The sequence below is a fragment of the Bacillus sp. R45 genome (genome assembly GCF_021729365.1).
Lineage (GTDB): Bacteria > Bacillota > Bacilli > Bacillales > Bacillaceae > Bacillus > Bacillus velezensis.
On record NZ_CP091421.1, the window covers coordinates 2050619 to 2104768 of the forward strand.

Below are 54150 nucleotides of genomic sequence, written 5' to 3' on the forward strand. Positions count from 1 at the left end.
GGAAGGCGTAAAATGTTCGATATATGACTGCAGGTAAAACGACGAAGCGACAGCCTGCATTTCCTGAAACGTATGTCCCAGTTCATCTAATTCGCAAAGAAGGCATTGGTCTTTTTCATCCAATGTCCGCAGTATCATTCCGGCATCCTCGGTAATTTGTTTCAAGTACGTTTGAACGGCAGCGGTAAACGCGCTTTCCGTCATTTGAGTGTGGCGCATGTCACATCATCTCCTTTCCTTTATTTTCTGCATCGCGCGCATGGATATGCGCCGCTGTGTACACCATAATCATGAAAGGAGGAGACATCATATGGAATTCGCACGGCTGATGCAATATATCTGCACCTTTTTAGGGGTCATTTCACTTTCATTCATTTATGCCAAGATGTTTAAAAAGCCGAAACCGGACAAAAAAGAGTAGGCCGGCTTTCATTGCTTTTTATACATAAAATGTTATAATTTCTCTCGTTAAAATAAAGAAACGGGGAACCTAAATTGAGAGAAACGAACACGATCGGCCAAAAGGTCAGACAGCTGTTACATATCTTCATTCCGATTTTAATCACACAGGCGGGCCTTGCCCTGATCACCTTTTTGGACACGGTGATGTCAGGGAAAGTGAGCGCCGCCGATTTAGCCGGTGTTGCAATCGGTTCAAGCCTGTGGACGCCGGTGTATACGGGCCTTGCAGGAATATTAATGGCCGTTACGCCCGTTGTTTCGCAGCTGTTTGGAGCCGGCAGACAAAAGGAAGTGCCGTTTTCCGTCATCCAGGCCGTTTATGTAGCGGCCATTCTCAGTGCGGCGGTTATCCTGGTCGGCTTTTTCACCGTTGATATGATCTTGGGACATTTGGGCCTGGAACCTCGTGTCCGGACGATCGCCAAACACTTTTTAGGCTTTTTATCCCTCGGTATTTTTCCTTTGTTTGTGTACGCCGTTTTGCGCTCGTTCATTGACGCACTCGGCAAAACGCGAGTCACGATGCTTATTACGCTTTGCTCATTGCCTATTAATTTTGTTTTAAATTATGTATTTATTTTCGGGAAATTCAACATGCCGGCATTGGGCGGAGTCGGTGCGGGGCTCGCTTCCGCCCTGACTTACTGGTGTATTTGCGCCGTCAGCTTTTTTATCGTCTTCAGATTTGAGCCGTTTGCCGGGTACTCTGTATTTCGGAAACTGTACCGTTTTTCTCCGTCTGAATGCAGAAAACTTTTGAAAATCGGTTTGCCTATCGGTTTTGCGGTATTTTTTGAAACGAGCATTTTTGCGGCTGTCACACTTCTAATGAGCCATTTCCGGACGGTGACGATTGCATCCCACCAGGCGGCAATGAATTTTGCTTCTCTCTTGTATATGCTGCCGCTCAGCGTATCCATGGCCATGACGATTTTAGTCGGCTTTGAAGCAGGCGCAAAGCGTTACAGGGATGCCCGGTCATACAGCTATATCGGCATTGTGATGGCCCTTTGTTTTTCTTTATGCACGGCGGCTTTCATTTTACTGTTCAGGCCGCAAATCGCCGGAATGTATACATCAGATCCGGAGGTGCTCATGTTGACGCAGCACTTTTTAATCTATGCGCTGTTTTTCCAGCTTTCTGATGCCGTAGCAGCTCCGATACAAGGCGCCCTGAGAGGATATAAGGATGTCAACTATACACTCGGTGCGGCTTTTGTTTCGTATTGGATTATCGGGCTTCCGCTCGGTTACGCAGTCGGCACTTACACGAGCCTCGGGGCATACGGCTACTGGATCGGGTTAATTGCAGGACTTGCCGCAGGAGCTGTCGGTTTATTCTTCAGACTGATGAAGCTGCAAAAGCGTTATGTGAAAAAAATGATGATTTTATAAAGGAGGAGCAGCAATGCCAAAACATAAACTGCTGTACGATTATTTAACCGAACGGGCGGAGGACATCAGTCAGACATGGTTTGATACCCTTCATGATACGGATCCTGATTCTGTTTATGCTTCTACTGACCCGGCTGTTCTCACAAACCTGAAAAAACAAAATCTGGCGTTTAATTATCAACTCAATCGGATTTTTTCTGAAGAGAAGGAAGTATATACAGCGGCATTGGAAAAGTGGGCGTTTGAAGCCGCACGGGATAAAGAACATTTAAAAACTCCCATCCATTACATCATTCGCGAGTTTATCAGAGTTCGTGATTTGTATGTCGGTCATGTAAAGCAGTTTACCAGACTTCATTCAGACACCGTGACAGAAGAAGATGCCGAAGATATATTCCATACGCTGATTAAATCGTTTGATGTGGTCATTCATATTTTCATAGAGGAAATGTATAAAAACACAAACATTCAGCTTGAAGCGCAAAAAGAATTGATTACAGAGCTGAGCTCGCCGGTAATTGTGCTTTTTGACAATGTCGGACTGCTGCCGCTGATCGGGGATATTGACACGGCAAGAGCCAAAATGATTTTGGAGAATACGCTGCACCAGTGTTCAGAGAAGCGCATCACGCAGCTGTACATTGATTTATCAGGCGTAGCCATGATTGATACGATGGTTGCCCAACAGCTTTTCACCTTAATTGAATCACTCGGAATGCTCGGCGTGAAAGCGACGTTATCCGGAATCCGTCCTGAAATCGCCCAAACCGCGGTGCAGCTCGGACTGAGTTTTTCAAATTTATCAATACGGTCTTCGCTTGCGGAAGCGATCGCTTCCGACCTGACACAAAAAAAGGGATAAGGCATTTCAGCCTTATCCCTTTTTTATCAGTCTTTCCACGGATATGTCCAATACACTTCTTCTTCAAACCATGTCTGAAGAACCGGCTCGTTATTTTTTAATTTTTCTTCCAGCTCTCTCAGCATGCCTTCCGTTTGGGTGCGGTGCGCTTTTAAGGCATTCATTTTAATATCGGCAACCTCTTTAATATCAAGAATGACATCAGGCTTGCCGACGGCTTCCTCCCTGTTGCGGGTGATTGCCATGCAAAGCGTGCGCGGGCGGTCCTCTTTTTTCTTTCTGTAAAGCGCTCTGATGACCGCTTCGCCGCATGCATCATGATCCGGATGGACGCCGTGCTCCGGATAGAATGTGACAATCAGACTCGGTTTTACATCGTCGATAATCTCTTCCATCATATCCGCGAGCCACTCGTCATCTTCAAATTCAAGTGTTTTATCACGAAGCCCGAGCATTCTCAGGTCAGTAATGTCCATTGCTTTGCATGCGTCAATCAGCTCTTGCTTTCTTAACAGCGGCAGTGTTTCACGGTTCGCGAAAAAGGGATCTCCCATGTTCCGGCCCATTTCGCCAAGCGTTGCGCATGCATACGTAACGGGAATATCTTTTTGTCTGTGTAAAGCAATCAGTCCTGCCACTCCGTATGATTCATCATCAGGGTGAGGCAGGATGACGAGTACATGTTCTTTCATGATTTTCACCCTTTTCTTTAAACTGTAAACGGCTTTTCGCTGATTTGAAGCGAAATCGCCAATTTTCCGCCCGGCAGATGCCCCGCCATTAACAAACGGTCTTCTTCATCTACTGTATACTCAGTCAAACCTTCTGCGTAAATCCAGCCCTCTTCTGTTTTCAAACCGACGCGGTACGGGCCGTTTCCTTTGATTTTCGCCTGATGGTACGTCACTTTTGCATTGCGTATATAGGCTACAACCGTCATATTTTTCTCATTCAGATGCGCTGAATAAGAACCGGTCGTTGTTTCCAAATGGATATATACAGGACGATCGGCATATCGCTCTAAAGAAGTTTGCACATCTTCTTTTATGATCGCTTTCATAGCTGCTCCCCTCTTTCTTCTTTTAAAAATTGCAAACGCTTCGTATGTAGTTCAACCAATTCATATTTCTCAATCGGCCGCAGCCGGGAATCTACAATTCGCTGCACCGCCAGAGCAAACTTTTCCTCGGGTGACTTCCGGAGCCTCGGATGTGTTCTTTGATCAAGCAGTTCAAGATCAATCGCCTTCTCCGCTTCTTCAAGGGTTGAAGCCGGGAGAGTGCGGTTATTCCACAGTGCCTGATAGGCTTTTACTATGTCTTTATCAGTGCCCATTGTACAGCTCCTTTACATACTCGTAATGATTATACATAATTTAAGCTATCGCTGGAAAGCGAAAGGCTTAGCGGCTTTTTATCGGCCGCTTCCATTTTATCTGTGAAAAGGTAAACAAAAGCAATGCTGCCCATATACAAATGAAGGTAAACGCTTTTTGCCCGGAAAACGGTTCATGATACACAAATACGCCAAGCATAAGGGTGATGGTCGGCGCTATATATTGCAAAATGCCGACTTGATACAGCGGCAGACGCTTTGCCCCCTCTGCAAACAATAACAGCGGCAGGGCCGTAAATACGCCTGCGAAAAATAGGAGCGCCCATGTTCCTGCCCCCAAGGACCCAAAAGTGCTCCCGTCAGCTGTATATCCTAAATAAATAAGTGCAGCCGGGGTAATCAAAAGCGTCTCCAGCGTCAGTCCGATCGTGCTGGACATGCGGGTTCTTTTTTTACATAAGCCGTACAGACCGAAGCTGAATGCAAGCAGCAATGCGATATAAGGAACCGCGCCATATTGAAACGCAGATATGAGCACGGCCGCCCCGGCAATAGAAACGGCTGCTGTTTGCATCTTGTTAAGCTTTTCTTTTAAGAATAGGATGCCCAAAAGAACGGAAACGAGCGGATTAATGTAGTACCCGAGACTTGCTTCAAGCAAAAAGCCGTGATTGACGGCCCATATGTACACAAACCAATTAACGGAAATTAAAACGGAAGCGAAAAAAAGCGCCAGCAGGCCCCCTTCCGATTTCAAAAGACGCAGTTCACGCCATCCGGTTTTCCACTTCTTAAGCACAGTTAAAAGCACACACATGAAAACAAATGACCATAAAATCCGGTGAGCTAAAATGTCCAATGCGGGTATTTGTTCAAGAAGTTTCCAATAGACCGGAAACAGCCCCCACATGACGAAAGAACAAGCGGTATAAATGATTCCTTTTCTTACGTTATTCCCTTGCACGGCCTTCCCCTTCCTTTCTGTAAACAGATTATATTATATCACGGGAAGCTTCCGGCGGGCATATACTATGTTGTCCGTTAAGAAAGGGTGAGATGCCGTGTTTGATTGGAACAGATATTTTCCCTTCCAAAATCAGTTCTCTAAAGAAACGTTTAAAAATGCTGATCCGAAAGATGTCGAGACATATGTCAACCGAGTGATGGAAAGCGTATTCGGCGCCGGTTATGCCGGACAGTTCCCTTTTCGCGACCCGATGTCCAAAAAGACCGATCCGGTCGAAGCGGAACCGCCCAAGCCGGAAATTGACCTGTTTGAAACATCCGATCATGTTTTTGCGAAAATTCCCGCCGAACAAGAGGAACTCGACCGTATCAGGATTAAGCATACGTCACACAGCCTCGTTGTAGAGAACAGCAGCCTGGGAGAAGGAAAAAAAGAAATCGTACTTCCGAGCCTCGTCAAACGGAAAGGAACAAAAGCAGTCTATAAAGACGGGATGATTGAAGTTATGTTTTCAAAACAGGAAGACTACAATCTATCGGAAGTGGAGATTTTAAGATAAAAAAACGGCCCGCGCGATGCAGGCCGTTTTTTCTTAATAAAATGGCGGATAACCGCCGGCTCCCGGCCCGAAACCGCCGTATGGGACGCCTCCGTATCCGTAACCGGCAAACCCGTACGGATAGCGGGGTCTTGTAAAACCTGTGGCAATCACGCCTCCGAGAAGACCGCCTAAAAATCCGCCGAATAAAGGAGCGCCGAACAAAAAAGGACTTCTCGCCGGAAATCCGGCAGGACCGAAATTCCCGCGATACAATGCATGACGAGGGTACATGTTTTTCCTCCTTTATGTCTGCCTATTCTTAAGCGTATTCATAAAATGAGGAAATTGATTGGGCGATTGTAACAACTTGTGCCTCTCTTTGATATTGCGTTAACATGTAAACAATTTGGTTATAATTTGATTATATTTTGATTAACTGTTATACTTTTTTTACAAGTTGCGACATTATAAAACCATCAGGGGGAATAAAATATGCCATTACTTCGTTTTGACGTTATTGAAGGCCGGGATGACGCAGCATTAAAAAAATTACTGGATACCGCCCATTACGCCATGGTTAAAGCTTTTGACGTCCCAGTAACGGACCGTTATCAGATCGTTCACCAGCATCGGCCTCATGAGCTTATCATTGAAGATACCGGGCTCGGTTTCAAAAGAAGCAAAGATCTTGTCATCATCAGTATTGTCAGCAAAGCGCGCACCGAACATCAGAAAGAAACGTTATATCAACTGATGGCTGATCAGCTTAAAACAGAATGCGGCATATCACCCGAGGACGTCATGATTTCCGTTACAGAAAACGGGAACGCCGATTGGAGCTTCGGGCTCGGTGAGGCTCAGTTTTTAACCGGGAAACTGTAAAAGGCCTCCCTGCTTGTTTTTTGGATGATTTCAAACTGAATAAAAGAGGGATGTATGTTGGTTAGTGAGTTGTATCCTTGTTTGATATGCGGATTTAAAGGATTAGAGACAAGTCCCGTTTATAACGGCGAATATCAAAAAACATTTGATATCTGCCCTTGCTGCGGGTTTGAATTCGGCTACAGTGAGGACCATGACGTAAGCTTAGGGTTTATTGTAACGCCTGATCATTTAATTGAAGCGGCATTTCAGTTATACCGGAAACAGTGGATTGAGGGAGGAATGGAACTATTTTCTCCAGATGATGTTCCGGCGGAATGTAAAAATGATCATTTCCTTACATTCGATGCTTTATTAAAGCAATTAAAAGGCTTGAACCTCAATCTGAACAATTTTGATATTAATGGTTTTTATGACGATTAAACATTATCATTAAGTAAAGGCTGCCTTGGGCAGCCTTTATTATTCATCACATGTGTCGTTGGCAGATCCCCCGGGCTCGCAAAAACTGTCTGCCCATTTTTGCATTTCCTGAAAAACGGCTTGCAGGGCCATGCCTTTATCAGTCAGTTTATAAATGACTTTGACAGGTGTTTCAGGCAGCACCTGACGCTCGACGATTTCATTTTGTTCCAGCTCTTTGAGCCGCTCCGCGAGCATTTTTTGACTGATTGTCGGTATCGTTTCGGTCATATCTTTAAATCGTTTCGGCCCGTCCATCAGTACATGGATAATGAGGCCGTTCCAGCGTTTTCCCAAAAGAGAAAAAGCGGATTCCATTTTAGGACACATTGTATATCCCACGTGAATTCATCCCTTCATCTATGAATTGACAAGTTTTTTGTGATCCATTAAAATTAGTTTTCAAGTTACATTTAGTAAGCTTCTAACTTTTCTATTATGATAACACGTTTATCCGAAGGAGGAAACATGATGACATCCGTATTAGACGTTTTAAAGGAACGCGCATCTGTTAAAGAATACGATAAAGACGCGGTCATTACAAAAGAGGAATTGACAGAACTCCTTGAAATCACAACGCAAGCACCTTCCGCCTGGAACCTTCAGCATTGGCATTTTCAAGTTTTTCACAGTGATGAAGCAAAAGCTGCCCTGCTTCCGGTTGCTTTTAATCAAAAACAGATTATTGATTCATCAGCAGTTATTGCCGTATTAGGCGACTTAAAAGCAAATGAAAATGGTGAAGACGTTTATGCTGAACTGGCTGAGCAAGGCAATATCACAGAAGAGATTAAACAAACGCTTTTAGGCCAGATTAACGGTGCATACCAAAATGATCAGTTTGCCCGCGATTCAGCATTTTTAAACGCTTCTTTAGCAGCGATGCAGCTGATGCTTGCCGCTAAAGCAAAAGGCTACGACACTTGCGCGATCGGCGGATTCAATAAAGAGCAATTCGTTAAAGAATTCGACGTGAGCGAGCGTTTCGTGCCCGTCATGCTGATTTCAATCGGTAAAGCCGTTAAGCCGGCGCATAAAAGCAACCGGCTGCCTGTATCTAAAGTGTCAACTTGGCTGTAAGATGAAAGAAACCCTTAGTCCGCTTAAGCAGACTAAGGGTTTTTTATAGGAATCGCTCATTGTACCAGGCCCGTGCCTGCTCGGCTTCCTGCTGTGTGAGCTGATGACCGCCCTCCTGCCATTCAAGAGCAACGGATGCATGAGCATCTGTCAGATACTGATAAAGCTCCTCCGATTCTTCTTTTGTACATAGGGGATCGCGTTTTCCCGCACCGATAAACACAGGCAGCCCTTCCATATCAGGCAGCTTCACTCCGCGTATCGGCACCATCGGATGATGCAGAACCGCTCCTTTCAGTACATCTTTATAATGAAACAAAAGACTTGCTGCAATATTGGCGCCGTTTGAATAGCCGGCAGCAATCACGTTTTCTCTGCTGAACCCGTACATTTGCGCCGCTTCATCAATAAAATTCTTTAATTCTTCCGTCCGTTCAATTAAATCTTTCTCGTCAAATACCCCTTCTTTCAGCCGCTTAAAAAAACGGGGCATGCCGTTTTCCGACACTGATCCTCTGACCCCCAGCAGACTTGCGTTCGGATCGATAAAACGTCCGAGCGACAGAAGATCATGTTCATTTCCTCCCGTTCCGTGCAAAAGCAGCAGAACATTTTCTGACGTTCCCTGTTCAAACATATGTTTCATCATCATTCTCCTTTCTCCATTTTGGGCAGAACAGCTGTAATCTGACTGCGATGCTCTTCCAGCCATTCCGGAAGCTTCAGCTCTGTTCCGAGATTTTCAAAGGATTCATCCGTCATAAAGCCCGGTTCGTCGGTTGCCATTTCAAATAAAATGCCGCCGCTTTCTCTGAAATAGATTGAAGTAAAGTATGACCTGTCAAGAATGTCAGATGAAGCAAGATGAGAATCAGCAAGAATATCCTTCCACTCCGCCTGCTCTTTTTCGCTCGTGCGGAAAGCGACATGATGAACTGTCCCGTAACCGCCGGCACCCGCTTCTTTCGGAGCAAGGTCAACATCTATAATATGTCCGATCCGTGCCTCCGATTGCAGCCTGACAATTTGATTTTCTTCTCCTGTCTTTGAATAACCGAAGCGTTCTATGAGAAATTGAATGGTTGCTTCAGGACGGTATGAGTACAGAAGAACACCTCTCATGCCTGTGATCGCTTCTTTTTCAGTAATGCCCGAAGGAGTCCATTCACTCTGTCCGCTTCTTTCATCTTCCATTATGGCAAGCGGCAGGTCTTCTGTATCATTAAAGAGAAGGACTTGTTCAGACAGCATGATCTGTTCTTTTACAGACAAGCCGTTTTCTTCAAGCCGGCGCTTCCAAAACGCGAGTGCTCCTTTCGGCACGGAGAAATAAATTCTTCCGGCCTGCCCTTTTCCCACGGTTCCCGGGCGGCTTCCCTGAAAAGGAAAAAATGTAATGATCGTGCCCGGCTCTCCGTTTTGGTTGCCGAAATAAAAGTGATAAGTGGCCGGGTCGTCAAAATTAACGGTTTTTTTAACGAGCCGCAAACCCAGCACTTCAGTATAAAACCGAAGATTTTCAGCAGGATCTTTTGCAAATGCGGTAACATGGTGCAATCCTTGTGTATTCAATGTATTCACTCCTAAATATCTTGATTTCGAGATATTAACTATTCTAATTTAATATGAATGAAGATGCAACTAAAGTGTTTCAGTTAAAAAAGTAATAGAATTCTTTTTTTTCTGAAAAATATCTTGTGATCTTATCTGACACCTGCTATGATAAGGAGCATTATCAAGTTTCAGGAGGAAAGTAAATGGTCAGAAAAGCACTAATTTTCGTTCTCATCTTAATCCCTTTCAGCCAGCTGGCCCTGCTGTCAGTCGCTAATCGGGTTCATCCGATCATTATCGGGCTGCCTTTTTTTCATTTCTGGCTGCTTTTATGGATCGCAGTCACTCCATTATGTTCGTTTCTTATTTATAGGCTGCAGAAGAAACAAGGAGGACTGGACTGATGCCCGCAAATATAACAGCATTGATCATTACAGCCGTCATCGTTTTAACCGTTGTCTGTATCGGCTTTATAGCCGGAAGAGACAAATCATCACGTACTTCTGTTGAGGAATGGTCTGTCGGCGGCAGACGGTTCGGGGGGCTCCTCGTCTGGTTTTTAGTCGGCGCGGATCTCTATACGGCTTATACGTTTTTAGGCTTAACAAGCACAGCCTACACAGGGGGAAGCGTTGCTTTTTTTGCAATCCCGTATTCTGTTTTGGCGTATTTTATCGCTTATTTCTTTCTGCCGAAGTTGTGGAAAGTGGCAAAAATTCACAAATTAACGACGCTTGCCGATTATGCCCGTGAGCGTTTTGACAGTAAACTTTTGGCCAGTCTTGTCGCCATTGTCGGCGTTCTTATGCTCATTCCTTATATTTGTCTCCAGCTGAGCGGGATTCAAGATACGCTTCAGGTGGCCGGAACGGGTGTCATTAATGTCAATATGGTCGTCATCATCTCTTTTATTCTTGTAGCGCTGTATACTTTTTTCAGCGGAATTAAAGGGCCGACGTTTACGGCGATTATTAAAGACATTCTGGTGTGGGTGATTATGCTGTTTATGGTCGTCTCACTCCCGCTGATCCATTTTCACGGCTGGACGCCGATGATTCACACTTTGGCTGAAAAAGCGCCGCAAATGCTGACGATACCGGACTCGGGGCCGAAAGGAATTCCTTGGTTTATCACAGCTTCCATCGTATCTGCGCTGGCGCTCTTTATGTGGGCGCATGCGGCAACCGGCGTATTTACGGCAAAAAGCGCAGATGCCGTCCGCAAAAACAGCATGTTTCTGCCGCTTTATAATATTGTTTTGATTCTTGTTATTTTTCTCGGCTTTATCGCGTTTCTTGTCCTTCCGGAAGATACCAATCCGCGGCTCGCTTTATTGAAGCTGATTCAAACGTCTTACGGCGGAGTCGCACAGGGATTTGCTTACTCCACGATCGCCCTTGCGTCATTGATTCCCTGCTCCATCATGGCCATCGGAGCATCAAACTTATTTGCGAATAACTTATATCGGGATTTGATTCACCCGAATGTGTCACCAAGCAAGCTGACGATGATCACCCGTTCAATGGTATTTGTCGTCATCGGGCTCGCGCTTTTATTCGGTATGCTGTTCCCGACTGCGCTCGTTACCCTTCAGCTTCTCGGTGTTTCCGGCATGGTTCAGATCTTTCCGGCTATCGCCGTCAGTCTGTTTTGGAAGAATCAAACGAAAGAAGCGACAATTACCGGTCTTCTCGTCGGTCTTATCGTGACATTCACGGTAAATATCACCCAATCCGCCCACGGTATATATGAAGGGTTTTGGGGGTTGACCGCTAACATGGCAGCCGTTATTATCCTTAACCCGTTTTTTGTAAAAAAAGCGTCTTCAAACGCCGTCAAAGACGGTTTATTCAATAAAGCGCCCTCTGATAAACTGAACCAAAAAGGCGCTTAACAGAAAAAAGCCGGCACATCGATGTGCCGGTTTTTTACTTTTTGTGCTGCCATTTGTAGGTGGCGACGGTTTTAGCCGGGATGACGGCTTCAAACTGCCGATTTTCTGAAACGACATGGAATTTTTGTTCTGAAGATGTCTGGTTGATTACGACTGTCACAATGGATTGATCAGGATTAAGGAACGATACATTCGAGACTGTGTTTTTGGAGCCGTAATTACTTTCTATCCGTTTGGCTCCGCGCTCGATAAATTTTGAAAAGTTGCCTGTCATATGAAAGATCGGGATATTCCAATAGCGGTCAGGGTTTTTAGCATCCTGAATAAACAGCGTCGGGTCCGGGGTGCCTATCCAATGATGCGTCTTGATTTGACTGTCGAGCATCGTCACCCACGCATTGTAGCTCGACGCGCCGTTGCGGAAATACTGTGCGATCCGATCCGCCCCTGCCGTCCCCCAGACAGACCGCTCCGTTAAGTGAATAGATTGATCAGGATATCTCTTTCCGATTTCCGACATGACGGAAAGGTCACCGTCATAATCGTGAAAAGCGATGCCGTCTGCCGCCCGGTTTCCTTTTTTATCATCTAAAATCGGCGGAATATAGTTCCACGCCCCGCTCGCATTGTGATCATAAATCCAAATTTTCGTGTCAATTATGTGTTTTTTCAATTCTTTTTTCACGGCTATCGCCAGTTTGCGCTGCTGAGACGGCGGCATGTACATGCTCGGATAGTCGATTTCCAGCAAAGGTTCATTTTGAAGGGTCATCGCATAAATCGGAATTCCCTGCTTTTCGTACGCCTCAATAAATTTGCGGAAGTAAACGGCCAGTGCGCCGATATATTTATCTTTCAGCTTTCCCCGCTTGAGGTTTTCATTCGTTTTCATCCAAGCCGGCGGGCTCCACGGTGAGGCAATGATTTTCAGTTCCGGATTTATCGCCAGCGCTTCCTTGATGGTTGCTGTAATGTGTAAATCAATATCCTTTTGGATCGAGAAATGACGGAGCTTAGGATCTGTTTGGCCTTCAGGCATATCGTCATACGTATAAAATTCCTGTGCCGTAAAATCAGATGTCCCGATCGTTATGCGCATAACGTCCATGCCGATACCATCTTTGGGATCAACCAGTTTTTTCAGCACTTCTTTTCTTTTTGCGGGTGTCATTTTTGATAAATTATGGATTGTGGATTCTTCCAGGGACGATCCTACGCCCAACACACTTTGATAGCGGCGCGACGGATCAATATACACGGCGGCGGAGTCAGAAGCCTTCTTTTTTGTCCATGTAAGCGGTGTTTGTTCGTCTAAGGCGTATTTCACTTCCAGCGGCCCGTCATACCACGTACGGGAAGCCGGATCTTTTTCAGAACTGAACCACACCCTTACTTTGTTTTTGTCTGAAGCCTTCCGATCAGCCGCATACACTTCGGCTTCCGTGCTGCTTGATATGAAAAAGAAAAACATAAGAAAAACCAGGGTCATGTGCAGACTTTTTTTAAAAAACATGAACCACCATCCCTTTCCTTATTTTTATAAGCGATTCTAAATGAAAAGCCGGACAGTCACCTCCTTCCCGTTTTAATGAATGCGCTTTCATAATTACTGATAAAAAGCCGGCTTCACACAACGGTGAAGCCTTCCCTTTTTACACCTTTAGGATACATATGCGCCGTTTGTTTCAATCACTTTTTTATACCATTCAAATGAGTCTTTCTTAAGCCGCTTCATTGAACCGTTGCCTTCATTATCCCGATCAACATAAATCATGCCGTAGCGTTTTTTCATTTCTCCGGTTGTAAATGACACGATATCAATAATTCCCCATGGTGTATAGCCCATTACATCCACGCCATCATATGTGACTGCTTTTTCCAAAGCTTTTATATGTGACGATAAATATTCAATTCTTGAAGCGTCATGAATTGAACCGTCCTCTTCTAATGTGTCAATGGCGCCGAATCCGTTTTCCACGATAAATAATGGAATCTGGTAGCGGTCGTATAAGCGGTTTAATGTGTACCGTAAACCGGTCGGGTCAATCGCCCAGCCCCAATCACTCGCTGTAATATAAGGATTTTCCACGCCGTTTGGCAATCCTCCGTTTACTACATCCCCGGTATTATCGTTTATCACGTCACTTTTTACGGTAGTGGACATGTAATAGCTGAATCCGAGGTAGTCCACTCGGCCATTTTTCAAAATCTCTTCATCACCGTCTTCAAAGTGTATCTGATAGCCTTCTCTTTCAAATTCTTTTAACGCATAGCTTGGATAATATCCGCGAACCTGGACGTCCGGGAAGAAAAAGCGCTGTCTCAGCGTTTCTTCAGCCAGCATCACATCATCGGGGTGAGATGAGTATGGGTAAATCGGGACATGTGATACCATCGCGCCGATCCTGAACTCGGGATTGATTTCTCTTCCCTTCGAAACAGCCAATGCGCTTGCCAGCAGTTCGTGATGGCCGGCCTGATACATGACTTCTTTTGCGTTTTCGTTTTCTTTAACGGCGACGCCCGAGTTCGTCCATAAAAAGATCGGATTATTCACATCCATCTTATTATTGATTTCGTTAAACGTCATCCAATACTTCACCTTATGTTTATAGCGTTCAAAACACACTTCAGCGAATTTCACAAAAAATCCGACTGTTTTTCTGTTTCTGAAACCGCCGTATTCCCTCGCCAAATGCAGCGGCATCTCAAAATGTGACAAGGTAATTACCGGTTCAATCCCATGTTTCAGCAATTCATCAAACACCCGGTCGTAAAAAGCCAATCCTTCCTCATTGGGCTCCGCTTCATCACCTTTAGGAAAAATTCTGCTCCAGCCGATGGACGTTCTTAAACATTTCAGGCCCAGCTCGCTGAATAATGCGATGTCCTCTTTATAACGATGATAAAAATCGATCGCTTCATGATTCGGATAAAATTCCCGCTCTTCAATTGTATCTGTTATTTTCCGGGGCACACCATGCGCGCCTGCCGTCATGACGTCCACTACACTCGGCCCCTTGCCGCCTTTATTCCATCCCCCTTCAAATTGGTGGGCGGCCAGAGCGCCTCCCCATAAAAAATCTTTTGGCAATGTCCCCATCGTTTATATCCTCCTTTATTTGACTGCCGCTTGCATACCGAATAAATGCACTGCAGCAGCTTCAAGCACCGCTTCGCAGGTGTAGAAGAATTCCTGCCTTCATTTTCATATTATACGTTTACATTATAATTGTACCGGTATAATTTATCAATACATAAACAATTATAGTTAATTTACGAAATGGCTTTTAAAAACGATTATGCTATAATTCTGAAAGAAGCGGGACAATAAATGAATGAGGAATGGATATGTTAAAATACCAGCAAATCGCGATAGATATTGAAAAATACATAGAAGAACATCAGCTGCAGCAAGGGGATAAACTGCCTGTGCTGCAAACCTTAATGACCCGGTTTAACGTGAGCAAAAGCACGATTACCAAGTCCTTAGATTTATTAGAAAAAAAGGGGATTGTGTTTCAAGTGAGGGGAAGCGGCATTTTTGTCAGACGGAATAAAAGAAAAGGGTATATCAGTCTGCTTTCTAATCAGGGATTTAAAGAATCACTTGAAGATTTTAATGTCACTTCCAAATTATTAGCGCTGGAAGTGAGAAAACCCACGCCTGAGGCTGCCCAAAATCTGAATATGCCGCCTGACGGCGACGTGTATTATGTCAAGCGAATCCGATATATTGACGGGCTGACATTGTGTATCGAAGAGTCATTTTACAACAAATCCATTATTACGTATTTGAATAAAGAGATCGTGGCAGAATCAATATTTGATTATATTAGAGAAGGTCTCGGGTTAAAGCGCGGTTTTTCAGATTTATATCTGTACGCGGGGATGTTAAATGAGGAAGAAGCGGAGTACTTAGGTCTGTTTACAGGAGCGCCTAAGCTTTGCGTTGAAACGATTTTTCATTTAACCAACGGCCAGCCGTTTGATTTCTCAAAAGTCACCTATCACTATGAGCAATCACAGTTTTTCATTCAGGCGAACAGCCACCTTTTTGAACAGGAAACGACATAAGACGGGCTTTTCGCAAACAAAAAACACCCCATGCGCGAGCGACGCATCGGGTGTTTTTACTATTTCATATTCTTATTTAATGTTTTAACGGCTTTTTTCATTTGTGTATCGTTGTCCGCAAGCTGTTTTTGCAGATCCGTCATCAGTTTTGCCGTTGTGTCTCCCGTTAAAATACCTGTTTGTTTCAGCTTCTCTTTTGCTTGGAATTGTTTGACTGCTTGTTCAAATGCTTTATCATACGTGCCGTTTACATTCACGCTGTACCCCAGCGCTTTCAGCATTTTTTGCGCATTGGTGACGGTCGTTCCGGAATCCCCGTATTTGTATGTTTTTTTCGCATCTAAATACGGCAGGTTCGCATATTCAGGAAGCTTAACCTGATATTGCGGTTTGATGCCTTTTTTATGAATCCACTCTCCGTCCGCTGTCAGCCATTTTGCGATTGTCAGTTTAACGGTAGAACCGTCGCTGTAATCTTTTGCCGTCTGCACGGTTCCTTTTCCGAACGTTTTCTCGCCGATCAGCGGAATTCCGGATGATTCATGCAGCGCAGCCGACATGATTTCCGCGGCGCTCGCGGTGCCGTCATTGACGAGGACGACTGTCGGTTTTGTCACTTTGCGCTCTTTCGTCGCTTTCATGACTTCTTTCGTGCCGTCTTTGTATTCGACCTGCATGATATTTTTCCCTTTATCGATAAACATGTTGCTCATTTTGATGGCTTCATCCATCAGGCCGCCCGGGTTGCCCCTTAAATCGAGAATGTATCCTTTCGCTCCTTGTTTTTCGAGGCTGTCAATGGCTGAATTCAGCTCTTTTGCCGTCGATTCGGAGAAGGATGTGATTTGGATTTCGCCGATGTCTCCTTTTTTCATTTCAGAGTACACCGTTTCAACCGGGATGGTGTCACGTTTGATCGACAGGTTCAGATCGCCGACACCCGCTCTGTGCAGCACAAGCTTGACGTTTGTTCCCTTTTTGCCGCGGATTAATGCGACGGCTTCGTTTACATTAAGGCCTTTAACGCTTTTGCCGTTGACCTTCAAGATCTGGTCATTCGGTTTAACCCCCGCTTTTTCCGCGGGTGACCCTTTAATCGGCGATACGATCAGGATGCTGCCGTCCTTTTCTTCCACTTGTGCGCCGATGCCTTCAAACGAAGCGGAAATTGTTTCTTCAAACGACTTTCCTTCCTGAGGATCCATATAAGAAGAATACGGATCATCCAGAGAACTGATCATGCCTTTTATCGCTCCGTCTACTAATTTGCTGTCATCTGTTTTTTGATAGTAATCACTTTTAATCTGCTCATAGGCTTTATTGAATTTCTCAAATTTGCTGTTCGTCAAAGCAGCCGAGCCTTGTCCGAAAATGGTCGTATTGCCCGTGATAAACAGCGTAAGCGCCGAGGCTGCGACCGCAGTGATCAATATAATAAAAAACAGTTTAAATTGCCGCTTCAAGAAAACACCACCTTTTTATTCTTACATTATTATCATAGACGAACGCTCATTCGTCAACTTCAAACGTGAGGCGCCCTTCTTTCCCGTTTACCCAAACCTATGCTTTTCTCTCAACATATGCTGAGGAAAAAAGGAGGATTCGGCCTTTGAGCAAATATTTAGAAATGCTGTCCTTATTCGGAGTCGGAGGGGCTCACCCCGGCGGGCTCGCTTTTTCCAAAGCCGTTCTCACAAAAGCGGCTCCTCCTCCTGGCGAACCGATTCTTGACGCCGGCTGCGGAACGGGACAGACGGCCGCTTATCTCGGCCACCTGCTGTATCCCGTCACCTGTGTGGATAAGGATCCCCTTATGCTTGAAAAAGCAGCAAAACGATTTGCCGCTGAAGGCTTAACCATTCCGGGCTATTTAGCGGAGCTTGAGCGGCTTCCGTTTGCTGAAAATCAATTTTCCGCCGTTCTTTCCGAATCAGTTCTCACCTTTTCAAATCTTGATTCATCGCTGTCTGAAATCCTGCGGGTCCTTAAACCCGGGGGCATGCTGATCGGCATTGAAGCTGCTTTACAAAAGCCCATGCCGGAAAACGCCATCACGCAGATAAAAGACTTCTACGGTTTTACCGTATTGCAGGATGAAACCGCATGGAAACAGAGATTGCTTCAGCAAGGCTTTCAGAAAGCGGATTTCATTCCCGCTGTCTGTGAAAACAATGCGCAGGAGCCGACTACAGAAATGGATTTATCGCCCGTTATTCAGCCGGTTCACTACGATACGCTGTCGGCTCATTATGAGCTTATGCAGACGTACCGTGAATATATGGGACACTGCGCTTTTGTCGCTTACAAGTAAAACGGCAATTGTCCTCCTGTTTTCGTCCAACCTTTTTACCGCACTCTATCATAAGCTGACATAGAAAGATAGGTTGGATAGGAGGAGAAAAGATGCAAAACTATTATCATCTTTGCCGGCAGCACCAAGGAAAAGTAGCAAGAATTACAGAACGAAACGGCAGAGTCCACGTCGGAAGAATCGTACGGGTGACTAACAGCAAAGTGTATATCACCCCTGTCGGCGGCCGTCACAGAGGGTACGGATTCGGTTATTGGGGAGGAGGCTGGGGAGGCTGGGGAGCAGCCTACGGTATCGGCCTTGGTTTCATTACCGGATTTGCGCTTGGAGGTCTGCTCTTCTGGTAATAAAGAAAGCCCGCTTTCTATTTTTCAAGCGGGCTTCTTCTCATTACACTTTCTTTACTTCATTAAAATATTCTTCAAGCGTTAATTGATGGTCATGGATGGCTTTTGCCGCTTTTTTGCCTACATAGCGTAAATGCCATGGTTCATACTCATACTTTGTAACATTTTCTTTGCCTTTAGGATAGCGGATGATAAAGCCGTATTCATACGCATGGTCTTTCACCCATTTGCCGTCCGCCGTGTTTCCGAACGCCTCATTCAGCTCATATCCGTTGCTTTTGCTGGAAATGTCCATGGCAAGCCCCGTCTGGTGTTCGCTTTGCCCCGGATATGCGACGGCTTCTTTCGCCTTTTTTTCACCTTTCAGACTGACTTCATTATCGAAAATAACTTTCTGTCTGTCATAAGAACGGTATCCTGAAACGGCAACCAGGTCATAACCTTCTTTTTTCCCGGCGCTGAATAGTTCCGCCAAAGCATCGGCGGCCGGTTTGCGGATATATCGTTTCTCGATTTTCTCAGTAAAAGAAAATTCGACTTTCGGGATTACGAGATCATTCGGTTTATAATCTCCCGGCAGCGTATATGTCTTATTTACGAGCGCAAGTGTATTTGTCGGGTTTTGAATGGTCTCAAGCCCGTTCACTTCTTTAATATCATTAAAATATTTGCTCTCTAATACAAAATCACTGTTTTCTGTCTTCGTTGTTTTTTTGCTTGATGTGTCATCTGATTGTTTTGTTTCAGCTGCTGTTTTTGTGTCCTTATGGCTGTCGCCGCCTGAAATGCTGCAGCCGGTGCCCACGATTGCGGTTACGCTGAGAGCGGCAGCGAGCGAGAACCATTTAGTGGATTTCTTCATTTTACCCTTACCTTTCTTTTTTTGAATCAGGGCGATGCATAAAGAAGAGGGCTGCTTTAATCAGCATAACCCTCATCTCAAGTTTACGATACAGTATGCAGCGCCAGTTTAATCATATCATGAAAAGTCGTTTGACGCTCTTCTGCCGTTGTTTCTTCTCCTGTTAATACGTGATCGCTTACAGTCAGGATAGACAGCGCTTTTTTGCCGTATTTAGCGGCAAGCGTATATAAAGCAGTCGTTTCCATCTCTACGCCGAGGACGCCGTATCTGGCAAGCTTTTCGATTTGGGAGTCTTCATTGTAAAACTGATCGGCGGTGAATACGCTTCCGACCGCTACGGGAAGATTGTTTTTTTGCGCTTCCTGGTACGCTTTATGAAGCAGTTCGAAGTCTGCGCAAGGAGCATAATCTACACTGCCGAAGGCGACACGGTTCATCTGTGAATCCGTTGAAGACGTCATAGCCAAAATCACGTCACGCACCTTCACGTCATTACGGATGGCTCCGCATGAGCCGACTCTGATTAAGTTTTGAACATCATAGCTTTGAATCAGTTCATTCACATAAATAGAGATAGACGGAACACCCATGCCGGTGCCTTGAACTGATACTTTTTTGCCGTTATATGTACCCGTAAAACCGTACATTCCTCTGACTTCATTATAGCATTCCACATTTTCAAGATACGTTTCCGCAATAAATTTCGCTCGGAGCGGATCTCCCGGCAAAAGCACTGTATCCGCAATTTGGCCTTTTTCTGCGTTTATATGTACACTCATTTCCTTTTCCTCCTGCCTATTCAAACTCCCACCCATTGTACACTGAATAACGGTAAGAGACAATCATCAGCATTGATCAGGGCAATCTTGGGCAGAATATACAGGATGACAAGCCTAAAGAAAAAGGAGTGAACATAATGGGCAAAAAACAGCGCAACCGGGTGACCGGCCAGAAAAAGAACAATCACGTGCCCGTTTCAGACGTCATTGCAGCTGATGAAGCGCATGGAAAAGAGCATTCCGCCGCTAAACGGAAGCCTTAACACTGTCTTTCCCAGACAATACGGAAGCCGGCTGAATCTTCAGCCGGCTCCGTCTTACCTCGGCTGGACGAGCAGCCGGTTAATTTTACTCCATCCCGCAGGGTTAAGCCTGTAATAGGTCTTTCCTTTTCTTCCTTCGTCTATGAGTATGACGTCTCCGGTCGCTATGAATCTGGCTTGATAGTCGTTTGGGACCGTATCAGGCACATTAAAAACAGAAAATGCCCTTTCCAGTGCGTCTTGATGATTGTCAGCGGCCAGCTCTGTCCGATAGACGACCCTGTATCCCTTTTTCTCGCCGTAGCGGGGTGTTTGAAAAATCGTCACATCATAGGCACAAGTCTTTTTTTTAAACACGGGCAGCGATAACAGCATCAAGATCCCTCCCTCTTATTTCTTAATAGTATTAGCGTTTTTTCTCATTTTTCCTGTCTCTATTTTTGTCGAAACGGATGATACTTTTCGTCAAAGAGCGCAAAAAGCGAAACGAGGCAAAGTCCGAGACTGAATCCGGCAAGGACATCCGTCGGAAAATGCGCGCCCAAATAAATTCTGCTGAATCCGATCAGAATGACGAGAACTCCGGTAAAGACGGTGAGGGCCCTCTTTCTTTTCGTGAAAAACGGAACATGCTTGATCAAAAAGTAAGCGATGACGGGATACATCACTGCCGAATTCATGGAGTGGCCGCTCGGAAAACTGTATGAGGTTTCATGGACGAGCGGTTCAAAAGCGGGTCTGGCTCTTTCAATCAATTCTTTTATTTTTATGTTTACAATCCGTTCAATGAGAAAGAGAAGCGGCAAAAAAACAACATCCGGCGTTTTTTTGTACATATACAGAGCTGCGCCTGTCAAAAGAAGAAGCGGCAAAAGCACCGCGGTCGTGCCGAGCTCCGTTATCCATAACATCAATTCATTCAGCCAGACAGACCTGATCCTGACAGCCGCTTCTATCACACGCTCATCAAAAGCCCGGACGGCTTCTATCCGGATCGCTGCTGCGAGCAGAATAAACAATGTGAAAAGACTTGCTGGCTTGTACAACGTTTTCCCCCCATGTTTCATTCTCCCGAGCTGATTGAAAAAACCGAAGCTTTTTCACTTCGGTTCCGCAGTTTCAGTCTTCATCAAGCTCTTCGTCTATCATACATTTTTCTAATAAATAATCAAAGGTGATGTCGGCTATTTCGAAGATTTCCTCTTCACTCGGTATGTACCCGCGCATAGCAAGCTGACTGTAAAAATAATCAGCTATTTCTTCTGTGTCAATCACAAGATCTATTTCTTTCATGCAAACACCGCCTCCTTTTTTATGTTTTATGAAAAAACCGTTCAAATTATACCCGAAAGTTCTAAACGTTTTGTCCGCTCATATACTTTTAAAAAAACAAGCCCCGGAGGGAGAAAAGATAATGACGAAAATGATGGCTTTATTGGACGGAGATGGATTTGATATCGTATTGGAAAAAGTGCTGAAAGGAATGTCGTTTGTCATCTTTGCCGGCTGTCTGCCCTGGTTTTTATATGTCACCGTCCGTTTTTTTGCCGGCTAGCTGAAATGCTCCCGCAGGCTTTCCAGCACAAAATTCATCATATCTTTATATTCTTCGTCACCGAACAAATGATAAAGAATCTTATAATCGTTATAAATATCAAGCAGCTCATCTACAATCGATACCGCCAGCACATGCAGGGCATCGGGATCATCAGCATCGCCTTCAAACTGAAGAAGAGCAGACGCGACGGTATCCTCGCCGATCTCATGAGATGCTTCCCCAACATAGTGGACAAACAGCAGCTGATGCACAAACTGATCCATTTCATATTTTCTCAGAACCAGCGTGAGATCCTCTTCCTCCGTTTCAAGCCACTCTCCGTCTTTCAGCCGAGTCAGCTCATAAATAATATCCTCCCAGCCATCCTCTAAATATCTCCATATTTCAGTTCTGTGACCGATAACTCGGAATAATTCCTTTCCGTAGTCCTTTACATATACGACGTCGCCGATCAGAAATTCATATTCAATATCTAATTTTTCCATATCGACGATCACGCCCTCATAATCTTTATAAAGCTGGATGGACGATTCAAAATAAAGCACTTCATTATGATTGACTTCATAAAGATAATGTTTATCAATTTGATGAACCTTCGTAATGGTGCCGACGGTTCCGTACATCACGACGACCACGATGTCTCCCACTTGAAATTTCGGTTTATCTGGCTTCATGCTGTCTCCCCCTTGCCGCGGACTGTCATACGCTATCGTATGCCGGCCGCCATAATTTCGCATGGGCATGAAAACCACAGGAAATATCTATTTCTGCACCTGTTCAAAATGTCAAAAACCCCAACATGCTTGTGCGTTTTTTCACTTACCGTAACAGAAGCGTCTGATGGCATTGCGCTCTCGATCGAATGAGCAGTAACAATGACGAGACAAAAAGCGCCTGTTTTTGAATGAGTTTTTGTTTATTTCTCCGTGACGCAAAGGTAAATACCCGGCCCGAAGGCATGTTGACAATATCACCGCCGTGATGTTCAAGATTTGCCGTGAAACACATCATCGAAGGTGTATGGAGATCCAATTCCGGCTGCATATTCGTAATGGCTTGTTTATCATGAAGAACCAAACTCGTTTCGGCTTTCAATGAAGCCACAACTTCAATCCGCTTCAACCTTGTCACAAAAAATTCCCTTTCCGTCCAAACGTCAGTGCCTCACCATAGATCATTTGATTCCTCTCACTTCATTTAAATGTTTGACTATTTCTCCGTGAAAAGAGGCTCCTTACACGGGACCCCGCCGGCAGCAGGTCTGATCCGGTGAACTCTGCGGCTATACATTCTGCTGCCTTATGATCCGTGCCGTCAGGAAGATTTGTTTACGCCTGATCAAAACGAAAGGCATTGCGGGATTTGATCATACGGCACCTCATAAGCGATTGATTTCAACAGAAAAAAACCGCACAATGTGCGGTTTTTCGTCAGGCGTGATGCACCTCGGTCTCATATTTTTCCCAAGCTTCATCAAATGTCGCCATCGTTTCTAAATAGTCGGCGCTCAGTTCTAAATAAGAACTGAGCTCGTGATAATCGCTTGACGTTTTCGGAAAGCCGTGATCTTCGTATGCCTGATTCGCAAACCGGCTGATTGCGTCCTGCGGTTTGGGATGCCTGTATTTCATCAAATAGTGATAAAAGGATTTCATGGGTTTCCCCTCCTGATGACTGTCTTTTGTTGTACTATTATACAATTCAAGTGTGAAATTACAACAAAAGAAGACTAGGAGAAGTCAAAATAATTCCGTTTCAAGATCCGTTCTGTCCCCATCAGCTCTTGATATGTGAGTGTTTCCGGTAATTTTTTTGCATCGACTAAAAAAAGCTGATTTTCGATTTCCGCTATGACCGCTTCCTCCTGATACGTCATGCCGCAGGAGGAGCAGGCGAATGCGGGTGTTTCTGTAATTTCTATGGCTCTCGTACCGTCAGGAAGCTCCCAGTACACAGCCGCCTGACAAGCTGACGCCCTCTGATTGCCGCACCACTCGCATGGCTTCACGGCGATTCACCTCCGACTTCCGATCCTGCTTTTTGCTCTTTCTTTTGCTGTGCAATAAATTTCTTTTCTTTTAATTCATCTCTCTTTTCCCTGCGGTCTTTCAGCGTTTCATGATCAGGGTTTGATGTAAACGTTTTCCTTCTGGCGATCCTCGATACATTTTCCGGTGTGAACGAAACCTCTTTGTCCGCGAAAATGGCGCTCAGTCCGACAGGCTCGCGTTTGGCCATTGTTCCCGGAAAAACAGATTCAAAATAGTCGTCAGCTTGATTCGGGATATAGTTTTCCGGCTCGGGATAAGATGTAATCACCCCTTCGAAGTTTCTGATCACAACTTTCTCCGGACTTTGGGAGAGCAAGTAGTTCGGCTGCAGGGCGATTTTACCGCCTCCGCCCGGGGCGTCGACGACAAAGGTCGGCACGGCAAAGCCTGTTGTGTGGCCTCTCAGTCCTTCAATGATTTCCAATCCTTTTGACACAGGCGCTCTGAAATGGCCGATTCCCTCTGACAAATCACATTGATAAATATAGTACGGACGCACGCGGATTTTCACTAAATCATGCATGAGTTTTTTCATAATCGGCACCGAATCGTTAATGCCTGCTAAAATAACAGCCTGGTTACCGACCGGAACACCTGCGTTAACGAGCTTTTCACACGCCGCAACCGATTCTTCCGTCAGTTCGATGCTCGTATTAAAATGAGTGTTCAGCCAGACCGGATGATATTTTTTCAAAATCTGACAAAGGTTATCCGTTATCCGCTGCGGAAATACGACGGGCGCTCTCGTTCCGATCCTAATAATTTCAAGGTGGGGAATGTCACGCAGGTTTTTCAAAATATATTCCAGAATCTGATCGTTGATTAAAAGCCCGTCTCCGCCGGAAATCAGGCAGTCACGGATTTCCGGCGTTTCCCGGATGTAAGCGATTGCCGCATCGAGCTGTTTTTTCGGCACCCCCATTCCGATCTGTCCGGAAAAACGCCTTCTGGTGCAGTATCGGCAATACATCGAGCATTGATTTGTCACCAGAAAAAGAACGCGGTCAGGATAGCGGTGCGTAAGACCGGGAACCGGTGAATCTTCATCTTCAAACAGCGGATCTTCAAGGTCATATTTCGTTTTGTGCATTTCTTCTGACAGCGGCACGGACTGCATGCGGATCGGACATCTCGGGTTATCGGGATCCATTAAAGAAGCATAATAAGGCGTAATGTTCAGGGGAATGGTTTTTACAGACATCCTGACGCCTTCTTCTTCCTCTTCGGTCAAATGAATGACTTTTTTCAGGTCATCGACGGTTCTTACAGTATGGGTGAGCTGCCACAGCCAATCATTCCACTTTTCTTCCGGCACATCTTTCCACAATTCAATCTCCTTCCAGTGACGCTTCGGCTGAAACCATTTGTTTGTCAAACGAATTCCTCCTTATGAATGGCCAAACGTAAAGTTTTGCACCATATATTCATATTTTCGAGCCCTTCTGAAATGCGGCAGTTGTTCACAAGCCTGCCTCTGTAGCCGTATCCCGCATGATACAAAACGGCGTTCATCCCGTAAGACGCTGCACGGGCCAAGGAAAAAAGATGAATGATTCCCCGGCCAGCGAGTTCCTGCTCCAACGCTTTAAACAAGTGTGCCGTTACGGAGTTCCCCCTGTAATCTGACAGAACCGCGCAATCGGTCATTTCTGCGTGCCCCAAAACCGGATTGATATCTGCGCTTGCCGCCCCAATGAGACGATCCTGATCGAATGCGGCATAATAGATGGTGTTTTCTTTCATTGTTTTTTTAATATAAAGGGGATTAAAAACAGGAGTCGGATAGGTAAGAAAAACATGTTTATATAAGTGCGTTAAACGGTCCGCATCATCTTCGTCCGCTTTTCTGAACATCAGCGTGCTTTCTGTCTGAGTCATTCCCCGCCGCGGTGTCTCATATAAACGGTCAACAGCCGAATCTTCTGATACATATGAATCTGACCGTCTCCGTTCCTCTGATAAATAGCGCACCATCACAACAGCCTTATGCCCGTTGTAATACCCGTCTATGGCACCCTCAATAATAAAAAGATGCTTGACAAATTCCGGCTCATCGCCGCGCTTGGCAAAGAAAATCACCTTTTGGGCTCCCTCTTCCTTTGCTTCTGCCAAAACGGCCGGTATAAGCGCCTCGGGCTGTCCGTCATAACGAATGACCCTGATCCGCTCGTTGAAACGGTCTGCATCAATCTCGGCCGCTCCGCTTTCAGCCCTCAGTTCCTTTATCAGCGCTGTCACCCCCATCTGCCACCCCGCACCATTCCATGATAAAAAGAGAAATGATTTTGACGGCATCGATTAACGCCCGGACTTCAATGTATTCATTCGCCTGATGCGCCGCCTTGACTTCTCCCGGACCGAAGACGATGACCGGCGTCTGTCCCGCGTGCTGCAAAAGCCCTCCGTCCGTTCCCCACGGGGACGCTTCACGAACCGGTTTTGCCCCTTTCATTTTCTCAAAAGAAGATTCCAGAGCGGAAATCAGCGGATGCTCATCCGGGAGATCATTCGGAAGCCACTGAGCCCCAAACCATTCTATTTCCGCGGGGTGGTGTTTAAACCATTCATCCCGGTACTCCAAATCTTTCAGCCAGCTTGCCAGCTCTTCTTTTACTGCTTCGGGCGTTTCATCCGGCGCTATTCCGCACCTGCCTTCTATCACCACACGGTCAGCTACCGATGATGGCCACGTTCCCCCTTGGACGGTGCCGATATTAATGGGAACCGGAATCGGAACGTCCCGATAAAGCGGGTCTTTGATACGGGCGTTACGGACGTGTTCAAGCTCTTTAAGGGCTGTGATGACATGCAGGCTTTTTTCAATGGCGCTCACCCCTTCATAGCGGGTGCCGCCGTGTGCGGACAATCCTCTTACCGTAATGCGGAACCACATGGACCCTTGCTGCTTAACAAACAGCTTTAAATTAGTCGGTTCGGGAATAAGCGCCCCGTCAGCCTTGTAGCCCTTCATAACAGCCGCCAGTGTTCCCGCGCCGCCGCACTCTTCATCTACGACACTTTGAAACAGAACATCTCCTTTTAACGTAATCCCGCAGGCTTCAAGCGCTTCTAACGCAAACAAGAGGGCTGTATTGCCGCCTTTCATATCCGTTGAACCGCGTCCGTAAACTTTGCCGTCCTTTTCAACAGCTGTAAACGGTTCATACGTCCATGCGGCGGGATTTCCTTCCGGGACAACATCAATATGTCCGTTCAGTATCAGTGATCTTCCGCCCCCGGCCCCTTTCTTTACGGCTGTGATATTCGGGCTTTCATGGAAGTCTTCGCGTTCCGATACAAAATAAGGATGCTCTTTCAATTGTTTGACACTCGGCTCCCAGACATCAATATCCATGTCAAACTGTCTCAGTTTTTCTAAAACGACTGCCTGTGCGTTAAATTCATGGCCGAACGTGCTTTTTTCCCCGATCAGCCGTTTCAGCAGGCTTACCGCTTTTGCTGTGTTTTCTTCCGCCCACTCAGTGACTTTCTTTTCTAATTGATCCATGGACAGACCCCCTTTTAAGAAAACATTCTCCCAATCTGATTTCGGCATCCGTTGTTTGAATGACATCGTCTATGGTCGTGCCATTCAGCAGTTCCTCAAGAACAAAAGCCCCATCATCTATGCTGATGACGGCTTTCTCTGTAATGATGAGATCTGCACAGCCTGCTGCTGTAAGCGGCAATGAACAGCTTTCGACCAGCTTCGGCCGGCCTTTCTGATCGGTGTGGCTCATGACGACAACCACTTTTTTCGCGCCTTGGGCAAGCTCCATCGCCCCGCCCATTCCGGGCACCTTTTTCCCCGGCACGAGCCAATTGGCGAGATCACCTGTCCTGCTGACTTGGAGCGCGCCTAAAATGGTAATATCTATCAGACCTTTTCTGATCATGGCAAAAGACAGAGCTGAATCAAAATAGGAAGCACCCTTAACTGTACTGACAGGAAATCCGGCCGCATTGCATAAAAGCTCATCCTCCTCTCCGCGCTCCGGACTACCGCCGATCCCGAGGACGCCGTTTTCCGCCTGCAGCATTACCTCCATGCCGGCCGGCAGAAAGTTCGGCACTAAAGAAGGAATGCCGATCCCCAGGTTGACAATCATACCTGAGGTAATTTCACTGGCGGCCCGCCTCGCGATACTCTCTCTTTCCGCTATTCCCAAGCCCATCTCCACTTCACTCCTTCACTTTGCACGACACCCTCCACGAAAACGCCCGGCGTTACAATATGCTCGCTGTCAAGTTCGCCGGCAGGCACAATCTCTGCCGCCTCAGCAAATGTTCTTTCGGCCGCAGCAGCCATCAGAGGGTTCATGTTGCGCGCCGTTTTGTCAAACGTCAGATTTCCGAATTCATCAGCAATATGTGCAGACACAAAAGCGAAATCAGCCGTCAGCGCTTTTTCAACTAAATAGGACTTTCCGTCAATCGTTACGGTTTCTTTGTTTTCACAAACGGTTGCGTTATCAATGCCGATATCAGTTAAAATACCGCCTAGCCCCGCTCCGCCTGCGCGAATCCGTTCAGCAAGCGTCCCTTGCGGCGAAAATTCCACCTCAAGCGCTCCGTCAGTCATTTGTCTGCCTGCGACAGGATTTGAGCCGATATGGGAAGCGATCAGCCTTTTTACCCGCTTATGAACGATAAGCGGGCCGATACCGATTTCCGGAAATCCGGCATCATTGCAGATGACGGTCAATTCTTTAACGCCGCTTTCCAAAATCGCTTCGATTAATGACGGAGGTGAACCCACTCCCCCAAAACCGCCGAACATGATGACAGATTCGTCCTTGACATCGGCAATTGCTTCATGAATATCGATTTTTTTATGAAAAATAGACATATCAGCTCAATCCTTCTTCATCATTTTTTCAGCTTCTTCTGCGGACTGGGAAAATAGATCTGACAGCTCATCCAGCTCCGCATATGAAATCGTGAACGGCGGGGCGATGATGACGGCGTCTCCTTCTCCGCTGTCAATACCGGGCTTTGCTGGGTAAATAAGCAGGCCCCGTTTTTTTGCCGCTTTAATGATTTTTTCGGTGAAGGCCTGTTTTTTCGAAAAAACGTCCTTCGTCGTTTTATCCTTAACGAATTCAACCCCGATCAGGAGGCCTTTACCGCGGACATCCCCGATCACCCCGCTGCGGTCTTTGATTTCTTCTAATTTCCGCTTCAGCATTACGCCTTTTTCCTCTGACTGCCGAAGCAGCTCGTGTTTCTTGACATAGCGAAGCACTTCAAGCGCCGCCCTTGCACAGTATGGGTTGGCACTGTACGTATGTCCGCTCATAATGACCCCGGAGCCCCGCTTGATCGTTTCAATGATGTCATCAGACGCAACAGCTGCCGCAATCGGAGCGTAACCGGCGCCCAATCCTTTTCCGAGCACCGCGATATCAGGGGCGATCCCCCAATGCTCAGAAGCAAGCATCCGTCCTGTTCTCCCGAGCCCCGTCATGACTTCATCCGCAATAAACAAAATACCGTGCCTGCGGCAGACAACCTCAAGCGCTTCATAATAACCTGTCGGCGGAGTGATGGCCGCCCCGGCTGCTCCGACAATCGGCTCTGCGACAAATCCCGCGATAAATGAGGAACCGATCCGCTGAACAGCCGTTTCCAGTTCAGCCGCCGCAGCTTTCACAAATTCCTCTCCCTGCAACTCTGAACGATACATATTAGGCGCTGAAACGGCCGGAAACCGTTCAAGCAGTTGGGTGAAGCGGTATCTCCGTTCATAGAACCCTGATAATGAAAGCGCCCCCAAAGTAATCCCGTGGTAACTTCCCCATCTTGATAGAAAGACGGATTTTTGGTATTGCCCTTTTTCCTGCCAATATTGAACGGCCATTTTCATCGCTGTTTCGACTGCCTCTGAGCCGCTGTTTACAAAAAATGACCAATTCAGTCCGCCCGGCAGATGATCGGCCAGAAATAAAGCCAGTTCTTCTGCCGGAGTACTGGTGAATTGCGAGCGATACACAAACGAAACGGAGTCAAGCTGCTCTTTTAAAGCTTGTATAATCTCCTCCGTGCCGTGGCCGATATTGCAAGTGACCGCCCCCGATGCTCCGTCCAGATACTTGTTCCCCTCCTGATCATACACATATGATCCCTTACCATGACTGACTGACGGATAATTTGCGTCAAGCTCCGGTTTGATTAAATAGCTCCCCATATCTTTCCACCTCGAAAACCCATTTGCTTCATTGTATGAACAGATGAATAACCGCATTCTTATCCTTCAGAAAGTTTTTTGAAGAAAATACCTTTCTGTAAAACAGGCTGCCGGAGATGTCCCGACAGCCTGAAGAGCGTTCTGGAAATTCTATTCCTATTGTTGATTTTTTCTTTCTTCGGTTCTGCTATTTATCTGCTCATCACATCATTTTTGATCTGAATCTGTATAAGCAGCAGGCGGAAAATTCCCGTCTTCTTTACTGTATGGGAATCAATATTTCACACAAATGATGATTCACCTTTTGTAAAGTATACCTTTCGATAATAGGCTGTTCTCTGATTGATAAATTATTTTTTCCGATCTCAGAAAAAACAGTGTTCCAAAATCCGCTGACTGCCTCTTTTGTATGATCAAGCAAGAAAACAGCGTACTTCCCTCCGGAAAATGTACCGATCCGGGCTGGTTCAGGCACATGGTCTTGATTGATAACAAGACAAACATCATAGCGGCATTTCTCTTTAGGAGTACGATTCGGATGATCTTGCGGAATTCCTAAAATGACAGAATGATCAAGCAGGCCATTCAATTGCGCCCAGTTTTTAAATGACTCCATCAGTTCTTTGTTTTGCTTTCCGCCATACTCACCGACGTTTCGGAAATAAGCAATTCTGGATTCGGGTAATTCTTCAATCGTTATGTTCACATTTTCTCCCCCTTCTCCAGAAAGGTAATATGTATTAAAATGTTTTTCAAGCTGATTTTTCAGCATGGAAATAACAAAAAGCCTGCAGAAAATGATGTTCTCTGCAGGCTGATTTTCATTATAGGATTTTTTCAGTCTAACAAATAAAAGCCGCACCGACGATGATTAATAAAATAAACAATACCACGATCAGCACAAAAGTGCTGGTTCCGCCTCCGCAGCCGCCGTGCCCGTAACCATAGCCAAAACTGCCGCAACCGTAGCCATATCCGTATCCGTACATACGCAAATCATCCTTTCTTCTTACGATATACGGTATTGTATGCGGGCCAACTCCCAATTGGTTTATGCGAATGCCCAACTATGTAAGAAAATAATGAAAAATTGTATGCACGCGCCGAAATCTTTTGAAGCCGAGTTTTTCATAAAAGCGGTTTACACCGTCCATCCCGGACGTCACAAGGTATACGGTTTCCATGCCGTTCAGCTTTGCCGCCGCCATCAGCTCATTCATCAATATCGATCCGTAGCCTTTTCGTTGGAATTGATCCAGAATTGCGACTTCTTCTATTTTTGCGGTTTTATCTGCTTTGTTGATGAAAAGCTCTCCGCAGCCGATCGGAATCGTTTGCGAGGCGTCGCTGTAGCACACGACAAGCATAACCGTTCCCTCCTTATACAAAGGATATTTCCGCTCAAGCTTTTGTTCGGCCGCCGCCTCGCCAATGTAAAGGGCATCATAGATGTTCATAATAGACGACCCATCGGCGAGGCTCTTTTCCGTCCCCCAAGCAGTGAGCGGGTGTCCGGCCTGCAGGTCCCCATTTTCCAGTTTCCTTGCAAAAAACAGCTCATCTTCCACTACGCAGCCCTGCTTTACCAGAGTTTGTTTCAGAAGAAGCGGAAATGCGTGCTCCGGAGACGCTTTCACATGAATATAATTGGCTTGAAGCATGCCCGGAACGGACGAAAGAAACGGCAGCAGTTTGTCTAACGGAAATGTACGGTGCAGCTGAACAAAGTTATGCGAAAAAATCTGCGGCAAAAAAGGGTCCGTATATACACTGAAATGCTCGAACCTCTGAATGCCGGAAGTAAGCTCTATATACTGCTTCTCGGTTTTATCAAATTGATCGGTCATAAAAGCTCTCCTTTTCCTTGCACATCCGACTGCATCTCTCAACCTTTTGTTATATTGAGATTTCTTATAATTTCATCGTACACCGGATAGAACGGCATTCCAATTGGTAATTGTTTAATTTGCTGAAAGGAAATGGGTATCGCCTTCTGATTCGCAAAAAAGCGTTTCGCTACGTCATGACTGATCGGATGGAGAACCCCTCTCAAATAAACATAAAATTTCCGTTCAATGCGAAACAGCATCCTCCCGGGCAAATGTTGAACACAGTCCGATGTCCACCGGCTGATCGGCGGACCGTCCGGAAGCGATTGTATTTCGGCCCGTTCTAAAGCCGGGATGCCATGCCGTTTAAATCGGTAAAAGCGAAATGCGCTATGATCAACCAGCCTTTTCTCCCCGTCTTCTATAAAATAAACATGAAACTGATCCCTGACGAGCTGAAAATTCGGAATACTTGCGGAGTCCTCTTCCTCATATTGAAATAAAAACGGATCCGGAATGACGACGGTCCGGCCTTCGTATAACGTATGCCAGCGCTCGTTTACAGGCTTCCTTTTATTTCGGTCAAGCTGATATACTTTCTGATCCGTCCCCTTTACAAAGGATCCGTCGATCAGGACAGACGGAAGCGATTGATACGTGTTCTGAAATGAGTGGGGTGTTTTATAGGTCGTATCCAACACTTCTTTTATCGGCAGAAATGATGTAAATGTGTTGAGCCTGCTCCAAAAAACAGAGTCTCCGTGATTCCAATGCATAACATCTTCGTCCCAAAAGCTGCCGAACTTCTCTTTCACACGCTCAAGCAATGATCTCCGGTGCATCACTGAACAGTGATCAACGAGAAAAGCGGCCTGATCAAGCACCTCTTCAGCAAAACGATAGAAGTGGAATTGTTCTGTTCCGCGCCCGTTTACATGTATCACCTTCTGGCTGGAATAGACGGCATCAAACTCGCTGCATTGATTAAGCGCTTCCGCCATGCGGCTGAGCCTATTCGGATGAAATACGGTGTCGTCTGTCAAATAAGTGATGTATTCGCCTTCGGCCCGTGAAAGCGCATCATTAATCAAAACGGCATACCGGGTCGACTTCAGCCGTTCGGCCGGATTGATAAAACTGTTGTCATAATATATGCGATGATCTTTTATATACGTACTGATGGCGGCCGAGGTTTCTTCATTTGAATGATCATCCATCACAAACAGCTCCCAATTGCTGTAGGTCTGATGCAAAACACTTTCAATCGCCTGTTTTACAAGATCCGGTTTGTTGTAACTCGTTAAGATAATTGAGACCTTCTTTTCCATCCCATCACCCCTTCTGTAAAACGTAAAAAACGGCTCCGAAAAAGACAGAGCCTGATATCGTTATTAAAAAGCCCCCCAGCTGACGATGCTTGAAATCGCGACGTTTGATCTCGTATTATTGAGCGGATTTTGAAAAACGGCCAAATCTGACAGCACTTCTTTGACAATTACGTTCTGCAGTGTGCTGCCGTTAATCAGATTGACGCGCGATACAGGAACCCCAAGCTCTTTTGCCATTACAAGCTGACGCCGCAAATCTGAATGATCTCCGGACGGCTGATGAGATAACAAAAGAAGAAGAAGCAGTACGAGCTGAAATTCCTCCTCAAAACCCCCGTGTTTTACAGTTTCTCCTGAATCCAAAATATTCCTCTCCTTCATTTTTTAATCTATACAACGTATGTCACACTCTTACAATCCGCATAGGCAAACAAAGCCTGATTCTAAAATTCAGCTGTTTGATTAATTGTTGAAAAAAATGCAAGCAAAACGGCATTCGACTTATACCAATCTTTTCAATCAGGAATATGAATAAACGTGAGGTTGAAATTGTAAAGGAGGTGTATGTCCGCATGAGCGAGGATCGTTTGGAGCTTAAAAAGAAATTATTAAAAACTCTTTTAGCCCCTGTATTTGACAACAGCGCTTTATCTGGCGGCACAGATGGAGGAGATAATGTGGAAAACAAAGTAAAAGATTTATTGGAATCGGCAATTGATGCAAAAGTGGATGAAGCAGCGGCGAAAGACAGTCTCAGCGCACAATCTGTATTGGGAAGCGGTATTTCATTAGCGGCGAGATGGATTTTTGCAAGAATTCAGCCCGGCACTGTCATCAGCATTGTGATGGATTCAGGAGACATGATCGGCCCGGTTCAATTTGTTGCCTTTGACGAAATTCACGGAATCGTTTTTGTTACGCAGGAAAATTCCGTTACACCGGCAGGCTCTGCTACAACATTGCTTGACGTCGACAAAGTTGAAAGTGTCACGTTCACTTCGTAACAGCATATGAACGTTTTATATATCCGTTCAGGATATAAAGGCATATACACGTATTTTGACCGCTGGATCGAGGAAGGCTTTTTACAGTCTTCCGTCCGCTTTTTTTCTGTTTCTGAGTTTGAGGAAGATACCATCCGCAGTATACGGGCATTCAAACCAGACATCAGTCTGATGATGACGGGAGACCGTATTCCGTCTGAATGGCTTCAATGGCTGAAGACAGAACAGATTCCCGTTTATCTATGGATGACGGAGGATCCTTTTTATTTCGATGTGAGTATGACAATCGCGCCGCTTGCGGATGCCGTTTTAACGATAGAACAAAACGCGCTTGATGCTTACCGGCAAATGGGCTTACAGCACGTATATTATGTCCCGATCCCCGTTAATCAGCGGCTTTTTAAAAAACAACCTGCTGAAGCCTCTCTTCACACAAATCTGCTTCTGATCGGATACCCGTATCCGAACCGCGTTGAACTGGTGAAAGCAGCGGCGAAGCTTCCGTATACGCTTCGTATTATCGGGAAGGGATGGCGCAGACATCTGCCTAAAAAAATCGCCAGACAGCAAAATGTGCTCGTAATGGATGAATGGATTGAACCCGAACTTGCCGCATTATATTACAACAGCGCAGAGGTGGTCTTAAACCCTCACCGTTCTTATCGGTTTGCGCTCAATCAGAACGGACGCGGCATCGAAAATACCAGTTTAAATACGAGAAGCTTAGACATTGCGGCTTGTCAGGCCTTTCAGCTGACAGACCTTTCTCCCGCGCCCCCGTTTTCAACATTTGTTTCTTACAGCGGGTTTGCGGATTTTGCGGATAAGATCCATTTTTATATGACAAACCCGGGTGAACGTAAACAAATCGCGGCGCTTAATTATCAAGAGACAGTACCGGCGTACACGTATGACCGGCTGCCGGCTGTGCTTACGGCTATCCGTTCCAAGACTTTCTCATGAAACGCTCTTCACATCAAAAAGCAGCTTGGATAAGCTGCTTTTTTCATGTTTATTTTCCGCTTCTGTCAGTCAGTTTTCTCGGGTCAACCTGTTTATTGACCTGCGGATGAAAGCCGATTTTATCAGCGATTCTTTCCCATGGCACCATTTTAAAATTTTGATTGGCCTTTTGGCCGTGATCTATATTCTCTCCGTCCTGTGCGACAAAAAGGCCGAACGGATACTCAGGCCCCAGCCCGAAACCCAGAACGTCAATTCCGTCTGTATCGCTTGTGCCGTCTGTTTCAGGCCCGTCTGTTATCTGAAAGTCCGCAACATATTTGTTCTGTCCCTGTCTTTCATAAATCGCGTAGCTGCTGTTACCCTGGCTTGAGGCAAGCAGATAACCTTTCCCGTCAGCAGCGTAGTAAATCGTCAGTCCTTCAATATCAGGGGTTAAATGCCTGCCATCGGCACGATCGATAACCGTTCCGTTACTGCCGCCGTCCGGCTCAGCGCTGAACTTCCAGATGGCCTCATCTTCTTCTGCGATATAAAGACTGCCGTATTCATCGTCTGCTGCCATCCCTTCTGTCTGAGAATTCATTTTAAACGCCCTTACCTTTTTGCCGGATATGTATCCATTTTTATCCGCATTTAATTCGTATTGTTCAAATTCGCCTTCTTTTCCTGTCACCATCGCGTAATATTTTCCTGTTTTTTGACTGTGGTACAAGCTGAAACCGTATACTTCATCAATTGCTGATGCAATCGGGCGGTTTGGATCCGTAATGCTTTGTAATGTGCCGTTTTTCCCGTCAATGGCGTAAATCTCAATGGTATTCTTTCCTTCAGACCGATTGGATGCCGCCGCAATATCGACTTTTTTTCCGTTCAACGGAAAATCATAACGGATATCAACATTGTTCAGCTTCCCGGTATGATAGGAATGAAGCATCTTTCCCTCTAGGCTGTACACGGCTAAGCCTGATTTTTTATTGGTTGTGATCAATTTGCTGTTCTGAGGATTCTTGAGGTCCAGCCAAATCGCAGGATCATCAGCTGCATCACCGGCTGTATCAACCGGCTCCGTTTCCGCCGCCGCATTCACGGTAAAATGATAAGGATCAGACAGCTTATGTTTGGCCTGAGAAGAAACCGCACCGCATGTGAGCATCAATCCGGCTGCCGCGGTTAACAAAAGTGTTTTTGAATGATTCATTTTCCATCCTCCTTTTATGAACGTGCACTTTAATTGTAAAATACATACAGGAAGTTCAGTGTTAAGTTTTTGTGAAGATTGTCCGAATGTGAGGATTTATGAAGAGAAAAAATTGACGTGAGCAAATATTTAAAATGAATATTTAGTACAATGTTTTATTTGTAATTTCTATTCTATTAATCGGGTAACGCGATATGAAAGCGCATCAGATTAATGTTTTTCTCTAATTTTTGATTTATTGGTTTCTTTCATTAACTCGCTGAAATTGTTCAACATATGATGCATGGTAGAGAAACGAGAGTTGGAGGATAAGCCATGCCTAAACAGCAAGCAGTAGAGCTACAACCGTTTTTTCACGATAAAACTGTTCTCGTCACAGGCGGAACAGGATCAATCGGAAGCCAAATAGTAAAACGCCTTTTGCTCTTAACCCCTAAAGAAGTCATTGTGTTCAGCAAAGATGACAGTAAACAATATGTGATGAAGCAAAAATACGCGGATGAACAAAGACTGTCGTTTGTGCTCGGCGATGTTCGTGACTACAGAAGAGTCAACCAAGTGATGAAAGGTGTTGATATTGTCTTTCACACAGCAGCGCTGAAGCAGGTTCCGACATGTGAGGATAATCCCTTTGAAGCCATTCAAACCAACCTTATCGGCGGACAAAATGTCGCAGAAGCCGCTTTGCTGCAAGAAGTGACGCATGTGATTAATATCAGTACTGATAAAGCCGTTTATTAAGATACTTACCACAAACAAATCAAAAAAAGAAGCTTACTCTGCACTCCTTTCCAAAGCAGCCTCCAATAAATGCTGAGCAAATTGTTTATAAAATTCATCTAAGTCATTACTCGCTTCATCCTGATCTATATAGCGGATACTGTAATTATCTTTATGGACAACCTTTATTGTTTTTTTCTTTAATTCCTCATAACGTTGGTAAGGTTCCAAAACTACACCCCCGCTTTCACAGGAGTATTATATGTATGTAATGGTTCGTCTCTTGACTGTTCTTTCTTTATCAAAGCCTCGCAAGCTTGTTCAAATGTATGATCCAGCGTTCAGTACCGATCTCTTCGCATATGAATATGGGAATGCTGGCTTTATTCAAGGTGCCCAGTAATTCAAAATGTGTTCTTGACATATGCCTTCTCTGCACCTGAGTCAACAATTGTCAAATAAATCCCGGGGCAGGAATAAGCCACCGCGAATGAAGAATGACGTGAGGTTTGAAGACATTATTTCGGTTCAATATGCCGTTTCAGTTTTGCAGCGGTATTTCTGAGAATTAAAGAATAGGTACTAAATCCTTTCAAACTTTGAGATATTTGTTTTTGGCGGTGAAGATTCATTGAATCTTTTATACCAAATACGAATTTTTTGTCCTTTGCTCAAGTCATCTTTATTGTTAAGTTGACTAAGTCCCAGTAAAACTATATCCGATCTATACTTTTTAATAATCTCTTTTTCACTAAGATTTTCATAGTCTTTAACATCAGCTTTTTCATTATGTATGAAAATTGCTTGATTCTCTCCTTTTAAAATGACATAGCCGACCATGGTTTGCTCAGCCTCCATAAAATGTTTGCTTTGGGTTTTGACACCCTAATGTTATACTTAACAAAATTAACAGCATTGTACATAATCTATACAAGTTCAAACCGCCCTTCTTGCATATTTGTAACAAGAGTAAAACACTGTTTTAGGAAATGACAGACTAAAATGACTCATTTTTAAGGATTTTAACAACTTCCCCGTAGTCTTATGGAACACGGCGAGGTCTTTACCATCATAGAACCGCACAATTGCATCATGAAATATTTAATTGGCTGATCAACCACAACACCTTCTTTAAGCGATCTAATGTGGAATATGTGTAAGGAGGCGGTTTATTTGAAAAACGATCAGAAAATAACACTTGACTCTTCTTTTGCGTTATCCACTCTTATTGTCTTACTTATTGCATTGTACCCGTCCTATTCTTCTTGGTTTGTCACAATATTCTTTTTAGGATTTGCACTAATATACACATTTGAAAAAAAGAGCAAATCTTCAAAACTAATTGCTATTATCTCTTATCCATTATTTATTGTTGCGTTTGTTTACAGCATAATAAACAGCATGTAATAATCCCCCGCCTAAGACAGGGTTATTTTTTATCACATTGCAGCAACTTTTGGGCCGCCTTTGTCTGTGATGATAAAGCTGTCACTCCCGATTTTTTCTTTTGATCCTTATCTTCATAAATCGTTACAAGGTGTTTTGTCATAAGAGCCGTCCCTGCCATCTTACATTCCTGCTTATCCTAAAAGTAAACAATTTTATATTCACCTAGAATGATCATTATTAGCTAATCCAGCTAATCCAGCTAAATCAGATGACCAGCCCCCTGTAGGCAAATTAAAAGCAAATCCTAATGTTTGAACGACAGCAGCAGTTGAGTATTTGTCAAAGTTGATCGTAGACGTTGCTTTCAGTATCATTCCAAGTCTGAGTTATCTCTTTTCGCCTTAACTCCTGCCCCAAAATCATAAAGCAAACCACTCCAGTAAAATTCCAACAATTTCAATCTTGCCAATGGTGTTTCTTAAACCTAATTCCCCCTCTGAGTGTTTTATGATATTACACTCCTGAAAATATTTGTTTTTGTTAAACCTACAGTTTTATTGAATCTTCTCCACGGCATAAAATGGGCATCCCCAATGAGACTTTCGGTTCTTTTTTAAGAAAATTGTGTCTCGTATAATAACAAAAGTATGTTTTTAAAATTCTTGTTCCTTCTTTTATAACTAAAATTTTTTAGGTAATATATTGATTTCATTACAAATATCCATTATATTTGTAAATATATTAAACTAATGGTTATTTAAGGATGATGAAGAAATGAAGAAAAAACTTATTTCATTTATCATGGTGTTCACGTTGGCTGTGCTGGCTATATCAGTTGTTTCTCCTGGCTATGCAAGTGCAGCAGAAAGTAAAAAAGCACCTGTAGTTCAAAATAGCGTACAGGCTCCTTTAGCTTCAAATTCTGAAGTACATACACAGGGCATTCCTTTCGCTAAACAAATATTAGTAAAAGCACTTAGGGTTGGTGGCCCCGCTTTAGGAAACCTTATTAAAAAGATCCCATATAAATGGGCACAAAAAGCTGGTGATGCTTGTTCTAAATGGGGACACAAAGCGGCGGACGTTATAGATGAACTTACAAATTTCGGAGAAACAGCTGTTACTGTGGCCTTAGTGAAAGCCGGAATTCCATTAGCTGATGCACAGTTAATTGCGAAGGTTGTTGTGTTCTTTTTGGTATAACTATACATTAAAAACAAGAGAGTGAGGCTTATAACCTTCACTCTTTTGTTTTAATTAGGTAAGGAGAGATCACCATGAATCTGCTTGTTATGACGTTATCAATTTATCTTTTATCTCTCATCGTCTTTTTTATTTTTATGTACAGAGGAGAAAAGAAAGAAGCTGCAGAAAAAAACACAAATGAAAAATTTTTATTATCTACAGTAATAGGAGCTTTGGTTTTATCACTCATTCCTACTGCAATCATAATGGTGATAATCTTATTTGCAACAGGATCAGCAAATGTGCTTGTAAAATTCTTTGAATTAGAAATAGAATTTAAACAGATTGTTATAACAAGTGTGTGTATGGTTGTTTATTCTTTTACTTTTGATAATATTTTTGTGGCTGTTGGAAGGCATCTCATTGGGGATAACTTCTTCAAGTTTATATTTGCCTCGTTGTTTAGGTTTTTATTTATTTATATAGTGGGTATCTTATGTTCCATTGGGAACAGCGACAATTTTAAATTATCATTAGGATTAACTTTATTTTTTCTTTTGTTAGAATGTATTTTCCCTAAAAAGTCTGACCGTGCCCAGAATTTAAAATCTTAAGAACGGGCATTTGGTGAGAACATTAATTCATATAAAAAAGGAATAATGTTCAAAAAGATAAAGCAGGCTTAATGTCTGCTTTATTTAATTAAAATCCCTCTTCATACAGTGCTTTCTCTAAGCAATTCGGCTCCTAAAGCTACACTGAACCTTCCAGCTTTATACTCGTTTACAACAATAAAGTAACAAGCAAGTTGAGAAATCTCGAATCTCGAATCTTGATATGCTCAATGGTACTGTTGTTTTTGCTTCCTGACTTTGAGACTGTAATGGGACGCTTTATGTCTAAAAAATCTGCCTATAATATCGTTTACTGTGTAGTCGATGTAATTTATATTAATTGGCATCTAATTGCTAATAACCCGCTCACTGAACGGAAAAGCATGCTTTTAGACATTAACCTTGACCATAACAATGTATTTGTTATTGAAGGTCTGCAGGGAAACGGATTAGCTTACTTTAATCTGCCAAAGAAAAGCATCTTGAAGGAATCGTATTAATAAAGCTAACTCCCCATCTGGGATTAATAAACATTCTTATAGCTGGCTGAAAGTGATTATAGATTTAAGACTACATGGTAAACTCCGCATACCTTCCTTTGAATCTTGGAGAGTATAATCTCTCCATTACATAACTCCTTAATGCTTAGCCCCTTTTAAAATAGACTGAAAATTCAGTACACAATACAATAAGTTATCCAAATCGTTTAGCTGTAATTCACCAAAATGCTCTTCATATTTTGTGACAGATTCATTCCAGTTTGAATAAACCTATTGACCTCCTGAAATTAAATGTTATTATTTACTTTAACTTACAAATAAAGGAGTGTTTAATTTGAAAAAGTTGTTTAGTTTTATTGTTTGCACCATGGTGGCCATTCTTTCTCTGAGCATTGCCACTGCCGCATCTGCTGAGACCGACAATTCTAGGTTTTCAACTAAGCTTACTAACTCTGTCGAAAGTGAATTTAAAGCTTTTGGTCTTAACCCTCCTAATTCAAATAGCGTTGTAAATCTTACGAAAAACAAATTGACATTCGCTGGACAAGCAACTGGCAATACGTTATATTCAAACAGTTATTTTCAAGGCAAATCTTCGATAAGCTATTCAATTACAAATAATATTGGAACTAAACTAACTGTGAAAGTTTGGAATGATTCCGACTGGATTTTTGCTACTGAAACACTAACTGTAAATGCTAACGGTACAGCTACAGGAACAATAAAAAATCTAGATGCCAATGCGCTTTACTATCTATCTTTCTCTGCTCCGAGCGACTTTTCTGGCTATGTTCAATAATACGTATATAGCAGCTCCATTCGTGGGGCTTTTTTGTATTCGTTAAAAACTATCGTACAGACAGAATTGGATTAATTGTAAGAAATTTGATATATTAGTAATACAATCGAATATCCAAGGCTGCTCCTACACAAAAAACAAGCCAGTGATAAAATCCTTCTTCTTATTATTTTTTATCTTAGTGTTAAATTTTTTCACAGGGGCTGATTTTATGTTTCTAATAAACAATTCTTTTGACTTTATGAGCAACGTAACAACACTAGTTGATTTTGTTGGCATTGTAGGTGCGGTAGGCTCTGCCTTGAGTATTTGAATAAAAACTATCTTTTATCTAGACTTGTCCAGCTCTCTCCAACATTTCAAAGAGATTGTGCCTGCCTCAATTAGTTTGGCATTGTAGTCTTCAACCTCTTTCTTTGTGCTGGCCAATTTATCAAAAGCTACTCGCCAACACCATTATGAATTTTGATAAAAGATTTAATCCTCAAGCCATCAAAACAAACATCTAAAATTAGTCTATTGCCTGAAGTGCCATCAATTTTGCTAAACGCAGCTTCTTTATTGTACCAGCATAAAGCACCTCTTCAATGGATTCATTGGTAAAGTACTCAGTTTCCTTGGTTGCTATATAGGTTTTCATTTCTTCCTCTTACTACGTTTAAAATCACGATTTCATCTTCGGTCCTAGTGATCTTAAGTCCTTTCTCTATATACACGCAGAGTGTATTTGAGTTCGCACAGTATTTAGTGAATTGTATTTGATATCAATAACTTCAATATTAATTGACTCTGTTCTTATAAATATATTTAATAGCCTATCAATTTCAACCCATTCACCTTGCAATATTCATCTTGGAATAGCGTTATTTTAATCATTGTCTAACCCTTCCTTTAATGAACTGCTTTCGTCTAACTTTCGGAAAACATATTAATCTGCTAACAAATAGCTCATCGACTTTATCATTGTATTCACCATATTCACCAGAGTCCCCTTCAACACCTACAGAACCTCGATTTGTCGTCCACAATATAATTCCCATTTCTCCATTCTCAAAGACCTTACTTGCTCCCCTTTTTGATAATCGAGTATATTTCAACCTCTTTCTTAAAATAATCACATTTTAAGTTAACTTTAAACGGCATTATGTTGAGAATTTCACCTTTAATTGGTAAGCTGACATCTAAGTCATACTTATACAAAGCAGGTGATATATTGAACAAAATAATCGGAATGACCGGATTAATTATCTCCTTACTTGTGCAAGGGTTTTCAGCAAGTGATTCATTGACTCATAAGATCGCCATGGCTTGTCTATTTTTGTTCTTATTGGTTTATAATTTTAACCATACTAAGGAGTTCTCTAAAAAGTCTCTGGCGATTATAGGCGCTTCCTTTATTGTGCTGATGCTTGGGATTTATCAATTGCTCTCTTTTACTGGTGATTACTTTGAAAGTCGCGGTTTAAATTTTGGAATTATCCTCTTACTTGAGATTGCTTTAGTTATTGGATTAGTGACTGCTGCGCTGAGTTTAATTAAGCATATTGCAGACCGCTTAAGGAAAACACCTGATGGTAAAGAGCGTTGACTCTTTGCCTTTTTTTAGCTAACCATTTCTTTTTATGCCGTCTTTCTTGTACAAAATCAAACGCAATATCGACTTTTGCCGGCTCTGTTCTGTCAATGATGAATTGATTTCAGAATGATTCTTAATTCCTCATCATTCATTGGACTCCGCCTTAATGGACTCTTCTTCATTTTTCACCAGAATTTTTTCAAAAGATCCAGTCGCATTTCTTTCTTTGATAAGAGCTCTACATTTCTAATAGCAAGATTGAATATTATTTGTTAATACACTCGGCCCCAACTTTTGCGTCTTAGAATTTGAAAGGCGTACTTGCACTTGAACATTTGTCATTTCAGCTGATATGGAATCAATCCATCCAGCCCAATTAGGACTCTCTCCCTCGGGAGTCGGATATAGTTTAAATCGCCAACTGATTTCCCCTGTTTTGGAGGCAAATCCTTCATAACCGTCGTAGCTTCCATAAGAAGATGGCTGAGGAAGGTGGACAGCAAGAATACTCATATTCGTTCTCGCAGCACTTGGCGGGTATAACTGCACTTTATAGATTAGTGCCGCACCCTTCGCATTTTTCAATTTTTGATTCACCGGTTCGAGTACTGCACTACAAGGCATTGGACTTGCTTTCATTTGAGTTGGAGAGACAATAACAGCAGCCAATAAAGGTATAACCAAAATAAATTCGTTTCATCTAAATTTCCTCACATTTTTTTGTTAATTTCCCTTACTCCCGCCTTGAATATTCATTACTTTTGAATGGTTAGCTTCATTAAAAAAAAGGTGAAAAAGGCAGTACTGAAGCTACTAGCGCTGCCGGTAAAGATGGAAAATCAGCATATGAATTAGCCGTTCAACAAGGCTTCTCCGGAACATTAGATGAGTGGCTTGCCTCACTGAAAGCAACAGGAAATTGATCATATCCCCTTCTCGAACGAGGGGGCTTCTATCGCATTCCACACCAAATTGAGAAATTAAGAAAAAACACTCTTCCTAATATATTACATTATGATAAAATATTACATAATCAGTCGAAATACTAGGAGGGTGATTTTTTTGGAGCAATTGATCTCTTCTTCAAAGGTTGGCTTAAAAATCAATAAATGGTACAAATACATAAGATTATTCAGTGTTGCAGATGCAGAAATTCTAAAGGGTGAAGTTGAACAAGAAATAGAGCATATGGAAGAAGATCAAGATTTATTGTTGTACTATTCGCTCATGTGTTTTCGACATCAATTAATGCTTGATTATCTTGAACCAAAAACCATGAATGAAGAACGACCTAAAATTTCAGACTTATCAGAAGAGATCGAAAGTAAACAAAGCGATCTAAAAGGAATTCTTGAATATTATTTTAACTTTTTTCATGGGATGTATGAATTTGAACAGTACGAATATCTTAAAGCAATAAGTTTTTACAACCGAGCTGAAAAGAAGATATCTATTGTCCCCGATGAAATAGAGCGAGCTGAATTTCACTACAAAGTTGCTGAAGTGTACTATCACATGAAGCAAACCCACATGTCTATGCATCATATTGTTCAAGCAATAGAAACCTACAAAGCACACGAGACATACTCAATAAGAGTAATCCAATGTTCATTCGTCATCGGTCTGAATTATTTAGACATGGAGTATCCAGAAAAAGCAATACCGCATTTCATGAATGCATTAAAACAAGCACAAGAAATTGATATGCCGCGGTTAATAGGTTCTTCTTTGTACAATCTCGGTTTATGCTCATTTACAACAGGACATATGGAGAAGGCATTGGAGTATTTTAAAGAAGGCGTCTCAATTTATCAAGGTAATTCTCTTCACAATTCTAGCCGACTGCTTGACATACTTCTAATGTTGGCAAAAACGCACTTTAAATTATTCAACACGGTCGATGGAAAACAGGTTTGTGAACAAGGTCTTATGCTTTCAAAGGAGTTGAACGATGACGTATTAGGAAAAATGTTTGATTTTCTTATGGGTTTATTCGTTGAGAATGACAAAGAACGACTTTTTAAAATCTTAGATTACTTAGAATCAAAAGCTATGCTTTCGGATGTGGAAGACCTAGCGACTGATGCAGCAATGTATTATAATGTAAATGAAGACCATAAAGTAGCTACAGCCTTTTATGAGAAAGTGCTTTATGCCCGAAAACAAATTCAGAGAGGGGATTGTCTTTATGAAATTTAAATTTGCATCGGCTTTTATCTTTTTAGTTATCTTACTTGGGCTTGTTGGACATTATCTTCTTGACGGCCACAAAGTTTTTAAAGAAGCCCGAAGAGGCCACACAGCCAGTATCCATATCGCGCTTGATCACCATAATGACTTCTCAGTGGAACGTAGAGGGCAAACCGCATAAATGTTTTGGCACTCCCGCATAGGGGGTGTTTTTTTATGATCTGTGTTCACCTGTAAAGCTCTATGCAATGCTGTCCTTCATAGTAAAACAGGTAAGCCTTATTCATAGCTGCAACCAAAAAAAGCACAAATAAATAGTATTGCTCCTCTAAACTTGTGTGGCAATCATACAAAAACACAAAAGGAACAGACCTAAACAGTAATGGAGAAGCACTTGTCACATCTGGATATTGACCGCTCATCAAAAACTGTCTGCTCCTAATCATTTACTTTGCAGATTTATTCTGCAAGTGTGTTTTTTTATATAAAAGATAAGGAGCGTTATATGAAAAAGTCTTATGTTTTATATGGGATTTCAGGAGTTCTAATTGGTGCAATAGTTATATTGTTGATCAATGCATTCTTTATAAATAAAGGTGAACACTCTGTAAGTACTTCTAAAATAAATCCAACCGAGGATAAAATCTTTTTTATCTATTCAAATCCACTCATCAAGAAAAGCGTACTCATATCCACATCACAAGGAGAAAAATTCAATAAACGATACTTTAAGGTACCGGATATACCATATATCCAGAAAAAAACCCCCTCTTCAGACGATATCGTCTTGTTAGCTGAACATGAACCATATTATTACACATTAAAAAACAACACTATTAAAGAACATAAATTATCCAATCCATTTGCTTTTTGGTATCAAGGAGAAGATATTTCTGTAAAAGCCTATAATGTCGACACCAATGGAAATGAACTGAAAGTAAATGATAAAAAGTTCAATAAAAAATATAGCCTGACTTTGCCTACCCTCGTAACCATGGGAGGAAGCGATAATAGGTATATTTACGTCATTCAAGGAATGTCTATGTACGTCATTGATAGAAACACAGAAGGGATTATTAAAACGATTGGATTAGCTTCCTATGGAGATGTATTTGATCACTCTGAAAAATATGTTGTAGCTAGCTCAGAACATGAACTAACTGTAATCGAAAAAGGATCATGGAAATCAAAATTCATAAAATATCCTGATGATCTCGAACAAGCGGACGCTGTGTATTACGACAAAAAAAGCGGTAAATTTTACGTTACATATATTAATAAATCCGTATACGCCTGCTTACTTGAGTACGGTAAAGATTTTTCTTTTGAAAAATTCGATTTAAAATTTCCGTATATGAATGCAAAGTTTAAAGATCAAAAACTTTATGTAATTTCACAAGAGGAAAACAAAAAAGGGATTGGTGGATATATGGGGATTTTTGATATCCGTACTAAAAAGAAACTTAATGAATTTGATTTGCCTGAAGAAGAAACAAAAGTGCAGGACTTTATGGTTTTAGATTAAACATAAAGAATAAGTTGCAAAGCAAAAGCCCCTTCCTGAATAAGGGGCTTTAATTTTAAATTAAATAGATGTTTTATACGCGTTAATGGCTTGATTTCTCAAAAGCATATTATCTTTCGTAACCATTCCAAGATTGTATGCTTGTTTGATGATATCTAACACTTGATTATCAGTTTCAGTTACAGCTCGTCCCCCAGTTATTCTGGACTTCCAGTAATCAAACTGGTGATTTAACTCTGAACTGCTTTTAAGGTTTTTATTATCAACTACTTTGCCATTCTCCAGCGCTTCTTTGAATTCATTAAAACCAATTGAACATTGCGTATTCGAACTAATTCCTGCACCTTCTGTCGCTAAACTGCAAAACGCTAAAAATTTCGGATCTTTCGTGATATTGTAAGAGTTATTTAGACCTTCCATAACATTCATCCTCTCTCGAATTTTACAACGTTGCTATAAATGATTTTCATGTTTTTCCCAAGACCTTCAACTTGAATCTCATTTGAAGGAAGTTCGTTCATTGGAATTTCAATGTATTTGTCCCATCCTATCACAACTTTGTTTTGTCCAAGTATAGGGTCATATTTGTATATGTTCGCTTCACCTTTGTATAACAAATTTCTCCCATCCTTTGCTTTAATGACGGTCGAATTTGTATAGCCCATAAAGCGAACTTTAATATGCAGCTTGTCACCTTTCAAAACATTTGTTGCATTTGGCTTGCTGCTTGTAACAGGCTCCCATACAAAGTCGTTTCCATCCGATGTGACGGAAAGAATCTGAAGACTGTAAAGCGGTGTTGCTTCAATTGCTTTTGCTTTCGATGTGCTAATGGAAAACATCGTTGTAACAGCAAGAAGTGTAATTGTTACTAAACTAAGTACTTTTTTCAATCCCTTAACCTCCTTGGTATTATTTCACATGTTATTTATCGGTAATTCCAGCCGATTATTTAACTCAAATTCAAAAAAGAACCTGATTCTAACATGGTTCTTTTCGCATAGGTAACTGAATGGGTTTTTAACGACATATAAATGATTCCTGTACATTAAGTATGCTCACTTAAGGGAATCTTGGAGTCTTGGAGTCTTGCTCACCCCCTATAGAAAGGGGGTGATGCTTATGTCAACATTTCAGGCATTAATGTGAATGCTTGCATTTGGGTCGTTTATAATCGCCCTGTTGACGTATATAAATAAAAAATAGACCTCCCTTGAGCCTGAAAACCTGAAGGGTTAGGTCTATCATGAATAACATAACATCTGAGCAAGCCCTTTGATGGGGTGCGACCAACACCATGCTCTTTTTATTTTATGCATTTCTTGTTAAAGAAATACACTATAACCAGTCTGTATTTTACAGATTGATTATAACAGATTAAATGAAACCATTGGAATGGTTTGCAAAACTTTTGTTTATTGGATAAAATCATTATTGTATTTGGAGCCGATAAGCATCTTTAATGTATCAATGCGCTTTATTACTTTCCAAATACTTCTCATGTTGTCTTTCTAAAACCTTAATATCCTTTTTAATGATCTCAACTTTATATTCTTCTTTAACTTCCTTAGATAAGTTATCGTTTAGATAGCGTCGTAATTCTTCTTCATTTTTTGTTTTATCCATACCAATTGATATGACTGGGTCTGTTTCTCCAATTCCAAGGCTAAATAAGCCAAATTCATCCCATGCACTTTCTAATACTTCCTCAGTGGATTTTTGATTTTTAAAAGAATGTGTAACTGCGCCATACATGAACACAGAAAAACAAACAATGATCAAGACCCCAATTAATTTCTTTTTCATTTTCTCCTCCTTTCATTTCAAGAATACCATAAAATACAATACATGGAAAAATAATTCCTCAGCCAACAGTATCCTAGTTCATTACGGGTTGGTTTTGAGAGGATAAATGCTAATCCGTATCTTAATAACGATCTAATTAGATTAGCTTAAGTTACCGTCTATCATCGTTTGTGAAAGTAACCTCCCACACATTCACCATAATTCTCGGGAATTTTATTTTAATACTTTAAGGAGTTTTACATATTCATCTTCACCAAGAAATAATACGGTTGTAAAGCCCTTCTTTTCATATAGATGTCTTGCGTTTAAGTTATCTGTATCTACACCGAGTGTTATTTCCTCAAATCCAAGTTGTTTAGCATAATCAATCAAATAATCAACAATAATACCGCCTATCCCGCAATTTCAATATCCTTCTTTAACAATCATACGAGATAGATAAATGCGTTTATCCGGAATGGTATAATCTGGGTCATTGTTTTGAAAAACTAACGATCCTTCTCCTATAAACTCGTCATTCACTGAGTAAATAAAAGTAATTCTGTTTCCGCTTACTAATTCGTCATAAAACACCTTAGCCATTTTCTTTTTCTTTTCCATGTCCCAAATATTATTACACTTATGGTATTCTTCGGGTTTTAATTTCTTTACTTGGTACGAATCCATAACCTCTCTCCCTTTTTATAATTAGTTTCTATCGAAAATAAAAAAGCTCTCTTTCTGAGAGCTTAACTTTGCAATACTTTTCCTAACAATAAAAGCTAATTGTCCTTACCAAAGAGCAATTTTGCAAAGTCATTGTCTAAAACCTCAATTTCCACATCACTGTCATTATTATCAGTTTCAATTGGTTCATCTACTAAACTTAGAATAAACTCTTCAAAAGAGTTGGCAATAAGGAAAAAGTCTTTATCGGGGTGACTTAATTCATGATCCCAAAACAATATCTTTTCATTATCGATATCCATGCATATTTCATTCCCACCTGCCGAGCTTGCTATAGGAATAATGTTCCTAGGAAAGCGATCAGAATAAGTATTGATTGCTTCTTGGAGACTGTTATGATCGTTAGCTAAACCATAGAAGCTCTCTATTAATTGTGTATCATCTTCCTGACCCATCCAAGGATCTTTCTCTATAGGTTTGTAGCAAACGTCATACTCAATCTCATCTGTTGTTTTTTTACTTTCTAAATAACAGCCTCCATATCCCTTCAAAAAATCCTTATAGTCGGAAGGCAATTGATTACCTATATTTCTTTCAATTTCTTTGAGCTGCTCGTTTGTATTAATGCTAGGATCTGTGCCAGCATTAATCGTAAACTCTTTCAACTTTTGTTTGATCTTAGTGAAGCTCATTTTAATACTCCTTCATATGCTATGGAAAAACAGATATAGACCTTCTTTTTAGTTTTAATCGTCCCAGTCCTCATCATCGATCCAGTCGTCTTTCGATTCTTCAAGCTCTTCTATTAAAAACTCTTGGAATGTCCTAGCAACTTGTTTACCATATCCCTCTTGGTTATCCCAAAGAATGACTGGGCATTCTCCATCTATCATCTTGTTAGTGTCAAGACAATAAGAAAATTCATCTACATATTCGATCACTACAAGACCATCGGAAAGGTTATAATATTTTTTATATTCATTGGTCTGCTCGACAACTTCAGCGCCGTGAGAGTCATATCCGAGAATCATTGTTCCGTATGCTCCCCCTGAACCATACTCAGTTAAAAACCATTTATAGCTGTCTGGAAGAGTTACATTGAGCTCCTCTTCTATTTCTCTAATCTGATCTTCAGTGACTCCCCCCGTGAGAATTGAATTTTCTTTATTTTCATCAAAGAAAGTTTTTATTTTCGAATAATCCATTAAACTTTCACCTCTTATTCTTGATTCTCAAATTGCTGAGCTCTCCATCTCCAATACCTTCTTCTGAAACTTTTATATTGTTTATCAAGCACAGGATCATTTCTAAAACTCTGTCCATTCCCTTTTAATTCATGCAAAACATCACTGTACTTATTATGCCAGCTTTCAGGTATCTCCAGCATAGTACCAGGCTCTTCTTGAATTAAGTGATGTAAATTTATTTGCGTGCCATCTTTAGCAAACGGAGCATTACCATTTTTCATCAGTTGAAGATTCGTAAAGCCTTTACGATTTTTTTGATTAAGGTCAATATCTTTCATTGTGTATACTCTAAGGCTTACATCTCTAGGCTCTCCTTTAACTTTTACCTTGCCGTCTATTTCATAGGCCTCATACTTCTCTTTATTTAACCAAGGGACATTTACTTTCTGACCAGTAAATGGCTTTCTGCTTTCATCCAATTTCTTTGCACTGGACAAAAGTCCATTTTTAAGGTTTTGGCTGTTAACCACATTGTATGGTACGTTATCAGCCAGAGCAAGATCATACTTAGTGTTATAAGGAAGCAAATCTGAAATCTTAATGTCCTTAATTTTCTGACCTGCCTGTCCTGCCTTGTTTATGACCTTCCCCGCCGCATCAGCTTTGTTAACGGCTCCTGCGCCTTTTGTTCCGACGACAGCCACAGCCACTGAACCGACCGCATATGTCACCCATCTTGATCTGGAGTAAGCATCCCCGTTCACCATATCTTTTTGATACGATTCCTCAATAGCTGTTGAAATGGCATTATACGTGTTAATTGGATGGGCAACTGCCCCTATGATACCTTCAACAACTTCATCAGGCTTACTGATCAGCTGCCATAAACCGGTTACCGTGTCTTTCCCGACACCATAAAGGCCGACGCCGGCTCCTTTTAAAATATCCCAAGTCACTTCTCCGGCTTCTTCCATCTGTTTTGCTTGTTCAAGCTGAATGACATATTGCTGTCGAGAAGGGTCAAAGTTCTCGTACCCGATCTTCCTCGCAATCTCCAAGTATTCATCCGGATCAGTTACTCCATCAGCGAGCTTTTTCTTCAGATCCTTGATTTCTCGCTCTTTCGCTTCTTCCTTCTTAAACGTTAAATATGTGTCTGAGTGTCTTGCAATCTCGCCTTTTTTCTTATGTATGTCACTTTCTCTGTACGCCTTGGCGTTATAGTGAAGTGGTGTTGCATTTTTCCCTTTACCTGTAGCATTTTGGAGCTGCTGAAAGTCAGCCTGAATGAAATGTTCATTTGCCTCGGTTTCTGCGTATTCTTTCGTTAGATCATGATCAAGCTTGCCGAGCTTATGTACAGTATCGTCCCGTTTTTTGTCTGCTGATTCCAGCTTTTGATCGACATCTTCTGTAGAGAAAACATCAAGATGAATGATATCGCTGATTTCATCAAGGATACCTTTCATTTCATTCTGCTGCTCCTGCATGATGGCTTGTGATTTATTCTTCGCATGAATCAGCTCATGTTCTAAAAATGACTCTTCCACAAACGAATCGGTCAATCCGGCATCAGCTACTTTTCCTGAAATACTGTTAAGATGAAAAGCAATCTTCATATCGATCAAATCAAGCCAGCTGTCTGTGACACTAGCGTGATCTTGAAAAAAAGCTTTAATGTTGTCAGCGCCTTTGCCTGAAAACTCACTGTCATCTAAGTCAGCCATTCCCTGATAGGCTTTCCTGAGATTGATAAATTGTTCTCTAACCTGATCATATTCTTTTGCCCGCTTTTCCGCTGCTGAAATGAACGAGGATGCTTCAAATACTTTCATTTACGTCTCCTTTCTGCTTCTTTCTGTCTAAATTTTACCATAGCTTTATTATTTGATTAACAGAAAAAGACAGTCCGTTCCGACTGTCATACACAGTTTTATCTCGTCCTGTAATAATTTTCAGCTGTATAGTATTTCCAGTCCCAAAAAGCATCCCCGTTCGACATAATATATCGGTCTAAAAATATTTCAAAGTTTAAATTTAATGGATTATATTCTGAACCACTTTCAAATATAAATAGATAATTAGGATCACCTTGATTCACTCTATCCTTGTCGATCATTAAATGACATTCTTCCAACAGGTAGCCAACAGGTATTCCATTGATACCTTCAAACAAAAGCTCGTATTTTAGTTCTTCTTCTATTTCTTCAAGGCTAAATAGATGAAGACCTCCTCCAATATTCTCGCCCTCTGAAAGAATTTCGAAAATTTTCGCACCATTATGCTGAGAAATAAACTTCAGGTAATCATCAGGAAGAGTGAATTTATGATTCGACTGAAAGTTTTGGATTTCACTAAGAGACGCTTTGTTTGGAGAAAAAGTCACAAGGCTCTCTACAATATATCCCTCAGAACAAAACAATTTAATAGCCCCTTTTTCATCTAAAAGACTTTTCAAACCATTGATAGTCTTATGGACAAAGTTAGTCAATAAAAACACCCCCATACTCCTCAGAATAATTACTGAGGATACGAATTTGTTAATCAGTAACAATTTTATTCATAATTGAAGCAGCACTTGTGGTGAACAAAATGTAAGTGTTATTTGCTGTTTTAATTACTATCCTATCCGTAGAGCCAGTTTGAAGTCCTCTGAGGCTTCTTTTTTATTTGGTACATTCAATCTAAACAAAAAACCACAGAGCGTGTGAGGGACTCTGTGGCCTATAGTGGCTGATTAAACCCCTATGATACATCAATTAGGATTTTATCAAAACTTTTCTTTTAAAGATAACATCATCTCTGTCTCAAATAATGCCTGCAGCAGCTCATCTATATTAATTTCTTTCTGCTTGTAATTATTCTTTTCATAAGTACGAATAATTTCTTCATATTCTGATCGATTATCTCCTTTAATGGAGCTAATTCCAAGCTCTTCACCGTATCGGTTAATGAATAGTTGTTTATTCATTTCTTTCGCTTTATCATTTTCATAATTACAAAATGCACCTGACAACTGGACGAGAAAAGTTTCATCTTCAGAATTTAGGTTATTCTCGTATTCAATGTCAGACAGAATATTGTACGAATACTTCTGTTTTTACAGTAAATACAATAAAGAGGAGGTGCTGTTTTTTTGGAGTTAAAAAACATCGTTCATTCTTACAACATTACAAATATTTTGGGTTATCTCAGACGCTCTCGTCAGGATATGGAGCGGGAAAAAAGAACAGGCGAAGATACGCTAACAGAACAAAATGAACTCATGAATAAAATACTGAAGTCGATTGAAATCCCCTATGAATTAAAAATGGAAATCGGATCTGGAGAAAGCATTGAGGGTCGCCCTGTTTTTAAAGAATGTCTTAAAGACCTCGAGGAAGGCAAGTACCAGGCAATTGCTGTTAAAGAAATAACAAGACTCAGCCGCGGGAGCTACAGTGATGCGGGACAAATTGTTAACCTTCTTCAAAGTAAGCGATTGATTATCATTACACCATATAAAGTTTATGACCCTCGAAATCCTGCAGACATGCGTCAGATTCGTTTTGAATTGTTTATGGCCAGAGAAGAATTTGAAATGACCAGAGAGCGTATGACAGGCGCTAAATACACATATGCGGCACAAGGGAAATGGATTTCAGGACTAGCGCCTTATGGATACCGGTTAAACAAAAAAACATCCAAACTAGTCCCAGTCGAAGAAAAAGCAAAAGTCGTTCAATTCATCTTTAACATCTTTTTAAATGGGTTGAATGGAAAAGAAGTTAGTTATACAGCGATTGCTTCTCACTTA

At 42.3% G+C, this 54150-nt stretch carries 71 protein-coding genes and 6 pseudogenes (2 of these 77 only partly in view); 27 read left to right on the forward strand and 50 right to left on the reverse strand.

The window, feature by feature from the left end; genetic code table 11:
* Positions 1 to 219, reverse strand: the start of a protein-coding gene (gene cdaS / locus L3V45_RS09775; protein WP_014305204.1) for a sporulation-specific diadenylate cyclase CdaS. 408 nt of this gene lie to the left of the window's left edge; only the first 219 of its 627 coding nucleotides appear in the window; it begins with the start codon at positions 217 to 219; its stop codon lies beyond the left edge, outside the window.
* A 276-nt stretch (positions 220 to 495) separates the two neighbouring features.
* Here cdaS and L3V45_RS09780 point away from each other — a divergent pair, with 276 nt between their 5' ends.
* A complete protein-coding gene (locus L3V45_RS09780; protein ID WP_015388110.1) occupies positions 496 to 1857 on the forward strand; it encodes an MATE family efflux transporter in 1362 nt (453 codons plus the stop codon).
* Between the two features lie 13 nt (positions 1858 to 1870).
* Positions 1871 to 2719 (forward strand): STAS domain-containing protein, encoded by an 849-nt coding sequence (locus L3V45_RS09785; RefSeq protein WP_003153745.1) that lies wholly within the window; start codon positions 1871 to 1873, stop codon positions 2717 to 2719.
* 26 nt (positions 2720 to 2745) lie between these two features.
* Here the strand turns inward: L3V45_RS09785 and bshB2 are convergent, their stop codons facing one another.
* The 4 genes from bshB2 to rarD form a co-directional block, all read right to left on the reverse strand.
* Positions 2746 to 3411 carry a bacillithiol biosynthesis deacetylase BshB2 gene (bshB2, locus tag L3V45_RS09790; protein ID WP_003153744.1) on the reverse strand — a complete coding sequence of 222 codons (666 nt, stop codon included), beginning with the start codon at positions 3409 to 3411 and terminating at the stop codon, positions 2746 to 2748.
* A 17-nt stretch (positions 3412 to 3428) separates the two neighbouring features.
* A complete protein-coding gene (locus L3V45_RS09795) occupies positions 3429 to 3779 on the reverse strand; it encodes a YojF family protein (RefSeq protein ID WP_003153743.1) in 351 nt (116 codons plus the stop codon).
* Positions 3776 to 4054: a hypothetical protein gene (locus L3V45_RS09800; protein ID WP_014305206.1), complete on the reverse strand. Its 279-nt coding sequence runs from the start codon at positions 4052 to 4054 to the stop codon at positions 3776 to 3778. The genes L3V45_RS09795 and L3V45_RS09800 overlap by 4 nt, the downstream gene beginning before the upstream one ends.
* Before the next feature lie 67 nt (positions 4055 to 4121).
* Positions 4122 to 5018: an EamA family transporter RarD gene (rarD, locus tag L3V45_RS09805; RefSeq protein ID WP_003153740.1), complete on the reverse strand. Its 897-nt coding sequence runs from the start codon at positions 5016 to 5018 to the stop codon at positions 4122 to 4124.
* Positions 5019 to 5115: 97 nt separating this feature from the next.
* Here rarD and L3V45_RS09810 point away from each other — a divergent pair, with 97 nt between their 5' ends.
* On the forward strand, positions 5116 to 5580 hold the full coding sequence (locus L3V45_RS09810) for a hypothetical protein (protein ID WP_014305207.1): 465 nt from the start codon (positions 5116 to 5118) through the stop codon (positions 5578 to 5580).
* A 33-nt stretch (positions 5581 to 5613) separates the two neighbouring features.
* Here L3V45_RS09810 and L3V45_RS09815 read toward each other — a convergent pair whose 3' ends face one another.
* A complete protein-coding gene (locus L3V45_RS09815) occupies positions 5614 to 5853 on the reverse strand; it encodes a hypothetical protein (RefSeq protein WP_003153736.1) in 240 nt (79 codons plus the stop codon).
* Positions 5854 to 6054: 201 nt separating this feature from the next.
* Here L3V45_RS09815 and L3V45_RS09820 point away from each other — a divergent pair, with 201 nt between their 5' ends.
* Positions 6055 to 6444: a tautomerase family protein gene (locus L3V45_RS09820; protein WP_058906117.1), complete on the forward strand. Its 390-nt coding sequence runs from the start codon at positions 6055 to 6057 to the stop codon at positions 6442 to 6444.
* A gap of 54 nt (positions 6445 to 6498) precedes the next feature.
* Positions 6499 to 6867 carry a hypothetical protein gene (locus L3V45_RS09825; RefSeq protein ID WP_014305208.1) on the forward strand — a complete coding sequence of 123 codons (369 nt, stop codon included), beginning with the start codon at positions 6499 to 6501 and terminating at the stop codon, positions 6865 to 6867.
* 39 nt (positions 6868 to 6906) lie between these two features.
* Here the strand turns inward: L3V45_RS09825 and L3V45_RS09830 are convergent, their stop codons facing one another.
* Positions 6907 to 7248: a transcriptional regulator YodB gene (locus L3V45_RS09830; RefSeq protein ID WP_003153729.1), complete on the reverse strand. Its 342-nt coding sequence runs from the start codon at positions 7246 to 7248 to the stop codon at positions 6907 to 6909.
* A 129-nt stretch (positions 7249 to 7377) separates the two neighbouring features.
* Here L3V45_RS09830 and L3V45_RS09835 point away from each other — a divergent pair, with 129 nt between their 5' ends.
* Positions 7378 to 7986, forward strand: coding sequence for a nitroreductase family protein (locus L3V45_RS09835; RefSeq protein WP_003153727.1), 609 nt, complete (start codon positions 7378 to 7380; stop codon positions 7984 to 7986).
* A gap of 43 nt (positions 7987 to 8029) precedes the next feature.
* Here L3V45_RS09835 and L3V45_RS09840 read toward each other — a convergent pair whose 3' ends face one another.
* Complete coding sequence (locus L3V45_RS09840; RefSeq protein ID WP_025852443.1) at positions 8030 to 8632, reverse strand: alpha/beta hydrolase; 603 nt, start codon at positions 8630 to 8632, stop codon at positions 8030 to 8032.
* Positions 8633 to 8634: 2 nt separating this feature from the next.
* Positions 8635 to 9558, reverse strand: a complete 924-nt coding sequence (locus tag L3V45_RS09845) for a ring-cleaving dioxygenase (RefSeq protein ID WP_003153719.1) — start codon at positions 9556 to 9558, stop codon at positions 8635 to 8637.
* 185 nt (positions 9559 to 9743) lie between these two features.
* Between L3V45_RS09845 and L3V45_RS09850 the strand changes: the two genes are divergently transcribed.
* Positions 9744 to 9944 carry a DUF3311 domain-containing protein gene (locus tag L3V45_RS09850; protein WP_003153716.1) on the forward strand — a complete coding sequence of 67 codons (201 nt, stop codon included), beginning with the start codon at positions 9744 to 9746 and terminating at the stop codon, positions 9942 to 9944.
* Complete coding sequence (locus tag L3V45_RS09855) at positions 9944 to 11434, forward strand: sodium:solute symporter family protein (RefSeq protein WP_015388101.1); 1491 nt, start codon at positions 9944 to 9946, stop codon at positions 11432 to 11434. The genes L3V45_RS09850 and L3V45_RS09855 overlap by 1 nt, the downstream gene beginning before the upstream one ends.
* A 34-nt stretch (positions 11435 to 11468) precedes the next feature.
* Here the strand turns inward: L3V45_RS09855 and L3V45_RS09860 are convergent, their stop codons facing one another.
* Positions 11469 to 12947 carry a glycoside hydrolase family 30 protein gene (locus tag L3V45_RS09860; protein WP_058906119.1) on the reverse strand — a complete coding sequence of 493 codons (1479 nt, stop codon included), beginning with the start codon at positions 12945 to 12947 and terminating at the stop codon, positions 11469 to 11471.
* Positions 12948 to 13094: 147 nt separating this feature from the next.
* A complete protein-coding gene (gene bglA / locus L3V45_RS09865) occupies positions 13095 to 14537 on the reverse strand; it encodes a 6-phospho-beta-glucosidase BglA (RefSeq protein WP_103695056.1) in 1443 nt (480 codons plus the stop codon).
* A gap of 248 nt (positions 14538 to 14785) precedes the next feature.
* On the opposite strand from bglA, the gene L3V45_RS09870 reads away from it, so the two are divergent.
* A complete protein-coding gene (locus tag L3V45_RS09870; protein WP_015417645.1) occupies positions 14786 to 15511 on the forward strand; it encodes a GntR family transcriptional regulator in 726 nt (241 codons plus the stop codon).
* Positions 15512 to 15570: 59 nt separating this feature from the next.
* Here the strand turns inward: L3V45_RS09870 and ctpA are convergent, their stop codons facing one another.
* Entirely contained in the window at positions 15571 to 16974 is a 1404-nt protein-coding gene (ctpA, locus tag L3V45_RS09875) for a carboxy-terminal processing protease CtpA (RefSeq protein WP_088037347.1), read from the reverse strand.
* A 146-nt stretch (positions 16975 to 17120) separates the two neighbouring features.
* Here ctpA and L3V45_RS09880 point away from each other — a divergent pair, with 146 nt between their 5' ends.
* Both L3V45_RS09880 and L3V45_RS09885 read left to right on the forward strand, forming a co-directional pair.
* Positions 17121 to 17822, forward strand: a complete 702-nt coding sequence (locus L3V45_RS09880) for a class I SAM-dependent methyltransferase (protein ID WP_014305215.1) — start codon at positions 17121 to 17123, stop codon at positions 17820 to 17822.
* A 92-nt stretch (positions 17823 to 17914) separates the two neighbouring features.
* Positions 17915 to 18169, forward strand: coding sequence for a hypothetical protein (locus L3V45_RS09885; RefSeq protein WP_003153704.1), 255 nt, complete (start codon positions 17915 to 17917; stop codon positions 18167 to 18169).
* Positions 18170 to 18212: 43 nt separating this feature from the next.
* Here L3V45_RS09885 and L3V45_RS09890 read toward each other — a convergent pair whose 3' ends face one another.
* Both L3V45_RS09890 and deoD read right to left on the reverse strand, forming a co-directional pair.
* Positions 18213 to 19031: a M15 family metallopeptidase gene (locus L3V45_RS09890; protein ID WP_003153703.1), complete on the reverse strand. Its 819-nt coding sequence runs from the start codon at positions 19029 to 19031 to the stop codon at positions 18213 to 18215.
* A gap of 83 nt (positions 19032 to 19114) precedes the next feature.
* Positions 19115 to 19813, reverse strand: coding sequence for a purine-nucleoside phosphorylase (deoD, locus tag L3V45_RS09895; RefSeq protein ID WP_003153702.1), 699 nt, complete (start codon positions 19811 to 19813; stop codon positions 19115 to 19117).
* Between the two features lie 137 nt (positions 19814 to 19950).
* Between deoD and L3V45_RS09900 the strand changes: the two genes are divergently transcribed.
* A complete protein-coding gene (locus L3V45_RS09900) occupies positions 19951 to 20076 on the forward strand; it encodes a hypothetical protein (protein WP_003153701.1) in 126 nt (41 codons plus the stop codon).
* A 54-nt stretch (positions 20077 to 20130) separates the two neighbouring features.
* Here the strand turns inward: L3V45_RS09900 and L3V45_RS09905 are convergent, their stop codons facing one another.
* The 3 genes from L3V45_RS09905 to L3V45_RS09915 form a co-directional block, all read right to left on the reverse strand.
* Complete coding sequence (locus L3V45_RS09905; protein ID WP_003153700.1) at positions 20131 to 20451, reverse strand: YodL domain-containing protein; 321 nt, start codon at positions 20449 to 20451, stop codon at positions 20131 to 20133.
* A gap of 59 nt (positions 20452 to 20510) precedes the next feature.
* Positions 20511 to 21122, reverse strand: coding sequence for a phosphatase PAP2 family protein (locus L3V45_RS09910; RefSeq protein WP_024085485.1), 612 nt, complete (start codon positions 21120 to 21122; stop codon positions 20511 to 20513).
* Between the two features lie 73 nt (positions 21123 to 21195).
* A complete protein-coding gene (locus L3V45_RS09915; protein WP_003153696.1) occupies positions 21196 to 21369 on the reverse strand; it encodes a YozD family protein in 174 nt (57 codons plus the stop codon).
* Between the two features lie 118 nt (positions 21370 to 21487).
* On the opposite strand from L3V45_RS09915, the gene L3V45_RS09920 reads away from it, so the two are divergent.
* Positions 21488 to 21631, forward strand: a complete 144-nt coding sequence (locus tag L3V45_RS09920; protein WP_012117771.1) for a hypothetical protein — start codon at positions 21488 to 21490, stop codon at positions 21629 to 21631.
* On the opposite strand, the gene L3V45_RS09925 is transcribed toward L3V45_RS09920, so the two are convergent.
* The 15 genes from L3V45_RS09925 to cgeC form a co-directional block, all read right to left on the reverse strand.
* Positions 21628 to 22308: a hypothetical protein gene (locus L3V45_RS09925; RefSeq protein WP_003153690.1), complete on the reverse strand. Its 681-nt coding sequence runs from the start codon at positions 22306 to 22308 to the stop codon at positions 21628 to 21630. The genes L3V45_RS09920 and L3V45_RS09925 overlap by 4 nt on opposite strands.
* Before the next feature lie 145 nt (positions 22309 to 22453).
* Positions 22454 to 22765: a VOC family protein gene (locus L3V45_RS09930; protein WP_224979371.1), complete on the reverse strand. Its 312-nt coding sequence runs from the start codon at positions 22763 to 22765 to the stop codon at positions 22454 to 22456.
* A 299-nt stretch (positions 22766 to 23064) separates the two neighbouring features.
* Entirely contained in the window at positions 23065 to 23289 is a 225-nt protein-coding gene (locus L3V45_RS09935) for a YozE family protein (RefSeq protein WP_003153684.1), read from the reverse strand.
* Positions 23290 to 23363: 74 nt separating this feature from the next.
* On the reverse strand, positions 23364 to 23642 hold the full coding sequence (locus L3V45_RS09940) for a YokU family protein (protein ID WP_003153681.1): 279 nt from the start codon (positions 23640 to 23642) through the stop codon (positions 23364 to 23366).
* Complete coding sequence (gene ablA / locus L3V45_RS09945; protein WP_025852459.1) at positions 23639 to 25060, reverse strand: lysine 2,3-aminomutase; 1422 nt, start codon at positions 25058 to 25060, stop codon at positions 23639 to 23641. Before ablA ends, L3V45_RS09940 begins: the two co-directional genes overlap by 4 nt.
* On the reverse strand, positions 25057 to 25929 hold the full coding sequence (ablB, locus tag L3V45_RS09950) for a putative beta-lysine N-acetyltransferase (RefSeq protein ID WP_014305222.1): 873 nt from the start codon (positions 25927 to 25929) through the stop codon (positions 25057 to 25059). The genes ablA and ablB overlap by 4 nt, the downstream gene beginning before the upstream one ends.
* Complete coding sequence (locus L3V45_RS09955) at positions 25892 to 27193, reverse strand: peptidase (RefSeq protein ID WP_014305223.1); 1302 nt, start codon at positions 27191 to 27193, stop codon at positions 25892 to 25894. Before L3V45_RS09955 ends, ablB begins: the two co-directional genes overlap by 38 nt.
* Positions 27165 to 27860, reverse strand: a complete 696-nt coding sequence (locus tag L3V45_RS09960) for a 3-oxoacid CoA-transferase subunit B (protein ID WP_007612023.1) — start codon at positions 27858 to 27860, stop codon at positions 27165 to 27167. The genes L3V45_RS09955 and L3V45_RS09960 overlap by 29 nt, the downstream gene beginning before the upstream one ends.
* A complete protein-coding gene (locus L3V45_RS09965) occupies positions 27845 to 28534 on the reverse strand; it encodes a CoA transferase subunit A (RefSeq protein ID WP_003153673.1) in 690 nt (229 codons plus the stop codon). The genes L3V45_RS09960 and L3V45_RS09965 overlap by 16 nt, the downstream gene beginning before the upstream one ends.
* 6 nt (positions 28535 to 28540) lie before the next feature.
* Positions 28541 to 29872 carry an aspartate aminotransferase family protein gene (locus tag L3V45_RS09970; protein ID WP_069013340.1) on the reverse strand — a complete coding sequence of 444 codons (1332 nt, stop codon included), beginning with the start codon at positions 29870 to 29872 and terminating at the stop codon, positions 28541 to 28543.
* Positions 29873 to 30131: 259 nt separating this feature from the next.
* Complete coding sequence (locus L3V45_RS09975; protein WP_069013369.1) at positions 30132 to 30578, reverse strand: AraC family transcriptional regulator; 447 nt, start codon at positions 30576 to 30578, stop codon at positions 30132 to 30134.
* Between the two features lie 136 nt (positions 30579 to 30714).
* Positions 30715 to 30861, reverse strand: a complete 147-nt coding sequence (locus L3V45_RS09980; protein ID WP_014418145.1) for a YjcZ family sporulation protein — start codon at positions 30859 to 30861, stop codon at positions 30715 to 30717.
* A gap of 78 nt (positions 30862 to 30939) precedes the next feature.
* A complete protein-coding gene (locus L3V45_RS09985) occupies positions 30940 to 31719 on the reverse strand; it encodes a GNAT family N-acetyltransferase (RefSeq protein ID WP_014305227.1) in 780 nt (259 codons plus the stop codon).
* 38 nt (positions 31720 to 31757) lie between these two features.
* A complete protein-coding gene (locus tag L3V45_RS09990) occupies positions 31758 to 33029 on the reverse strand; it encodes a glycosyltransferase family 2 protein (protein ID WP_024085490.1) in 1272 nt (423 codons plus the stop codon).
* 63 nt (positions 33030 to 33092) lie between these two features.
* The gene (cgeC, locus tag L3V45_RS09995; RefSeq protein ID WP_003153667.1) at positions 33093 to 33392 is read right to left on the reverse strand and encodes a spore maturation protein CgeC; all 300 of its coding nucleotides are present in this window, start codon (positions 33390 to 33392) and stop codon (positions 33093 to 33095) included.
* 209 nt (positions 33393 to 33601) lie between these two features.
* Between cgeC and L3V45_RS10000 the strand changes: the two genes are divergently transcribed.
* Together L3V45_RS10000 and L3V45_RS10005 are read left to right on the forward strand one after the other, a co-directional pair.
* Positions 33602 to 34033, forward strand: coding sequence for a hypothetical protein (locus L3V45_RS10000; protein ID WP_014305229.1), 432 nt, complete (start codon positions 33602 to 33604; stop codon positions 34031 to 34033).
* Positions 34034 to 34039: 6 nt separating this feature from the next.
* Positions 34040 to 34996, forward strand: a complete 957-nt coding sequence (locus L3V45_RS10005; protein WP_014305230.1) for a CgeB family protein — start codon at positions 34040 to 34042, stop codon at positions 34994 to 34996.
* Positions 34997 to 35045: 49 nt separating this feature from the next.
* Here the strand turns inward: L3V45_RS10005 and phyC are convergent, their stop codons facing one another.
* Positions 35046 to 36197, reverse strand: a complete 1152-nt coding sequence (gene phyC / locus L3V45_RS10010; protein ID WP_234949339.1) for a 3-phytase — start codon at positions 36195 to 36197, stop codon at positions 35046 to 35048.
* A gap of 315 nt (positions 36198 to 36512) precedes the next feature.
* Between phyC and L3V45_RS10015 the strand changes: the two genes are divergently transcribed.
* Positions 36513 to 36938 carry an SDR family NAD(P)-dependent oxidoreductase gene (locus L3V45_RS10015; RefSeq protein WP_003153663.1) on the forward strand — a complete coding sequence of 142 codons (426 nt, stop codon included), beginning with the start codon at positions 36513 to 36515 and terminating at the stop codon, positions 36936 to 36938.
* Positions 36939 to 36971: 33 nt separating this feature from the next.
* Here L3V45_RS10015 and sprB read toward each other — a convergent pair whose 3' ends face one another.
* The 4 genes and pseudogenes from sprB to L3V45_RS19655 all read right to left on the reverse strand — a co-directional run.
* Positions 36972 to 37148, reverse strand: a complete 177-nt coding sequence (sprB, locus tag L3V45_RS10020) for a recombination directionality factor SprB (RefSeq protein WP_007612049.1) — start codon at positions 37146 to 37148, stop codon at positions 36972 to 36974.
* 2 nt (positions 37149 to 37150) lie between these two features.
* Positions 37151 to 37308: pseudogene (locus L3V45_RS10025) on the reverse strand (hypothetical protein); the annotation flags it as partial.
* A gap of 191 nt (positions 37309 to 37499) precedes the next feature.
* Positions 37500 to 37775: a DUF3221 domain-containing protein gene (locus L3V45_RS10030; protein ID WP_014305232.1), complete on the reverse strand. Its 276-nt coding sequence runs from the start codon at positions 37773 to 37775 to the stop codon at positions 37500 to 37502.
* A 78-nt stretch (positions 37776 to 37853) separates the two neighbouring features.
* Positions 37854 to 38062: pseudogene (locus L3V45_RS19655) on the reverse strand (hypothetical protein); the annotation flags it as partial.
* A gap of 28 nt (positions 38063 to 38090) precedes the next feature.
* Between L3V45_RS19655 and L3V45_RS10035 the strand changes: the two are divergent.
* The 5 genes and pseudogenes from L3V45_RS10035 (at position 38091) to L3V45_RS10055 (ending at position 41404) form a co-directional block, all read left to right on the forward strand.
* Positions 38091 to 38324, forward strand: coding sequence for a hypothetical protein (locus L3V45_RS10035; RefSeq protein ID WP_025852477.1), 234 nt, complete (start codon positions 38091 to 38093; stop codon positions 38322 to 38324).
* A 756-nt stretch (positions 38325 to 39080) separates the two neighbouring features.
* The gene (locus tag L3V45_RS10040) at positions 39081 to 39509 is read left to right on the forward strand and encodes a hypothetical protein (protein WP_024085498.1); all 429 of its coding nucleotides are present in this window, start codon (positions 39081 to 39083) and stop codon (positions 39507 to 39509) included.
* 74 nt (positions 39510 to 39583) lie between these two features.
* The gene (locus tag L3V45_RS10045) at positions 39584 to 40105 is read left to right on the forward strand and encodes a hypothetical protein (protein ID WP_024085499.1); all 522 of its coding nucleotides are present in this window, start codon (positions 39584 to 39586) and stop codon (positions 40103 to 40105) included.
* Between the two features lie 248 nt (positions 40106 to 40353).
* Positions 40354 to 40663, forward strand: a pseudogene (locus tag L3V45_RS10050) (ATP-dependent DNA ligase); the annotation flags it as partial.
* A 276-nt stretch (positions 40664 to 40939) separates the two neighbouring features.
* Positions 40940 to 41404 carry a hypothetical protein gene (locus L3V45_RS10055; protein WP_025852481.1) on the forward strand — a complete coding sequence of 155 codons (465 nt, stop codon included), beginning with the start codon at positions 40940 to 40942 and terminating at the stop codon, positions 41402 to 41404.
* A 511-nt stretch (positions 41405 to 41915) separates the two neighbouring features.
* On the opposite strand, the gene L3V45_RS19515 is transcribed toward L3V45_RS10055, so the two are convergent.
* Positions 41916 to 42044: a hypothetical protein gene (locus tag L3V45_RS19515; protein WP_256078009.1), complete on the reverse strand. Its 129-nt coding sequence runs from the start codon at positions 42042 to 42044 to the stop codon at positions 41916 to 41918.
* 573 nt (positions 42045 to 42617) lie between these two features.
* On the opposite strand from L3V45_RS19515, the gene L3V45_RS10060 reads away from it, so the two are divergent.
* Positions 42618 to 42992, forward strand: coding sequence for a YoqO family protein (locus tag L3V45_RS10060; protein ID WP_024085504.1), 375 nt, complete (start codon positions 42618 to 42620; stop codon positions 42990 to 42992).
* A gap of 234 nt (positions 42993 to 43226) precedes the next feature.
* Here L3V45_RS10060 and L3V45_RS10065 read toward each other — a convergent pair whose 3' ends face one another.
* Positions 43227 to 43619, reverse strand: a complete 393-nt coding sequence (locus L3V45_RS10065; RefSeq protein ID WP_109567769.1) for a YoqH family protein — start codon at positions 43617 to 43619, stop codon at positions 43227 to 43229.
* A 423-nt stretch (positions 43620 to 44042) separates the two neighbouring features.
* Here L3V45_RS10065 and L3V45_RS10070 point away from each other — a divergent pair, with 423 nt between their 5' ends.
* The 3 genes from L3V45_RS10070 to L3V45_RS10080 all read left to right on the forward strand — a co-directional run bounded on the left by L3V45_RS10070 (position 44043) and on the right by L3V45_RS10080 (position 46695).
* A complete protein-coding gene (locus L3V45_RS10070; protein WP_109567755.1) occupies positions 44043 to 45179 on the forward strand; it encodes a Rap family tetratricopeptide repeat protein in 1137 nt (378 codons plus the stop codon).
* The gene (locus tag L3V45_RS10075) at positions 45169 to 45351 is read left to right on the forward strand and encodes a hypothetical protein (RefSeq protein WP_063174276.1); all 183 of its coding nucleotides are present in this window, start codon (positions 45169 to 45171) and stop codon (positions 45349 to 45351) included. The genes L3V45_RS10070 and L3V45_RS10075 overlap by 11 nt, the downstream gene beginning before the upstream one ends.
* A gap of 324 nt (positions 45352 to 45675) precedes the next feature.
* On the forward strand, positions 45676 to 46695 hold the full coding sequence (locus L3V45_RS10080) for a hypothetical protein (RefSeq protein WP_043867221.1): 1020 nt from the start codon (positions 45676 to 45678) through the stop codon (positions 46693 to 46695).
* A 60-nt stretch (positions 46696 to 46755) separates the two neighbouring features.
* Here L3V45_RS10080 and L3V45_RS10085 read toward each other — a convergent pair whose 3' ends face one another.
* Both L3V45_RS10085 and L3V45_RS10090 read right to left on the reverse strand, forming a co-directional pair.
* A complete protein-coding gene (locus tag L3V45_RS10085; RefSeq protein ID WP_014305240.1) occupies positions 46756 to 47115 on the reverse strand; it encodes a hypothetical protein in 360 nt (119 codons plus the stop codon).
* Between the two features lie 5 nt (positions 47116 to 47120).
* Complete coding sequence (locus L3V45_RS10090; protein WP_024085506.1) at positions 47121 to 47588, reverse strand: DUF4879 domain-containing protein; 468 nt, start codon at positions 47586 to 47588, stop codon at positions 47121 to 47123.
* Between the two features lie 256 nt (positions 47589 to 47844).
* On the opposite strand from L3V45_RS10090, the pseudogene L3V45_RS19660 reads away from it, so the two are divergent.
* Positions 47845 to 47912: pseudogene (locus tag L3V45_RS19660) on the forward strand (putative holin-like toxin).
* 250 nt (positions 47913 to 48162) lie between these two features.
* Here L3V45_RS19660 and L3V45_RS10100 read toward each other — a convergent pair.
* From L3V45_RS10100 to L3V45_RS10140, 9 genes and pseudogenes are all read right to left on the reverse strand, one after another.
* Positions 48163 to 48501 carry a YolC/YozM family protein gene (locus L3V45_RS10100; protein ID WP_014305242.1) on the reverse strand — a complete coding sequence of 113 codons (339 nt, stop codon included), beginning with the start codon at positions 48499 to 48501 and terminating at the stop codon, positions 48163 to 48165.
* A gap of 213 nt (positions 48502 to 48714) precedes the next feature.
* Complete coding sequence (locus L3V45_RS10105) at positions 48715 to 48897, reverse strand: GNAT family N-acetyltransferase (protein ID WP_223203798.1); 183 nt, start codon at positions 48895 to 48897, stop codon at positions 48715 to 48717.
* 9 nt (positions 48898 to 48906) lie between these two features.
* Positions 48907 to 49167 (reverse strand): GNAT family N-acetyltransferase, encoded by a 261-nt coding sequence (locus tag L3V45_RS10110; RefSeq protein ID WP_223151887.1) that lies wholly within the window; start codon positions 49165 to 49167, stop codon positions 48907 to 48909.
* Between the two features lie 95 nt (positions 49168 to 49262).
* Positions 49263 to 49859, reverse strand: coding sequence for an SMI1/KNR4 family protein (locus tag L3V45_RS10115; RefSeq protein ID WP_234949340.1), 597 nt, complete (start codon positions 49857 to 49859; stop codon positions 49263 to 49265).
* Positions 49860 to 49913: 54 nt separating this feature from the next.
* On the reverse strand, positions 49914 to 50372 hold the full coding sequence (locus L3V45_RS10120) for an SMI1/KNR4 family protein (RefSeq protein WP_024085508.1): 459 nt from the start codon (positions 50370 to 50372) through the stop codon (positions 49914 to 49916).
* Positions 50373 to 50386: 14 nt separating this feature from the next.
* Entirely contained in the window at positions 50387 to 52189 is a 1803-nt protein-coding gene (locus tag L3V45_RS10125) for a T7SS effector LXG polymorphic toxin (protein ID WP_234949341.1), read from the reverse strand.
* A gap of 98 nt (positions 52190 to 52287) precedes the next feature.
* Positions 52288 to 52845, reverse strand: coding sequence for an SMI1/KNR4 family protein (locus L3V45_RS10130; protein WP_052587349.1), 558 nt, complete (start codon positions 52843 to 52845; stop codon positions 52288 to 52290).
* A gap of 49 nt (positions 52846 to 52894) precedes the next feature.
* Positions 52895 to 53005 (reverse strand): annotated as a pseudogene (locus tag L3V45_RS10135) (SunI/YnzG family protein); the annotation flags it as partial.
* A 119-nt stretch (positions 53006 to 53124) separates the two neighbouring features.
* Positions 53125 to 53325, reverse strand: a complete 201-nt coding sequence (locus tag L3V45_RS10140; protein ID WP_223203775.1) for a hypothetical protein — start codon at positions 53323 to 53325, stop codon at positions 53125 to 53127.
* A gap of 165 nt (positions 53326 to 53490) precedes the next feature.
* Between L3V45_RS10140 and L3V45_RS10145 the strand changes: the two are divergent.
* A pseudogene (locus tag L3V45_RS10145) lies at positions 53491 to 54150 on the forward strand (recombinase family protein) (it continues 1025 nt past the right edge of the window).

What these genes read in the sequence shown, in the direction of transcription:
- L3V45_RS09785 (WP_003153745.1), top strand. Translation starts at nt 1,871, where the DNA reads ATGCCAAAACATAAACTGCTGTACGATTATTTAACCGAACGGGCGGAG.
- bshB2 (WP_003153744.1), bottom strand. Translation starts at nt 3,411, where the DNA reads ATGAAAGAACATGTACTCGTCATCCTGCCTCACCCTGATGATGAATCA.
- L3V45_RS09795 (WP_003153743.1), bottom strand. Translation starts at nt 3,779, where the DNA reads ATGAAAGCGATCATAAAAGAAGATGTGCAAACTTCTTTAGAGCGATAT.
- L3V45_RS09800 (WP_014305206.1), bottom strand. Translation starts at nt 4,054, where the DNA reads ATGGGCACTGATAAAGACATAGTAAAAGCCTATCAGGCACTGTGGAAT.
- L3V45_RS09815 (WP_003153736.1), bottom strand. Translation starts at nt 5,853, where the DNA reads ATGTACCCTCGTCATGCATTGTATCGCGGGAATTTCGGTCCTGCCGGA.
- L3V45_RS09820 (WP_058906117.1), top strand. Translation starts at nt 6,055, where the DNA reads ATGCCATTACTTCGTTTTGACGTTATTGAAGGCCGGGATGACGCAGCA.
- L3V45_RS09825 (WP_014305208.1), top strand. Translation starts at nt 6,499, where the DNA reads ATGTTGGTTAGTGAGTTGTATCCTTGTTTGATATGCGGATTTAAAGGA.
- L3V45_RS09835 (WP_003153727.1), top strand. Translation starts at nt 7,378, where the DNA reads ATGACATCCGTATTAGACGTTTTAAAGGAACGCGCATCTGTTAAAGAA.
- L3V45_RS09840 (WP_025852443.1), bottom strand. Translation starts at nt 8,632, where the DNA reads ATGAAACATATGTTTGAACAGGGAACGTCAGAAAATGTTCTGCTGCTT.
- L3V45_RS09850 (WP_003153716.1), top strand. Translation starts at nt 9,744, where the DNA reads ATGGTCAGAAAAGCACTAATTTTCGTTCTCATCTTAATCCCTTTCAGC.
- L3V45_RS09855 (WP_015388101.1), top strand. Translation starts at nt 9,944, where the DNA reads ATGCCCGCAAATATAACAGCATTGATCATTACAGCCGTCATCGTTTTA.
- L3V45_RS09860 (WP_058906119.1), bottom strand. Translation starts at nt 12,947, where the DNA reads ATGTTTTTTAAAAAAAGTCTGCACATGACCCTGGTTTTTCTTATGTTT.
- bglA (WP_103695056.1), bottom strand. Translation starts at nt 14,537, where the DNA reads ATGGGGACATTGCCAAAAGATTTTTTATGGGGAGGCGCTCTGGCCGCC.
- L3V45_RS09870 (WP_015417645.1), top strand. Translation starts at nt 14,786, where the DNA reads ATGTTAAAATACCAGCAAATCGCGATAGATATTGAAAAATACATAGAA.
- L3V45_RS09885 (WP_003153704.1), top strand. Translation starts at nt 17,915, where the DNA reads ATGCAAAACTATTATCATCTTTGCCGGCAGCACCAAGGAAAAGTAGCA.
- L3V45_RS09890 (WP_003153703.1), bottom strand. Translation starts at nt 19,031, where the DNA reads ATGAAGAAATCCACTAAATGGTTCTCGCTCGCTGCCGCTCTCAGCGTA.
- deoD (WP_003153702.1), bottom strand. Translation starts at nt 19,813, where the DNA reads ATGAGTGTACATATAAACGCAGAAAAAGGCCAAATTGCGGATACAGTG.
- L3V45_RS09900 (WP_003153701.1), top strand. Translation starts at nt 19,951, where the DNA reads ATGGGCAAAAAACAGCGCAACCGGGTGACCGGCCAGAAAAAGAACAAT.
- L3V45_RS09905 (WP_003153700.1), bottom strand. Translation starts at nt 20,451, where the DNA reads ATGCTGTTATCGCTGCCCGTGTTTAAAAAAAAGACTTGTGCCTATGAT.
- L3V45_RS09915 (WP_003153696.1), bottom strand. Translation starts at nt 21,369, where the DNA reads ATGAAAGAAATAGATCTTGTGATTGACACAGAAGAAATAGCTGATTAT.
- L3V45_RS09925 (WP_003153690.1), bottom strand. Translation starts at nt 22,308, where the DNA reads ATGAAGCCAGATAAACCGAAATTTCAAGTGGGAGACATCGTGGTCGTC.
- L3V45_RS09935 (WP_003153684.1), bottom strand. Translation starts at nt 23,289, where the DNA reads ATGAAATCCTTTTATCACTATTTGATGAAATACAGGCATCCCAAACCG.
- ablB (WP_014305222.1), bottom strand. Translation starts at nt 25,929, where the DNA reads ATGGGGGTGACAGCGCTGATAAAGGAACTGAGGGCTGAAAGCGGAGCG.
- L3V45_RS09955 (WP_014305223.1), bottom strand. Translation starts at nt 27,193, where the DNA reads ATGGATCAATTAGAAAAGAAAGTCACTGAGTGGGCGGAAGAAAACACA.
- L3V45_RS09960 (WP_007612023.1), bottom strand. Translation starts at nt 27,860, where the DNA reads ATGGGCTTGGGAATAGCGGAAAGAGAGAGTATCGCGAGGCGGGCCGCC.
- L3V45_RS09965 (WP_003153673.1), bottom strand. Translation starts at nt 28,534, where the DNA reads ATGTCTATTTTTCATAAAAAAATCGATATTCATGAAGCAATTGCCGAT.
- L3V45_RS09970 (WP_069013340.1), bottom strand. Translation starts at nt 29,872, where the DNA reads ATGGGGAGCTATTTAATCAAACCGGAGCTTGACGCAAATTATCCGTCA.
- L3V45_RS09980 (WP_014418145.1), bottom strand. Translation starts at nt 30,861, where the DNA reads ATGTACGGATACGGATATGGCTACGGTTGCGGCAGTTTTGGCTATGGT.
- L3V45_RS09985 (WP_014305227.1), bottom strand. Translation starts at nt 31,719, where the DNA reads ATGACCGATCAATTTGATAAAACCGAGAAGCAGTATATAGAGCTTACT.
- L3V45_RS09990 (WP_024085490.1), bottom strand. Translation starts at nt 33,029, where the DNA reads ATGGAAAAGAAGGTCTCAATTATCTTAACGAGTTACAACAAACCGGAT.
- L3V45_RS10000 (WP_014305229.1), top strand. Translation starts at nt 33,602, where the DNA reads ATGAGCGAGGATCGTTTGGAGCTTAAAAAGAAATTATTAAAAACTCTT.
- L3V45_RS10005 (WP_014305230.1), top strand. Translation starts at nt 34,040, where the DNA reads ATGAACGTTTTATATATCCGTTCAGGATATAAAGGCATATACACGTAT.
- phyC (WP_234949339.1), bottom strand. Translation starts at nt 36,197, where the DNA reads ATGAATCATTCAAAAACACTTTTGTTAACCGCGGCAGCCGGATTGATG.
- L3V45_RS10015 (WP_003153663.1), top strand. Translation starts at nt 36,513, where the DNA reads ATGCCTAAACAGCAAGCAGTAGAGCTACAACCGTTTTTTCACGATAAA.
- L3V45_RS10030 (WP_014305232.1), bottom strand. Translation starts at nt 37,775, where the DNA reads ATGGAGGCTGAGCAAACCATGGTCGGCTATGTCATTTTAAAAGGAGAG.
- L3V45_RS10040 (WP_024085498.1), top strand. Translation starts at nt 39,081, where the DNA reads ATGAAGAAAAAACTTATTTCATTTATCATGGTGTTCACGTTGGCTGTG.
- L3V45_RS10045 (WP_024085499.1), top strand. Translation starts at nt 39,584, where the DNA reads ATGAATCTGCTTGTTATGACGTTATCAATTTATCTTTTATCTCTCATC.
- L3V45_RS19515 (WP_256078009.1), bottom strand. Translation starts at nt 42,044, where the DNA reads ATGAAAACCTATATAGCAACCAAGGAAACTGAGTACTTTACCAATGAA.
- L3V45_RS10065 (WP_109567769.1), bottom strand. Translation starts at nt 43,619, where the DNA reads ATGAAAGCAAGTCCAATGCCTTGTAGTGCAGTACTCGAACCGGTGAAT.
- L3V45_RS10075 (WP_063174276.1), top strand. Translation starts at nt 45,169, where the DNA reads ATGAAATTTAAATTTGCATCGGCTTTTATCTTTTTAGTTATCTTACTT.
- L3V45_RS10080 (WP_043867221.1), top strand. Translation starts at nt 45,676, where the DNA reads ATGAAAAAGTCTTATGTTTTATATGGGATTTCAGGAGTTCTAATTGGT.
- L3V45_RS10085 (WP_014305240.1), bottom strand. Translation starts at nt 47,115, where the DNA reads ATGGAAGGTCTAAATAACTCTTACAATATCACGAAAGATCCGAAATTT.
- L3V45_RS10100 (WP_014305242.1), bottom strand. Translation starts at nt 48,501, where the DNA reads ATGAAAAAGAAATTAATTGGGGTCTTGATCATTGTTTGTTTTTCTGTG.
- L3V45_RS10110 (WP_223151887.1), bottom strand. Translation starts at nt 49,167, where the DNA reads ATGGATTCGTACCAAGTAAAGAAATTAAAACCCGAAGAATACCATAAG.
- L3V45_RS10115 (WP_234949340.1), bottom strand. Translation starts at nt 49,859, where the DNA reads ATGAGCTTCACTAAGATCAAACAAAAGTTGAAAGAGTTTACGATTAAT.
- L3V45_RS10120 (WP_024085508.1), bottom strand. Translation starts at nt 50,372, where the DNA reads ATGGATTATTCGAAAATAAAAACTTTCTTTGATGAAAATAAAGAAAAT.
- L3V45_RS10125 (WP_234949341.1), bottom strand. Translation starts at nt 52,189, where the DNA reads ATGAAAGTATTTGAAGCATCCTCGTTCATTTCAGCAGCGGAAAAGCGG.
- L3V45_RS10140 (WP_223203775.1), bottom strand. Translation starts at nt 53,325, where the DNA reads ATGAATAAACAACTATTCATTAACCGATACGGTGAAGAGCTTGGAATT.